The 57206-nt window shown below is 37.1% G+C and carries 63 protein-coding genes, 1 tRNA gene and 1 riboswitch (2 of these 65 running past the window's edge); of the genes, 54 read left to right on the forward strand and 10 right to left on the reverse strand.

Going from position 1 to position 57206, the window contains the following annotated elements:
* The 16 genes from HMPREF9423_RS05840 to HMPREF9423_RS12300 form a co-directional block, all read left to right on the forward strand.
* Positions 1-212 carry the 3' portion of an ABC transporter ATP-binding protein gene (locus HMPREF9423_RS05840; protein ID WP_006148413.1) on the forward strand. It extends 547 nt beyond the left edge of the window, so only the last 212 of its 759 coding nucleotides appear in the window; its start codon lies beyond the left edge, outside the window; it ends in the stop codon at positions 210-212.
* A 267-nt stretch (positions 213-479) separates the two neighbouring features.
* The gene (locus HMPREF9423_RS05845; protein ID WP_006148414.1) at positions 480-1202 is read left to right on the forward strand and encodes a TipC family immunity protein; all 723 of its coding nucleotides are present in this window, start codon (positions 480-482) and stop codon (positions 1200-1202) included.
* A 125-nt stretch (positions 1203-1327) separates the two neighbouring features.
* On the forward strand, positions 1328-1750 hold the full coding sequence (locus HMPREF9423_RS05850; protein ID WP_006148415.1) for a hypothetical protein: 423 nt from the start codon (positions 1328-1330) through the stop codon (positions 1748-1750).
* 25 nt (positions 1751-1775) lie between these two features.
* Complete coding sequence (locus tag HMPREF9423_RS05855) at positions 1776-2093, forward strand: hypothetical protein (RefSeq protein ID WP_006148416.1); 318 nt, start codon at positions 1776-1778, stop codon at positions 2091-2093.
* Between the two features lie 223 nt (positions 2094-2316).
* A complete protein-coding gene (gene imm40 / locus HMPREF9423_RS05860) occupies positions 2317-2634 on the forward strand; it encodes an Imm40 family immunity protein (protein WP_006148418.1) in 318 nt (105 codons plus the stop codon).
* Between the two features lie 227 nt (positions 2635-2861).
* The gene (locus HMPREF9423_RS05865) at positions 2862-3170 is read left to right on the forward strand and encodes a hypothetical protein (protein ID WP_006148419.1); all 309 of its coding nucleotides are present in this window, start codon (positions 2862-2864) and stop codon (positions 3168-3170) included.
* A gap of 226 nt (positions 3171-3396) precedes the next feature.
* Positions 3397-3828, forward strand: a complete 432-nt coding sequence (locus tag HMPREF9423_RS05870) for a hypothetical protein (RefSeq protein WP_006148420.1) — start codon at positions 3397-3399, stop codon at positions 3826-3828.
* Between the two features lie 180 nt (positions 3829-4008).
* Complete coding sequence (gene dnaG, locus HMPREF9423_RS05875; RefSeq protein ID WP_006155836.1) at positions 4009-5769, forward strand: DNA primase; 1761 nt, start codon at positions 4009-4011, stop codon at positions 5767-5769.
* 2 nt (positions 5770-5771) lie between these two features.
* Positions 5772-6881, forward strand: a complete 1110-nt coding sequence (gene rpoD / locus HMPREF9423_RS05880) for an RNA polymerase sigma factor RpoD (RefSeq protein ID WP_006148422.1) — start codon at positions 5772-5774, stop codon at positions 6879-6881.
* Positions 6882-6897: 16 nt separating this feature from the next.
* On the forward strand, positions 6898-7227 hold the full coding sequence (locus HMPREF9423_RS05885; protein ID WP_004252676.1) for a metal-sulfur cluster assembly factor: 330 nt from the start codon (positions 6898-6900) through the stop codon (positions 7225-7227).
* A gap of 109 nt (positions 7228-7336) precedes the next feature.
* The gene (locus HMPREF9423_RS05890) at positions 7337-8380 is read left to right on the forward strand and encodes a glycosyltransferase family 4 protein (protein WP_006155833.1); all 1044 of its coding nucleotides are present in this window, start codon (positions 7337-7339) and stop codon (positions 8378-8380) included.
* A gap of 8 nt (positions 8381-8388) precedes the next feature.
* Positions 8389-9705, forward strand: coding sequence for a glycosyltransferase family 4 protein (locus HMPREF9423_RS05895; RefSeq protein WP_006148425.1), 1317 nt, complete (start codon positions 8389-8391; stop codon positions 9703-9705).
* Between the two features lie 26 nt (positions 9706-9731).
* Positions 9732-9923, forward strand: a complete 192-nt coding sequence (locus tag HMPREF9423_RS05900) for a PspC domain-containing protein (protein ID WP_006148426.1) — start codon at positions 9732-9734, stop codon at positions 9921-9923.
* Positions 9924-9952: 29 nt separating this feature from the next.
* Positions 9953-10087, forward strand: a complete 135-nt coding sequence (locus HMPREF9423_RS11995; RefSeq protein WP_000863850.1) for a DUF4044 domain-containing protein — start codon at positions 9953-9955, stop codon at positions 10085-10087.
* A 76-nt stretch (positions 10088-10163) separates the two neighbouring features.
* Positions 10164-11474 (forward strand): GTPase ObgE, encoded by a 1311-nt coding sequence (gene obgE / locus HMPREF9423_RS05910; protein ID WP_006148427.1) that lies wholly within the window; start codon positions 10164-10166, stop codon positions 11472-11474.
* A 9-nt stretch (positions 11475-11483) separates the two neighbouring features.
* The gene (locus HMPREF9423_RS12300; RefSeq protein WP_006148428.1) at positions 11484-11645 is read left to right on the forward strand and encodes a hypothetical protein; all 162 of its coding nucleotides are present in this window, start codon (positions 11484-11486) and stop codon (positions 11643-11645) included.
* 49 nt (positions 11646-11694) lie between these two features.
* Here HMPREF9423_RS12300 and HMPREF9423_RS05920 read toward each other — a convergent pair whose 3' ends face one another.
* Positions 11695-13974, reverse strand: a complete 2280-nt coding sequence (locus HMPREF9423_RS05920; protein WP_006148429.1) for a Xaa-Pro dipeptidyl-peptidase — start codon at positions 13972-13974, stop codon at positions 11695-11697.
* Positions 13975-14144: 170 nt separating this feature from the next.
* Between HMPREF9423_RS05920 and mutY the strand changes: the two genes are divergently transcribed.
* From mutY to HMPREF9423_RS05945, 5 genes are all read left to right on the forward strand, one after another.
* Positions 14145-15299 (forward strand): A/G-specific adenine glycosylase, encoded by a 1155-nt coding sequence (mutY, locus tag HMPREF9423_RS05925; protein WP_006148430.1) that lies wholly within the window; start codon positions 14145-14147, stop codon positions 15297-15299.
* Between the two features lie 70 nt (positions 15300-15369).
* Positions 15370-16074 carry a response regulator YycF gene (gene yycF / locus HMPREF9423_RS05930; RefSeq protein ID WP_004252689.1) on the forward strand — a complete coding sequence of 235 codons (705 nt, stop codon included), beginning with the start codon at positions 15370-15372 and terminating at the stop codon, positions 16072-16074.
* The gene (gene vicK / locus HMPREF9423_RS05935; protein WP_006148431.1) at positions 16067-17416 is read left to right on the forward strand and encodes a cell wall metabolism sensor histidine kinase VicK; all 1350 of its coding nucleotides are present in this window, start codon (positions 16067-16069) and stop codon (positions 17414-17416) included. Before yycF ends, vicK begins: the two co-directional genes overlap by 8 nt.
* A gap of 1 nt (position 17417) precedes the next feature.
* Positions 17418-18227: an MBL fold metallo-hydrolase gene (locus HMPREF9423_RS05940; RefSeq protein ID WP_006148432.1), complete on the forward strand. Its 810-nt coding sequence runs from the start codon at positions 17418-17420 to the stop codon at positions 18225-18227.
* Between the two features lie 94 nt (positions 18228-18321).
* Positions 18322-19095 carry a potassium channel family protein gene (locus HMPREF9423_RS05945; RefSeq protein WP_006155829.1) on the forward strand — a complete coding sequence of 258 codons (774 nt, stop codon included), beginning with the start codon at positions 18322-18324 and terminating at the stop codon, positions 19093-19095.
* Positions 19096-19132: 37 nt separating this feature from the next.
* Here HMPREF9423_RS05945 and HMPREF9423_RS05950 read toward each other — a convergent pair whose 3' ends face one another.
* Together HMPREF9423_RS05950 and HMPREF9423_RS05955 are read right to left on the reverse strand one after the other, a co-directional pair.
* Positions 19133-19480 carry a DUF6568 family protein gene (locus HMPREF9423_RS05950; RefSeq protein ID WP_006148434.1) on the reverse strand — a complete coding sequence of 116 codons (348 nt, stop codon included), beginning with the start codon at positions 19478-19480 and terminating at the stop codon, positions 19133-19135.
* A 111-nt stretch (positions 19481-19591) separates the two neighbouring features.
* Positions 19592-21310, reverse strand: coding sequence for a phospho-sugar mutase (locus HMPREF9423_RS05955; RefSeq protein ID WP_006148435.1), 1719 nt, complete (start codon positions 21308-21310; stop codon positions 19592-19594).
* A 152-nt stretch (positions 21311-21462) separates the two neighbouring features.
* Here HMPREF9423_RS05955 and abc-f point away from each other — a divergent pair, with 152 nt between their 5' ends.
* Positions 21463-23364, forward strand: coding sequence for a ribosomal protection-like ABC-F family protein (gene abc-f, locus HMPREF9423_RS05960; protein WP_006148436.1), 1902 nt, complete (start codon positions 21463-21465; stop codon positions 23362-23364).
* Positions 23365-23408: 44 nt separating this feature from the next.
* Here abc-f and HMPREF9423_RS05965 read toward each other — a convergent pair.
* The 3 genes from HMPREF9423_RS05965 to HMPREF9423_RS05975 all read right to left on the reverse strand — a co-directional run bounded on the left by HMPREF9423_RS05965 (position 23409) and on the right by HMPREF9423_RS05975 (position 24480).
* Positions 23409-23480, reverse strand: a tRNA-Arg gene (locus HMPREF9423_RS05965).
* 106 nt (positions 23481-23586) lie between these two features.
* Positions 23587-23967 carry a large conductance mechanosensitive channel protein MscL gene (gene mscL, locus HMPREF9423_RS05970; protein ID WP_006148437.1) on the reverse strand — a complete coding sequence of 127 codons (381 nt, stop codon included), beginning with the start codon at positions 23965-23967 and terminating at the stop codon, positions 23587-23589.
* Between the two features lie 78 nt (positions 23968-24045).
* Entirely contained in the window at positions 24046-24480 is a 435-nt protein-coding gene (locus tag HMPREF9423_RS05975) for a GtrA family protein (protein WP_006148438.1), read from the reverse strand.
* 28 nt (positions 24481-24508) lie between these two features.
* Positions 24509-24606, forward strand: a riboswitch (PreQ1 riboswitch).
* Here HMPREF9423_RS05975 and HMPREF9423_RS05980 point away from each other — a divergent pair.
* From HMPREF9423_RS05980 to HMPREF9423_RS06045, 15 genes are all read left to right on the forward strand, one after another.
* Positions 24604-25113: a QueT transporter family protein gene (locus HMPREF9423_RS05980; protein ID WP_004252705.1), complete on the forward strand. Its 510-nt coding sequence runs from the start codon at positions 24604-24606 to the stop codon at positions 25111-25113. It overlaps the preceding riboswitch by 3 nt.
* A gap of 116 nt (positions 25114-25229) precedes the next feature.
* Positions 25230-25649: a hypothetical protein gene (locus tag HMPREF9423_RS05985; protein ID WP_006148440.1), complete on the forward strand. Its 420-nt coding sequence runs from the start codon at positions 25230-25232 to the stop codon at positions 25647-25649.
* 87 nt (positions 25650-25736) lie between these two features.
* Positions 25737-26534, forward strand: a complete 798-nt coding sequence (locus HMPREF9423_RS05990) for a formate/nitrite transporter family protein (protein ID WP_004252711.1) — start codon at positions 25737-25739, stop codon at positions 26532-26534.
* A gap of 80 nt (positions 26535-26614) precedes the next feature.
* Positions 26615-27889 carry a DUF2130 domain-containing protein gene (locus tag HMPREF9423_RS05995; protein ID WP_006148441.1) on the forward strand — a complete coding sequence of 425 codons (1275 nt, stop codon included), beginning with the start codon at positions 26615-26617 and terminating at the stop codon, positions 27887-27889.
* A complete protein-coding gene (locus tag HMPREF9423_RS06000; RefSeq protein ID WP_006148442.1) occupies positions 27886-29136 on the forward strand; it encodes a hypothetical protein in 1251 nt (416 codons plus the stop codon). The genes HMPREF9423_RS05995 and HMPREF9423_RS06000 overlap by 4 nt, the downstream gene beginning before the upstream one ends.
* Positions 29129-29932, forward strand: coding sequence for a hypothetical protein (locus HMPREF9423_RS12655; protein ID WP_006148443.1), 804 nt, complete (start codon positions 29129-29131; stop codon positions 29930-29932). Before HMPREF9423_RS06000 ends, HMPREF9423_RS12655 begins: the two co-directional genes overlap by 8 nt.
* A gap of 83 nt (positions 29933-30015) precedes the next feature.
* Entirely contained in the window at positions 30016-30225 is a 210-nt protein-coding gene (locus tag HMPREF9423_RS06010; RefSeq protein ID WP_006148444.1) for a hypothetical protein, read from the forward strand.
* The gene (locus HMPREF9423_RS06015) at positions 30203-31045 is read left to right on the forward strand and encodes a hypothetical protein (protein ID WP_006148445.1); all 843 of its coding nucleotides are present in this window, start codon (positions 30203-30205) and stop codon (positions 31043-31045) included. Before HMPREF9423_RS06010 ends, HMPREF9423_RS06015 begins: the two co-directional genes overlap by 23 nt.
* Positions 31045-31200 (forward strand): hypothetical protein, encoded by a 156-nt coding sequence (locus HMPREF9423_RS12445; RefSeq protein WP_006148446.1) that lies wholly within the window; start codon positions 31045-31047, stop codon positions 31198-31200. The genes HMPREF9423_RS06015 and HMPREF9423_RS12445 overlap by 1 nt, the downstream gene beginning before the upstream one ends.
* Before the next feature lie 3 nt (positions 31201-31203).
* A complete protein-coding gene (locus tag HMPREF9423_RS06020) occupies positions 31204-31470 on the forward strand; it encodes a hypothetical protein (RefSeq protein ID WP_006148447.1) in 267 nt (88 codons plus the stop codon).
* Positions 31471-31506: 36 nt separating this feature from the next.
* Positions 31507-31965 carry a hypothetical protein gene (locus tag HMPREF9423_RS06025; protein WP_006148448.1) on the forward strand — a complete coding sequence of 153 codons (459 nt, stop codon included), beginning with the start codon at positions 31507-31509 and terminating at the stop codon, positions 31963-31965.
* A gap of 165 nt (positions 31966-32130) precedes the next feature.
* Complete coding sequence (truB, locus tag HMPREF9423_RS06030; RefSeq protein ID WP_025170177.1) at positions 32131-33009, forward strand: tRNA pseudouridine(55) synthase TruB; 879 nt, start codon at positions 32131-32133, stop codon at positions 33007-33009.
* Between the two features lie 194 nt (positions 33010-33203).
* Complete coding sequence (locus tag HMPREF9423_RS06035; RefSeq protein ID WP_004252719.1) at positions 33204-33695, forward strand: DUF536 domain-containing protein; 492 nt, start codon at positions 33204-33206, stop codon at positions 33693-33695.
* A 69-nt stretch (positions 33696-33764) separates the two neighbouring features.
* The gene (locus HMPREF9423_RS06040) at positions 33765-34355 is read left to right on the forward strand and encodes a 3'-5' exonuclease (protein ID WP_006148450.1); all 591 of its coding nucleotides are present in this window, start codon (positions 33765-33767) and stop codon (positions 34353-34355) included.
* An 8-nt stretch (positions 34356-34363) separates the two neighbouring features.
* The gene (locus tag HMPREF9423_RS06045) at positions 34364-36127 is read left to right on the forward strand and encodes a glycerophosphoryl diester phosphodiesterase membrane domain-containing protein (protein WP_006148451.1); all 1764 of its coding nucleotides are present in this window, start codon (positions 34364-34366) and stop codon (positions 36125-36127) included.
* A 46-nt stretch (positions 36128-36173) separates the two neighbouring features.
* Here HMPREF9423_RS06045 and HMPREF9423_RS06050 read toward each other — a convergent pair whose 3' ends face one another.
* Positions 36174-36473, reverse strand: coding sequence for a YbaB/EbfC family nucleoid-associated protein (locus HMPREF9423_RS06050; protein ID WP_006148452.1), 300 nt, complete (start codon positions 36471-36473; stop codon positions 36174-36176).
* A gap of 354 nt (positions 36474-36827) precedes the next feature.
* On the opposite strand from HMPREF9423_RS06050, the gene HMPREF9423_RS06055 reads away from it, so the two are divergent.
* The 10 genes from HMPREF9423_RS06055 to HMPREF9423_RS06100 all read left to right on the forward strand — a co-directional run bounded on the left by HMPREF9423_RS06055 (position 36828) and on the right by HMPREF9423_RS06100 (position 48426).
* Entirely contained in the window at positions 36828-37535 is a 708-nt protein-coding gene (locus tag HMPREF9423_RS06055; RefSeq protein WP_006148453.1) for an IspD/TarI family cytidylyltransferase, read from the forward strand.
* A gap of 2 nt (positions 37536-37537) precedes the next feature.
* Positions 37538-38560: a ribitol-5-phosphate dehydrogenase gene (locus HMPREF9423_RS06060; protein ID WP_006148454.1), complete on the forward strand. Its 1023-nt coding sequence runs from the start codon at positions 37538-37540 to the stop codon at positions 38558-38560.
* A gap of 12 nt (positions 38561-38572) precedes the next feature.
* On the forward strand, positions 38573-39442 hold the full coding sequence (locus HMPREF9423_RS06065) for a phosphotransferase family protein (protein WP_006155824.1): 870 nt from the start codon (positions 38573-38575) through the stop codon (positions 39440-39442).
* Positions 39432-40310 carry a DMT family transporter gene (locus HMPREF9423_RS06070; protein WP_006148456.1) on the forward strand — a complete coding sequence of 293 codons (879 nt, stop codon included), beginning with the start codon at positions 39432-39434 and terminating at the stop codon, positions 40308-40310. Before HMPREF9423_RS06065 ends, HMPREF9423_RS06070 begins: the two co-directional genes overlap by 11 nt.
* Positions 40311-40322: 12 nt before the next feature.
* Positions 40323-41012 carry a sugar phosphate nucleotidyltransferase gene (locus HMPREF9423_RS06075; protein ID WP_006148457.1) on the forward strand — a complete coding sequence of 230 codons (690 nt, stop codon included), beginning with the start codon at positions 40323-40325 and terminating at the stop codon, positions 41010-41012.
* 248 nt (positions 41013-41260) lie between these two features.
* A complete protein-coding gene (locus HMPREF9423_RS06080) occupies positions 41261-42061 on the forward strand; it encodes a dihydroorotate dehydrogenase electron transfer subunit (protein ID WP_006148458.1) in 801 nt (266 codons plus the stop codon).
* Positions 42024-43007: a dihydroorotate dehydrogenase gene (locus tag HMPREF9423_RS06085; RefSeq protein WP_006148459.1), complete on the forward strand. Its 984-nt coding sequence runs from the start codon at positions 42024-42026 to the stop codon at positions 43005-43007. Before HMPREF9423_RS06080 ends, HMPREF9423_RS06085 begins: the two co-directional genes overlap by 38 nt.
* A gap of 55 nt (positions 43008-43062) precedes the next feature.
* On the forward strand, positions 43063-43974 hold the full coding sequence (locus HMPREF9423_RS06090; protein WP_025170178.1) for a bifunctional riboflavin kinase/FAD synthetase: 912 nt from the start codon (positions 43063-43065) through the stop codon (positions 43972-43974).
* A gap of 215 nt (positions 43975-44189) precedes the next feature.
* Positions 44190-45092 (forward strand): metal ABC transporter solute-binding protein, Zn/Mn family, encoded by a 903-nt coding sequence (locus HMPREF9423_RS06095; protein ID WP_006148461.1) that lies wholly within the window; start codon positions 44190-44192, stop codon positions 45090-45092.
* 7 nt (positions 45093-45099) lie between these two features.
* Positions 45100-48426 (forward strand): pneumococcal-type histidine triad protein, encoded by a 3327-nt coding sequence (locus tag HMPREF9423_RS06100; RefSeq protein WP_006148462.1) that lies wholly within the window; start codon positions 45100-45102, stop codon positions 48424-48426.
* Positions 48427-48452: 26 nt separating this feature from the next.
* Here HMPREF9423_RS06100 and pepT read toward each other — a convergent pair whose 3' ends face one another.
* Entirely contained in the window at positions 48453-49676 is a 1224-nt protein-coding gene (pepT, locus tag HMPREF9423_RS06105) for a peptidase T (protein ID WP_006155834.1), read from the reverse strand.
* A 154-nt stretch (positions 49677-49830) separates the two neighbouring features.
* On the opposite strand from pepT, the gene hemH reads away from it, so the two are divergent.
* Positions 49831-50925, forward strand: coding sequence for a ferrochelatase (hemH, locus tag HMPREF9423_RS06110; RefSeq protein WP_006148464.1), 1095 nt, complete (start codon positions 49831-49833; stop codon positions 50923-50925).
* Positions 50926-51319: 394 nt separating this feature from the next.
* Here the strand turns inward: hemH and mnmE are convergent, their stop codons facing one another.
* Both mnmE and HMPREF9423_RS06120 read right to left on the reverse strand, forming a co-directional pair.
* On the reverse strand, positions 51320-52693 hold the full coding sequence (gene mnmE, locus HMPREF9423_RS06115) for a tRNA uridine-5-carboxymethylaminomethyl(34) synthesis GTPase MnmE (protein ID WP_006148465.1): 1374 nt from the start codon (positions 52691-52693) through the stop codon (positions 51320-51322).
* Positions 52694-52820: 127 nt separating this feature from the next.
* Positions 52821-53003 carry a 4-oxalocrotonate tautomerase gene (locus tag HMPREF9423_RS06120; RefSeq protein WP_001117401.1) on the reverse strand — a complete coding sequence of 61 codons (183 nt, stop codon included), beginning with the start codon at positions 53001-53003 and terminating at the stop codon, positions 52821-52823.
* Between the two features lie 122 nt (positions 53004-53125).
* Here HMPREF9423_RS06120 and HMPREF9423_RS06125 point away from each other — a divergent pair, with 122 nt between their 5' ends.
* The 6 genes in view from HMPREF9423_RS06125 to glyA are tightly spaced (at most 2 nt apart) and all read left to right on the forward strand, a layout consistent with a single transcriptional unit that may run on beyond the window.
* A complete protein-coding gene (locus HMPREF9423_RS06125; protein WP_004252774.1) occupies positions 53126-53710 on the forward strand; it encodes a thymidine kinase in 585 nt (194 codons plus the stop codon).
* Positions 53711-53712: 2 nt separating this feature from the next.
* Positions 53713-54792, forward strand: a complete 1080-nt coding sequence (gene prfA, locus HMPREF9423_RS06130; RefSeq protein WP_006148466.1) for a peptide chain release factor 1 — start codon at positions 53713-53715, stop codon at positions 54790-54792.
* A complete protein-coding gene (prmC, locus tag HMPREF9423_RS06135; protein ID WP_006148467.1) occupies positions 54792-55628 on the forward strand; it encodes a peptide chain release factor N(5)-glutamine methyltransferase in 837 nt (278 codons plus the stop codon). Before prfA ends, prmC begins: the two co-directional genes overlap by 1 nt.
* Positions 55612-56214: an L-threonylcarbamoyladenylate synthase gene (locus HMPREF9423_RS06140; protein WP_006148468.1), complete on the forward strand. Its 603-nt coding sequence runs from the start codon at positions 55612-55614 to the stop codon at positions 56212-56214. Before prmC ends, HMPREF9423_RS06140 begins: the two co-directional genes overlap by 17 nt.
* Position 56215: 1 nt before the next feature.
* Positions 56216-56662, forward strand: a complete 447-nt coding sequence (locus HMPREF9423_RS06145; RefSeq protein WP_006148469.1) for a GNAT family N-acetyltransferase — start codon at positions 56216-56218, stop codon at positions 56660-56662.
* Positions 56659-57206: the 5' end (the start) of a serine hydroxymethyltransferase gene (glyA, locus tag HMPREF9423_RS06150; protein ID WP_006148470.1), read on the forward strand. It continues 709 nt past the right edge of the window; only the first 548 of its 1257 coding nucleotides appear in the window; the start codon lies at positions 56659-56661; the stop codon falls past the right edge of the window. The genes HMPREF9423_RS06145 and glyA overlap by 4 nt, the downstream gene beginning before the upstream one ends.

A 57206-nucleotide genomic window follows, 5' to 3' on the forward strand; every position in this document is an offset into this window, starting at 1 on the left:
ACCCTAAAACAAGTGTGGCCTTGATGGAATTGACAGATGACTTTGTCAGCAAGGACCATCTAACAGCATTGATGATTACCCACCATATGGAAGATGCTCTCAAGTATGGAAATCGTCTCATTGTTATGAAGGAAGGACGAATTATCCAAGATTTAAACAAGGATGAAAAAGCCAAGATGAAGATTTCAGATTACTATCAGTTGTTTGAATAGATAATTTTTAAAACATGTATCATTAAAAACTTAGAAGTAGGATTTCTACTTCTAGTTTTTTTGTGTTTAAGGGATTTTGTCAAAAGCTAGTCTTATTGTCACCGTCTAAGATTTTATAGTATAATAATTCTAAGGAAATGGTACCTAGAGATATAAAATTTCTAAAAAGATTGTATCGTCTGAATGTTATCTCGTCTTTAAAATAAGACGTTAAAAATATATTTTGACAGCAAAGAGTATATAAGTTCTAGGTAAGGAAAAATGTCAATGAAAAAAATTTTAAAAATTCTACTCATAACTGTAGTAGTTTTTCTAACTTTGTTTGGTTTATATCGTTTGTATCAAAAGAATTATTATAAAGGAGTGTATGAATCTTTAAGTAATGTCTTTTTAGAGATGAACTATGCAGAAACCCATAGTGGTATTTTACCTGGACTTGCTGATTTTAGTAAAGCCGTTGACGGAGGCCAATCACATCGCGATAAGGACATTACAGTTGGTATGAGTCTTGAATCAGGCTTATCTGAAAGTGAAACTATATTAGTGTATGTAGGTATTGAAGAAACATTTCTAATTGAGTATAGGCGGACGTTACCTGACGGTAGATATCTTTTTATTGACTATGATTATAGCGATAAAATACTCAAACAAACTATTGAGGTTTCAGAATCTGATCAATCATTAGCATACGGATTGACCGGTTATCGTATAGAAATAAAGACTAGAGGAGAACTTGATTTAGCATCATATTTGAAAATTTCCTATGGTTTTAGTTCGACTAAAGGTTTACCAAGTTTTCAGCTAACAGATCCCAACGAAGTACTAGAGTATTTAAAGCCTTATGGGATTGATGAAGCTTGGATTAAAGAAAAATCCCACTTCATGCTCTATGATGTCGTTCTAGAACTCTGGTTTAAAAATGGTAGTCAACGATACTCAGTTGACAATCTTGGGGATGTAGAGATTGTGCCACTAAGTTTTTCTGAATAGAGTAGCTGAACTGATAGTAGATATAGTAGTGTTATATGAAATAAAAAAATGTATCGGATGAAAAACAAAAATAATGAATCCGCTACTAGAACCTATGCCTTTTCATAAAACAAAGGAGAGAGGAAATGAATATTTTAAAACTACAGGAACAGATTGACAGTACGAAGTACTGGGATTCCTACGCATTAGATTTTAGAGCTTCATTTTTCGGGGATGAATGTAAACTCTATATCGAGATTGAAAATGGTAAAACGGATCAGTATTGTTGGGAGATAGTTTTCTATCGTTGTTTTAAGGTTGACTATGAGACGGATGCTGGTTGGACTTGTTGGAAAAGTGAGACTGGTACAAGAAATTTCAATATGAAAGATATTCCTTTTGAAAACCTCATGTCTCACACTGTACATGACATTAGGCTTATCGAAGAGAAAAATGATATGACACAAGCTACAATCACTTTATCAAGTATGTTAATTAAGATTGTGTGCCAAGAAATTCAAGTCTCTAAGGTTTTAGTCAGAGAACAGAACTTCTTTTGGGAGCCTTAATTCTATTAACTTGAGGTAGATAAGAATGACTGTTGAGGATTTAAGAGAACTACTGCTATCAATAGCAGAAGAAGATGCTATCATTTCGACTTTATTTTCATTTTTTATTAGAAACAAAGGATATTCAACTCAGATATTGGAAGAGATTATTTTTTATGGAGTGGCAATAGGTTGGTTTGAAATCGTTAATGTAGAAAATGATAATATTCCTTATACGAATATTGAGTGGAGAATTGATAATGGCTTTCAAGAAGTCGTTTTTTGCGATAATGATTTTGCTGTAAAGACTTTATTTACACAAGAGAGTGGAATTCCAGAATTATTCAAAAAGTTTATCTTATAACAGAATGCTCAATCAATTCCTGCTCTCTATTTAAAATCTATGACAGATTTGTTAGGATTGACTCCTAATCTCAGAATAATTTACAAATAGGATGTATGATAGTAAAAGCTATTACATGGCTTGATAAGGAAATTGGTGAAGTAGAGGTTATCGTAGAAGATGAAAAATATGAAATTGAATGTTTTTTTATCTTTTTAAAAAGAAAAAATAGGAGTTCATTCATATGGAATTAGGTAAATTTAATTTTAAAAATAGAGGTCAGTCGCTAGCAGAATTGGGTGTTGCAAGTTATGCATATACATATCAAGATATGTTGGCCTATATAGACTGGATAGAATCAAAAAAGTTTGTTATTCTTGGTGGAGATGTGTATTCAAGACAAGGTGATATGTTTGATTTAACTTATGATAGCTGGTATTATTCTCCTAAAAATAATGATAGCGATTCATTCCAGTCTATTTCTGTGGCAAAAGATTATATCAACCAGTATGTAGATAGCAATGGAGGAAATTTTTATTTTACAGTAGTTACTTCAGAATAGATGGAATTGATAGTAAAGTAAAATTGCTCAGTGCAAATAGAAGTCGTAGAGTTATAAAAACGAGCAAAACAGAAAAGGGATTAATCTCAGTGAATTTAACTTATAGAGAGGAAATTATTGGGAAAATAGAGCTGGAGATGTTATTTATAAAATGAGTTGAAAAATGATTATGGAAGTGTCAACTTAACTAAAACAGAATTAGCAATTATTCAAGGAAGGAGATTAAAGTGACGATAGAAACAGAATTGAAAAAAATTAGTAAAAGTTTATCTTTAATAAATGACAGCCAAACCTCCAATAAGATATCTTCTACTAATTTAGAAAATATAGATGATATTTTAAATAATTATTTACCCCTTCATTTAAAATGGATAGAGAAGGGAAATTCTTGGGTTATTGAGTCATTAAGTGAAAATCATCAATTAGATAGACAAGCATTTTCTCAATTACTTGTAGGTGTTAGAAACTTATATCTTGATTTAGAAGAACTTCAAGATTTGCTTATTGAAGTATCAAATGAAATAGATGAAAAGTAGATATTTAAAAACGTTAAAACTGAATAATGTAGGTATAAATGAAATTAGAAAAGGTGAATGTATATAAACGAATAACAAAATTAGAGAGAATATATTTTAATGTTTACTTCTAAGTTTTTTAGTTGTTTTTAAATATTATTTATATTTCCTTTATTGCCAGTTTTACTTTATAATAGAATCAATCTAAGAATCTTAAACTTTGATAGAGGAGTAAGGAGATAAAAACATGGCATACACACAAGAAGATTTCCAGGAATGGATTTTTCAGATTGGATTTAAGATGGACTATTTCACAAGGGAGTTTGCGGAGAAAGAAGGGCTAAATTTAGACTATAGCATGCAGTCTTTGGATGATTTGGAGGCTTGGATCTTAGCTCACTACGAAGACCACCATGCTTTGATAGCAGACCACAAGATGTTGGATTATTTGACCGTTTATATCGGCGAAACCTTTCGCAAACACCTAGGAGGAAAATGGTTTATTGACCTTAAAAATAAAAAGAACGTCTATTATTCTATGCCTGTATTGACTGATCCATCCTATAGAGGAGTGGTATACAAAGCACCATTGACTTATGCAACAGCTTGTATCAGTAGAAAAGATGGTCAGTATATTAGCAGGATATTGAAAAATAATCTCGAAAATCAGGTGAAATAGTCTTTAATTTTTTCTATTTTTCTTTCAAATATAAGAATGGTTTGCTCAAAAGATTCATTTTTTCATGACATCTGGAAACTTATGAAATAGCCTCATGTAAAGTGTATGAAATGGTTTACTTTTTTTCAGAAATAAGCTATACTATATAAAGTAAACTGTGATAAAATGGAGGTATTGTCTATGGTTGACAAGAGAGTCATCGAAGAAATCAAAAACAATACCAATATTGTCGAAATCATAGGAGAAGTGATTTCTTTACAAAAATCTGGACGGAACTTTTTGGGGCTCTGTCCTTTTCATGGTGAAAAGACCCCTTCCTTTAACGTGGTCGAAGATAAGCAGTTTTACCACTGTTTTGGTTGTGGTCGTTCTGGAGACGTCTTTAAGTTTATAGAGGAGTATCAACAAGTAACTTTTGCGGATGCAGTAAGGATGTTGGGCGAACGTCTCGGAATACACCTTGAAGCTCCTGCACATAAGCCTGTCCCACACACGTCACCCCATCAAAATCTCTACGATATGCATGACAAGGCTGCACGATTTTATCATGCTATTCTCATGACGACGAAGATGGGTGAGGAAGCGAGAAACTATCTCTATAAACGTGGCTTGACTGATGATGTCATTAAACATTTTATGATTGGTTTAGCCCCTGCTGAACGTTCTTATCTCTACCAACGTTTAGCTGATGATTATAGCGAAAAGGACTTGCTGGATTCGGGTCTGTTTTATCTTTCTGAGAGTAATCAATTCTTTGATACCTTCCATAACCGGATTATATTTCCACTCTCTAACGATCAAGGTAAGGTAATTGCTTTCTCTGGACGGATTTGGCAAGAGACAGATTCTCAAACTGCCAAGTATAAAAATAGTCGAGCGACGGAGATTTTTAACAAGAGTTACGAATTATATCATTTGGATAGGGTAAAAAAAGGCTCAGGTAAAGCTCCTGAAATTTATCTGATGGAAGGTTTTATGGATGTCATTGCAGCCTACCGTGCTGGTATTGAAAATGCAGTAGCTTCCATGGGAACGGCCTTGACTGCTGAACATGTCGAACATCTCAAACGCTTTACTAAAAAAGTGATTATCACTTATGATGGTGATAAGGCAGGACAAGCAGCAACTGCTAAAGCACTAGAGGAATTGGGAGATTTACCTGTTCAAATTGTCCAGATTCCTGATGCAATGGATCCTGATGAGTATTTACAAAAGAATTCTCCAGAGGATTTGGCTTATCTTTTATCAAATACTCGAATCAGTCCGATTGAGTTTTATATTCATCATTACAAACCTAGTAATAGTGAAAATCTCCAAGCGCAGATTGAGTTCATTGAGAAAATTGCACCTCTTATCGTCAAAGAACCTTCTATCACAGCCCAGAACACCTATATTCATTTGTTGACGGATCATTTACCATCTTTTGATTATCAACAAGTTGAGCACATTATCAACGAAAGTCGTGTCAGACAAAGACAAGAAAAAGTGAAGCAGGTTGTTAATCCGACACCAATTACTATGTCGGTTTCTAAACAATTGACGGCAGTCATGAGAGCTGAAGCACATATTCTTTATCGTATGATGGAGCACCCCCTTGTGTTGAATGATTATCGTTTGAGAGATGGTTTTGTATTTGAAACTCCAGAGTTTCAGACCTTGTATGGACTCTTGATTGATAATGGTTCGATTTCTTCTGAAGATTTGGCAAATCAGACTAGAGAAGTGGAAAATGCTTGGTACCAAGTGTTAGCCTTGGATCTACCTTCTGAGATGTCTCCAGAAGAACTAAAGGAAGTGGAAGAGTCTCGTAATCGTGCTCTTTTGAATCAACAAAACTTGCAAATTAAAAAGAAAGTTCAGGAAGCTAGTCATGTAGGCGACACAGATGCTGCTTTAGAAGAGCTTGAACGCTTAATTGCCCAAAAAAGAAGAATGGAGTAAGAATGGCAAAAAAACAAAAAGAAGTAACAACTTTTGATGTCCAAGTTGCAGAATTTATTCGTAACCATAAGAAAACTGGTACTGCGACAGATGATGAAATTAACAATGTCCTTGTAATTCCTTTTGCTCTTGATGTAGAAGGCATTGAGAATCTTTTGCAACGGATTCAAGATGCAGGTATTTCAATCACTGATAACGAAGGAAATCCGAGTGAACGTGTCTTAAGTACAGAGGAAGAACCAGAACTTAGCGATGAAGACTTAATTGGTTCAACATCTGCCAAAGTCAATGACCCTGTTCGTATGTACTTGAAGGAAATTGGTGTCGTACCTCTTCTTACTAACGAAGAAGAAAAAGAATTAGCTCTTGCTGTTGAAGCAGGAGATGTTGAAGCGAAACAACGTCTAGCAGAGGCTAACCTTCGTTTGGTAGTCTCTATCGCGAAACGCTATGTTGGACGTGGTATGCAATTCCTTGACTTGATTCAAGAAGGAAATATGGGATTGATGAAGGCCGTTGATAAGTTTGACTACTCTAAAGGATTCAAATTCTCAACTTATGCAACTTGGTGGATTCGTCAGGCTATTACGCGTGCCATTGCTGACCAAGCTCGTACCATCCGTATCCCAGTTCACATGGTTGAAACTATCAATAAATTGGTTCGTGAGCAACGTAATCTTCTTCAAGAATATGGACAAGAACCAACTCCTGAACAAATTGCCGAGAAAATGGATATGACCCCTGACAAGGTTCGTGAAATTTTAAAGATTGCGCAAGAACCAGTTTCTCTTGAAACACCTATTGGTGAAGAGGACGATAGTCATCTTGGTGACTTTATCGAGGACGAAGTGATTGAAAATCCAGTGGACTACACCACTCGTATCGTCTTGCGTGAGCAGTTGGATGAAGTTCTTGACACCTTGACTGACCGTGAAGAAAATGTATTACGTCTTCGTTTTGGTCTAGATGACGGTAAAATGCGTACTCTAGAAGATGTTGGTAAAGTCTTCAACGTTACTCGTGAGCGTATTCGTCAGATTGAGGCAAAAGCATTGAGAAAACTTCGCCAGCCTAGTCGTAGTAAACCACTTCGTGACTTTATCGAAGATTAAAATTGGAGGATTACACATGGCTTATACAGAAGAGCAAATTGAAACTATCAAAACGAAAATCTTATCTGCTCTAGAAGAAGTTATCGACCCAGAATTAGGAATCGATATCGTCAACCTAGGTCTGATTTATGAAATTCGATTTGATGGTGATACCGGTGATACTGAGATTGATATGACCTTAACGACTATGGGTTGTCCATTAGCAGACCTCTTGACCGATCAAATTTATGATGCTATGACAGATGTACCAGAGGTTACTAACGTTGAAGTGAAATTAGTTTGGTATCCAGCTTGGACGGTTGAAAAAATGAGTCGCTATGCACGTATCGCTTTAGGTATTAAATAGAATGATATAAAAAAAGAAATAGTATAAGTGTTAGGAAATTCCCTAGCTTTTATGCTATCTCTTTTTTAATTTGCTGATTTTCTTTCAATAAAATGATATAATGGATAGTATGGAAAAAGAGAAATTACGCATCAACATGCTAAGTTCGAGTGAAAAGGTAGCAGGACAAGGTGTTTCTGGAGCTTACCGTGAACTTGTGCAACTTTTGAAACGTGATGCGAAAGACCAACTAATTGTAACGGAGAATCTTCCTGTAGAAGCTGATGTTACTCATTTTCATACAATCGACCTTCCTTATTATCTGTCAACTTTTCAAAAGAAGCGTTCGGGTCGTAGGGTTGGTTATGTCCACTTCTTGCCTGACACCTTAGAAGGTAGTTTGAAAATTCCGTTCTTCTTAAAAGGGATTGTTAAACGCTACGTATTTTCTTTTTATGACCGTATGGAACACTTGGTTGTGGTTAATCCTACTTTTATCGAAGATTTGGTTGCAGCTGGTATTCCTCGTGAAAAGGTGACCTATATTCCTAACTTTGTTAACAAAGAAAAATGGCACCCACTTTCTGCAGAAAAAGTAAGTCAACTTCGACAAGATATGGGGTTGAGTGAAAATCAATTTGTAGTAGTAGGAGCTGGGCAGGTTCAGAAGCGTAAGGGAATCGATGATTTCATCACTCTTGCTGAGGAACTACCGGATATCACCTTTATTTGGGCTGGAGGCTTCTCATTTGGTGGGATTACAGATGGTTATGAACGCTATAAAAAAATCATGGATAATCCTCCAGAAAATCTGATTTTCCCTGGAATTGTTGAGCCAGAACGGATGAGAGAACTGTATGCTTTGGCAGATTTGTTCTTACTTCCTAGCTATAATGAGCTATTTCCGATGACTATTCTAGAAGCTGCGAGTTGTGAAGCTCCCATTATGCTTCGGGACTTAGATCTTTATAAGGTGATTCTAGAAGGAAATTATAGACCAACCACTGATGTGGAAGAGATGAAACACGCTATTATGGAATATAGAGAGCATCCAGAAGCTTTGAAAGAGTTAAGAGAAAAGGCCAAGGCTATTTCAAGAGAATACTCAGAGGAGCATCTCCTTGAAATATGGCTAAAATTCTATCGGGAGCAAGCGGCTTTAGGAAAAAAATGAGGTAGTATATGCGAATTGGATTATTTACAGATACTTATTTCCCACAGGTTTCGGGTGTTGCAACCAGTATTCGAACCTTAAAAACAGAGCTTGAAAAGCAAGGGCATGCAGTCTTTATCTTCACGACAACTGATAAAGATGTCAATCGCTATGAAGATTGGCAGATCATTCGAATTCCTAGTGTTCCTTTCTTTGCCTTTAAAGACCGTCGTTTCGCTTACCGTGGATTTACGAAAGCTCTTGAGATTGCTAAACAATACAAACTCGATATTATTCATACCCAGACTGAGTTTTCTCTTGGTTTATTGGGAATTTGGATTGCTCGAGAATTGAAAATTCCAGTCATTCATACATATCATACCCAGTACGAGGATTATGTTCACTATATTGCTAAGGGAATGTTGATTCGTCCAAGTATGGTCAAATATCTTGTTCGAGGTTTTTTGCATGATGTTGACGGGGTTATATGTCCGAGTGAAATTGTGCGCGATCTTTTATCTGATTATAAGGTAAAAGTTGAAAAGCGTGTTATTCCTACTGGAATTGAACTTACCAAATTTGAACGCCCTGAGATTGGTCCTGAACACATTAGTGACTTAAGGGATAAACTAGGGATCCAACAAGACGAAAAGATGCTTCTAAGTCTTTCTCGAGTTTCTTACGAGAAGAATATTCAAGCTGTTGTTAAAGCCTTACCAGATGTCCTAAAAGAAGCACCAAATGTTAAACTGGTTGTAGCTGGAGATGGACCTTATTTAGACAATCTTAAGGAGCAAGCAGAAGATTTAAAAATTCAAGATTCTGTTATCTTTACAGGTATGATTCCGCCAAATGAGACGGCACTTTATTATAAGGCAGCTGATTTCTTCATATCGGCTTCTACAAGTGAGACTCAGGGATTGACTTATCTGGAAAGTTTAGCTAGTAAGACACCTGTTATTGCCCATGGTAATCCATATTTGGATAATCTCATTAATGATAAAATGTTCGGAACTCTTTATTATGAGGAAAGGGACTTGGCAGGAGCTATTCTTGAGGCTTTACTTGCTACACCGTCAATGGATGAAAAACACTTGGCTGAAAAATTATATGAAATTTCTGCTGAGAATTTTGGTAGAAGAGTCCATGAATTTTATCTAGACGTCATTATTTCAAATAATTTTGCCAAAGAAACAGGAGCTGACGAACCTGTTACAAAACGTATTTTAAAGACAGTCTTCTATATTCCGCAACAGGCTGTTACTATGCCAGTTAAAGGTTCGAAGCGTATGCTTAAAGCATCTAGAAAACAATTAAGAAATTTAAGAAAATATTTAAATGATTAATCAAATCAAAGAAAGGAAATAAAAATATGCAAAAGAAATTTATGAGAAGTGGTAGAGATCAAAAAATCGGTGGTGTATGCGCTGGTTTAGCACATTATTTTGATATTGACCCTACAATCGTACGTGTTATTTGGGGAGTTTTGGCTTTCTGTTATGGCGCAGGACTTATTGCTTACTTGATCTTGTGGGCAATCGCTCCTGTATCTGATGAGTATTAATATTAGAGTATTAGAGTAAAGGAGAAAACATGGCATTCGGTGATAATGGTAAACGTAAAAAAACATTCTTTGAAAAACTTACAATGTTTGTCGTATTAATCATGTTGTTTGTTACTTTAGCCGGTATTTTTGCAACTGCAATTGGTGTATTTAGTAGATTTTAAAATACTAGTTAGAGGATCAAATTGTATTAGTTGGTGACTGGGATTTTCCCAGCCCTTTTTAAAGTGAGAAAAGAATATGAGTATGTTTTTAGACACAGCCAAGATTAAAGTAAAGGCTGGTAATGGTGGCGATGGCATGGTTGCCTTTCGTCGTGAAAAATACGTCCCTAATGGTGGACCATGGGGCGGTGATGGGGGACGTGGTGGTAACGTTGTTTTCGTTGTAGACGAAGGTTTACGTACCCTTATGGACTTCCGTTACAATCGTCATTTCAAGGCCCAATCAGGTGAAAAAGGGATGACAAAAGGAATGCATGGCCGAGGGGCAGAAGACTTGATTGTCCGTGTACCTCAAGGGACAACCGTGCGTGATGCAGAGACTGGGAAAGTTCTCACTGATTTGATAGAGAACGGACAAGAGTTCATCGTGGCTCACGGTGGTCGTGGTGGTCGAGGAAATATCCGTTTTGCAACACCTAAAAATCCTGCGCCAGAAATCTCAGAAAACGGAGAACCTGGTCAAGAACGTGAATTACAGTTAGAACTTAAAATCCTTGCGGATGTAGGTTTGGTTGGATTCCCATCTGTTGGTAAATCAACACTCCTTAGCGTGATTACCTCTGCTAAGCCAAAAATTGGTGCCTACCACTTTACGACAATTGTACCAAATCTTGGTATGGTTCGTACTCAGTCCGGTGAATCCTTTGCCGTTGCAGACCTTCCTGGATTGATTGAAGGTGCTAGCCAAGGTGTTGGTTTGGGGACCCAGTTCCTTCGCCATATCGAGCGTACTCGCGTTATTCTTCATATCATTGACATGTCAGCTAGTGAAGGACGTGATCCTTATGAGGACTATTTAGCAATCAATAAGGAACTTGAATCTTATAACCTTCGTCTTATGGAGCGTCCACAGATTATTGTTGCCAATAAAATGGATATGCCTGAGAGTCAAGAAAACCTTGAAGAATTCAAGAAAAAATTGGCTGCTAATTATGATGAATTTGAAGAATTACCACCAATCTTCCCAATTTCAGGTTTGACTAAGCAAGGTCTTGCACCTTTATTAGATGCAACAGCTGAGCTTCTTGATAAAACGCCAGAATTCCTCCTTTATGATGAGTCAGAAATGGAAGAAGAAGTTTATTATGGCTTTGATGAAGAAGAAAAACCATTTGAGATTGGTCGTGACGATGATGCAACTTGGGTTCTTTCAGGTGAAAAACTCATGAAACTCTTTAACATGACTAACTTTGACCGTGATGAGTCTGTCATGAAATTTGCACGTCAGTTGCGTGGTATGGGAGTTGATGAAGCTCTTCGTGCTCGTGGTGCTAAGGACGGCGACCTTGTCCGTATTGGAAAATTTGAGTTTGAGTTTGTAGACTAGGAGATAGCTATGGGTGATAAACCAATATCTTTCCGAGATGCTGATGGAAATTTTGTTTCTGCTGCAGACGTCTGGAATGAAAAGAAATTAGAAGAACTTTTTAATCGCCTCAATCCCAATCGTTCATTGAGACTTGCGAGAATGAAGAAACAAGCCGAAGAAAAAAAATAAGAATAAAAGAACCCGTGATGCAAATATCACGGGTTTTCTGGTTTACTAACTATTTTTGATATGGGATTTCAAGACTAGATTGCGCAAGGTCTACTGTTAATTGATAATCAGTATTGTCACGGACAGTAATTTCAAAGTCAGTAGTATAAAGAACGAGTCGGATTGTATCGTCTTTTCTTAGTTTATAAATAGTTGGTTGGAGTTCAAATTGGAATTCCATCCATTCATCTGGTATAACTTCTTCAATTTTCAATAAATCATGACGATTTTGGAGGTTGAGGTAGCCTTTGGTAATAACACGTTGGGCATTTGGGCTAAATGGTAGCTCGCAAAGGTTTTCCAGCATATGGTAACGACCATTATCAATAGTACGAGCAGCCAAGACTCCAGGATAAGGTTGAAAGTATTTCTTTTGACCAAGTTCGAGAAGTTGAGCAGAGAGAAGACCTTTATTGGTACTTGACTTGAGACGAAGGTTTAGTTTAACACGACCATTGATATGAAGATCTTCAGTCACTGGAAGATCAATGGTAATCTGATTGACCTTACCTTGATAAAGTTCATTGTTAAAGGTTTGGTAGGTCTTTCCAAAACGTTCAAAGTCAGAATCTTGGTAATGGTTTTCAATGACAGCTTCGTCAGTACCTAAAGAGAAAGTTTTATGTTCAGTTTGATTTCCAAAATCTTCAAGTGACAGCCATGTTTGAAGAGCAGTATTGTCTTGCCAAACGACTCTTGGAAGTTGGTAGTCAGTGCTTTGACCCAATAATTTCTGTGTCAAAAGGGCATTCATAGATTCACGGAAATCAATAGACTGCCAGTTGTTCATATAAACATGGGCGCCGTTATGGTAAAAGAGATGCTTTTTAATATTGCTTGGAAGAGCATTGAACATTTGATAGACATGAAGTGGTTTTACATTCCAGTCTTGTGAACCGTGAGTAAAGACAACTTCAGCCTTAACCTTTTTAGCATTAAGAAGGTAGTTTCTGTCATGCCAAAATTGGTTATAATCGCCCGTTTTACGGTCTAGATTTTTCTTGAGTTCTTCTATGGATGCTTGATGAGCCTCGTTTCCACGAATAAAGTCACCAGCTAAGAGATTACGAGAATAAGTTAATTCATCTAATGAATCGAAGTCCTCTCCAGGATAGCCACCTGGGCTTGTCACAAGACCATTTTCACGGTAATAGTTGTACCATGATGAGATACCTGCTTCAGCAATAATGACTTCTAAGCCATCAACTCCTGTAGTAGCAAGACCGTTAGACATTGTTCCTAGGTAAGAAAGACCAGTAGTTGCCACTTTACCATTTGACCAATCAGCTTTAACTTGACGTTTACGACTATGATCCGTAAAGGCACGACAACGACCATTTAGCCAATCGATAACATTCTTATAAGCTTCAACTTGGCGGTAATCTCCGTTGGTCATTAAACCTTGAGAATCTTTGGTACCAATACCTGATACGTAGATATTGGCAAATCCTCTTGGAAGGAAGTAGTCGTTAAGTGTGTAGCTGCTATTGATATGAGTGAGTTTTTCTTCAGCTTCAGAAACAAGTTCAGCATCCCCAACAGGTTCAACCAAGTCCAGGGTTGGATTTTCTAACGTAATTTCATGTGGTTCCTTGACTTCTAGTTCGGCTTCCATCTTATAGAGAGCCTTATCGCTTGTTTTGTCATTGGTTCCTTGATGGTATGGACTTGCTGTCATGACAGCTGGAATCTTTCCATTGTATGCTGGACGAATGATATTTACCTTGATGAGGTCAGGTAGACCATCTTTATCAGAATCAACACGAGTCTCTACATAAACTACTTCACGAATGACATTGTTAGTATTGAAGGTTGCCAAACTTTTGCCATTGAAGTAGTGATAGTTATTGTCCTCAGGAATAAGACCATCACTAACTAACTGATCGATAAGGGTGTTCCCTTTTTTAGTGCGTGTATTTAAAAGCTGGTAGAGATTGTCGATTAAATCTCCGTAAACGATCGGAAACGCTGTTTCTTTGTGAAAAGCAAGACCATCTTCAAAGTCAATAAAGTAACTGAATCCAAGCAATTGAAAGGCAACAGTGTAGAAAATTTCTGCTGTCAATTCACGGTCCGAATTGAAGAAAGTGAGTAAATCTGTTTCTTTATCAACTGCTAAAGTAGTGAGGGGATAATCCGTATTTTTATAATTGAAAAAACAAGTTCTAACAAAAGCTTCAAACTGTTCTTTTTCTGAAGTTGAAAGATCAAGCTTGAATCCAAGCTCAGATAATTCCTGTAAAGCTTGTTGGTTTGTAACGGGATAATAACTAAATTGATTAAAACGCATGGATATCTCCTTTTAAAGAATCATTCAAGACTCATTATATCAAAAAATCATAGAAAATAACAGAAAGAGTAGAGTTTGTCTGATAGTCAGGCATGATAAGATAGTCGATACTAAAACAAGGACAATTTTCATTTTTTGAGTATCCTATAAGGATATGCTATACTAGATATATGTTAGATTTGCAGAAATACGGCGTGACTATGTGGGAAGATGAGAAAATTCTCTCTTTCCGTCAAAAACTTTTAGCCTGGTATGATGAAAATAAGCGGGACTTACCTTGGAGAAGAAGTAAAAATCCCTACCATATCTGGGTATCTGAAATCATGTTGCAGCAGACCAGAGTTGATACAGTTATTCCCTATTATGAACGTTTTTTAGAAAGCTTTCCGACTGTAGAGAGTTTAGCTAATGCACCTGAAGAACGCTTATTAAAGGCATGGGAAGGTCTTGGATATTATTCCCGTGTTCGCAATATGCAAACTGCTGCTCAGCAGATTATGAATGAATTTAATGGAGAATTTCCTTCAACTTACGAAGGTATTTCAAGCTTGAAAGGGATAGGTCCCTATACAGCTGGAGCTATTTCAAGTATTGCCTTTAATCTAGCACAGCCTGCAGTTGATGGGAATGTCATGCGTGTTTTGGCTCGTTTATTTGAAGTCAATCACGACATTGGTAATCCAAGTAATCGCAAGATATTTCAAGCCATGATGGAAATTTTGATTGATCCAGAACGTCCAGGTGATTTCAATCAAGCATTGATGGATTTGGGTTCAGATATTGAGGCACCCGTTAATCCGAGGCCAGAAGATAGTCCGGTTAAAGATTTTAGTGCTGCCTATCAAAATGGAACAATGGACCGCTATCCTATTAAAGCGCCAAAGAAAAAGCCAGTTCCTGTCTATCTTAATGCTTTAGTTGTTCAAAATGCTAAAGGACAGTTTTTACTAGAAAAGAATGAAAGTGAAAAGTTACTTGCTGGATTTTGGCATTTTCCCTTGATTGAGGTAGATGAATTTTCAAAAAATGAAGAACTAAATCTCTTTAATCAGGTAGCTGAACCATCTATTCAACTTGGGCCATCACCGCAAGAAAGTTTTGAGCAGGATTATGATTTAGAAGTTGAGTGGCAGGATAGTCATTTCGAAGAAGTCAAACATATCTTTAGCCATCGAAAGTGGCATGTACGAATCCTATCCGGGCAAGTTCATGATAGTAAAGAATATTGTGATAAAGAGGTAGTATGGTTAACTCCTGAAGAGTTTAACCTCTATCCACTAGCAAAACCTCAACAAAAAATTTGGCAAGCATATTTAAAAAGATAGGATAATACCAGTCTTTCGTGTCTTCTTTGCATTTTTTTGGTATAATTGATATAAGGAAAAAGGTGACTATATGAAAAAAATATTGATTGTAGATGATGAAAAACCAATCTCAGATATTATTAAGTTTAATATGACCAAGGAAGGCTATGAAGTTGTTACAGCCTTTAATGGACGTGAAGCGATTGAACTGTTTGAAGCTGAAAAACCTGATATTATTATTTTGGACTTGATGCTTCCAGAAATTGATGGTCTTGAAGTTGCTAAAACGATTCGCAAGACAAGTAGTGTTCCAATTATCATGCTTTCAGCAAAAGATAGTGAGTTTGACAAGGTTATTGGTCTTGAACTTGGTGCGGATGATTATGTGACTAAGCCATTTTCAAACCGTGAGCTACAAGCGCGTGTTAAGGCTCTTCTTCGTCGTACGGAGTTAGTTGCAGTTGACAACCAAGAGGAAGATACTAAATTGCAAAGTCTTCAAATTAGAGATTTAGAGATTCTTCCAGATGCTTATGTAGCCAAAAAATATGGAGAAGAATTGGACTTAACTCACAGAGAGTTTGAGTTGTTGCATCACTTAGCTTCTCATCTTGGTCAAGTTATTACCCGTGAACATCTCCTTGAGACTGTTTGGGGTTATGATTATTTTGGTGATGTTCGTACTGTCGATGTTACCATTAGACGTCTCCGTGAGAAGATCGAAGATACACCAAGTAGACCTGAATATATCTTAACTCGTCGTGGTGTGGGTTATTATATGAGAAATAATGATTGATATAATTAAACAAACAATTTTAACCAGAGATTTCGTCTTTGTACTCATATTAATTGGTTTTATTATGCTTGTCAGCTTTCTCTTGCTTGAAGGCCGTAGGGATAATATTCGACTCAAACAGTTAAATCAAAAGATTAAAGATTTAATTGCTGGTGATTATTCTCAGGTATTAGATATGCAGGGGAATACTGAAATAACCAATATTACCAATAATCTAAATGATTTGTCTGAAGTTATTCGTCTAACTCAAGAAAACCTTGAGCAGGAAAGTAAAAGATTGCATAGTATCCTATCATACATGACTGATGGGGTTCTTGCAACCAATCGTCGTGGTCAAATCACTATGATTAATGATATGGCTAAAAGACAACTTGGAGTTGAAAGTGATGACGCGCTCAATCAGAACATTTTAGAGTTGCTCAAGATTGAAGATGAGTACGAGCTTAGAGACTTAATTACGCAAAGTCCTGAAATGATGATTTATTCCCAAAATGTAAATGGGGAGTATATCAGTCTGCGTGTGCGTTTTGCCTTGATTCGTAGAGAGTCTGGCTTTATCTCTGGTTTGGTAGCAGTTCTACATGATACGACTGAGCAAGAGAAAGAAGAACGCGAGAGAAGACTATTCGTTTCAAACGTTAGTCATGAATTGCGAACTCCATTGACCAGTGTAAAATCTTACCTAGAGGCCTTGGATGAGGGTGCATTATATGAACCTGTTGCTCCTGATTTTATCAAAGTATCTCTAAATGAGACCAACCGTATGATGCGAATGGTAACGGACCTCTTGCATCTTTCGCGTATTGATAATGCAACTAGCCATTTAGATGTTGAATTGATTAACTTTACAGCTTTCATTACGTTTATCCTAAACCGTTTCGATAAGATGCGATCTCAGGATCAAGAAAAGAAATACGAGTTGGTTCGAGATTATCCGATTACATCGGTCTGGATTGAAATTGATACAGACAAGATGACTCAGGTAATCGATAATATTCTTAACAATGCCATCAAGTATTCGCCTGATGGTGGAAAAATTACGGTTACTATGAAAACCACTGATGACCAGATGATTTTATCTATTTCGGACCAAGGACTTGGGATTCCTAAAGAAGATTTACCGAAGATTTTTGACCGTTTCTATAGGGTTGATAAGGCTAGAAGTCGTGCCCAAGGTGGGACTGGTTTAGGTCTTGCTATAGCAAAAGAAATCATCAAACAACACAATGGATTTATCTGGGCCAAGAGTGAATACGGTAAGGGTTCTACCTTTACCATTGTTCTTCCTTATGATAATGATGCTGTAAAAGAAGAAGTATGGGAGGATGAAGTAGAAGACTAGAATGAGTGAAACAGGCTTTAAATATAGTATTTTAGCATCGGGTTCTAGTGGAAATTCCTTCTATCTAGAAACCTCTAAGAAAAAGATTTTAGTAGACGCAGGATTATCTGGTAAAAAAATTACAAGCTTATTGGGTGAAATCAATCGTAAGCCAGAAGATTTGGATGCTATTTTGATTACGCATGAGCATGCTGACCATATTCATGGTGTCGGAGTTTTAGCCCGTAAGTATGGCATGGATCTTTACGCCAATGATAAAACCTGGCAAGCTATGGAAAATAGTAAGTATCTAGGTAAAGTTGACTCTTCACAAAAGCATATCTTTGAAATGGGAAAAACAAAAACATTTGGAGATATAGACATTGAGAGTTTTGGAGTTAGCCATGATGCAGTTGCTCCCCAATTCTACCGTTTTATGAAAGATGACAAGAGCTTTGTTATGCTGACTGATACAGGTTATGTTAGTGACCGTATGGCCGGCATTGTCGAGAATGCAGATGGTTACTTGATTGAGTCTAATCATGATGTTGAGATCCTGAGAGCAGGATCATATGCTTGGCGACTCAAGCAACGCATCCTGTCTGACCTTGGTCACCTCTCGAATGAAGATGGTGCAGATGCCATGATTCGTACACTTGGAAATCGTACCAAGAAGATTTACCTAGGACATCTATCTAAAGAGAATAATATCAAGGAGCTAGCCCACATGACCATGGTCAATCAGCTAGCTCAAGCAGATCTAGGAGTAGGAGTGGATTTTCAAGTTTACGATACATCTCCAGATACTGCAACACCTTTAACGGATATATAAAAATGAACACCTAATGGTGTTCATTTTTAATGAATCTTAGTTTTTAATTTATGCTATAATAATTTAATAAGCGATTATAATGGAGAAATATGAATTGAAAAAGACTTGGAAATTTGCAGATTACTATGACACAACCATATTATTATTAGCATTGATATCTGTGATGCTAGTTATTTTGGGATTTATGGATGTTATAGATTTGGATAATCCACCTTACAATATTATTGATTTAATGATTTGGATAGTGTTTATAGTAGATTATCTATGGCGTTTCTTTACTAGTAAAAAAAAATTTCGTTTCATTATTGATAATGTTTTTGATTTATTAGCAATTCTTCCATTAAATGCTATTTTTACAGTTTTTCGTTTGGGACGTATTTTTCGTTTAGCAAAATTAACAAAATTAGTTAAACTTACAAGGTTATTAAGAATAATCGGTTTAAGTGGAAAATTAGAAAGAAAAGCTAGTAGATTACTGCGAACGAATGGCTTGCTTTATATCTTATATGTCAATGTATTTATTGTATTTGTTGGAAGCTCAATCTTATCAGTTGTTGAGGAGAAGGCTTTTTCAGATAGTCTTTGTTGGGCTATTGTTACAGTAACAACTGTTGGTTATGGTGATATAGTCCCAAATTCGATATTTGGGAAATGGTTAGCAATAATCTTAATGCTAGTGGGTATAGGAACGATTGGGATGCTGACTAGCGCCTTAACTAATTTTTTTGTTAAAGAAAATTCTAATGAAGAATCCAAATTAGAACAACTACAGAATGAATTGGTTATGCAAAGGCGTTTAGTTGAGAAGCAGGCTGAGAGAATTGAAGAACTTCATAAAATGGTACAAGAATTACTTAACAAGTATTAATTTAGAAAACACAAAAACCACTCAATCGAGTGGTTTTTTATAATCCAGCGAAATCTTTGATTTCTTGAGCTGACATAGAAGAATCACAACGGACCTTAATCTCTCCATTTTCAACAAGAACAAAACCTGGTACAGTTGGGATTTCGTAACGTGATCGGAAGTCTTGTAAAGCTTCAAGTTGGCTTGGCTCTTCACTATTAATGAAGTAGATGTGTGCTTTGGTTTCAGCCACTACACCAGCCAATGTGCCAGCAAATTTACGGCAGTAAGGACAAGTTTTGCGGCCGATAAAGAAAGTTGCTGTTTCTTGATTGTCGAGCGCTTCTTGAGCACGCGCAACTGTTGTCACTTCAAGATCTTTGATATTTTCTAAAAATTGTTCCATGAGAATACCTCGCTTTCATTGATAAGTCTAGTATGCCATAAAGTTTCCAAAAATGCTTAGATTTGATACGAAAAAAAGATGAGATTGATTTGTCTCATCTTTTATAGGGCTTTATTTTACAAAAGCATTGATTTCTGCTTCGATGTTAGTAATCTTAGCTTGTGATTCTTCGTTAGTTTCACCTACAACTGCAATGTAGAACTTAATTTTTGGTTCAGTACCTGAAGGTCGAACGGCAATCCATGAACCGTCAGCAAGTGTGTATTTCAAGACATCACTTGGAGGAGTTGTCAAGGTTGTTACAGTGCCATCAGCTGCAGTAGATGTTTGTGCTTTGAAGTCTTCAGTGGTTGAAACTGCTGTTGCGTTAAATTCTTTTGGACCATTTTCACGGAATTTCGTCATGATCGCTTTAATTTGCTCAGCACCGTCAACACCAGAAAGAGTAACAGAGATTGTCTTTTCAGCATAGTAGCCGTACTCTTTGTAGATTTCTTCGATACCATCTGCAAGAGTCAAACCACGAGAGCGGTAGTAGGAAGCAAGTTCAGCAACGACAAGAACAGCTTGGATAGCATCTTTATCACGCACGAATGGTTTAATCAAGTAACCAAAGCTTTCTTCAAATCCCATCATGTAAGTGTGGTTGTGTTTTTCTTCGAATTCTTGGATTTTTTCAGCGATAAATTTGAAACCAGTCAAGACATTAAACATGGTTGCGCCGTAGCTTTCAGCAATCTTCGTTACCAAGTCAGTTGAAACGATAGATTTGCAGAGAGCTGCGTTTTCTGGAAGAGTTCCAGCATTTTTATGAGCTTCCAAGATGTACTTAGCCATGATAGCTCCGATTTGGTTACCTGATAGGTTGAGGTAGCTACCATCTTTTTGAAGAACTTCAACACCAACACGGTCAGCGTCTGGGTCAGTTGCGACAAGAACATCTGCACCAACTTGACGACCAAGCTCTTCAGCAAGTGCAAAGGCTGCTTGACTTTCTGGGTTTGGAGATTTAACAGTTGAGAAGTCTGGGTCTGGAGTTGCTTGAGCTTCAACGACTTGAACAGAGTCAAATCCTGCTTGAGCAAGAGCACGACGAGCCAACATTTCACCAGTACCATGAAGTGGTGTGTAGACAATCTTCATATCTTTACCGAATTCTTCAATCAAGGCTGGGTTGATGTTTACATCTTTAACTTCTTTGAGGTATTCTGCATCGACTGCTTCACCAATAACTTCGATTAAACCTGAAGCTTTTTCAGCTTCCACATCAGCAACTTCAACTGCAAATGGATTTTCAATAGCACGAATATAAGTTGTCAAAGCGTCCGCATCGTGTGGAGGCATTTGACCACCATCTTCACCATAAACTTTGTATCCGTTAAATGGAGCTGGGTTGTGGCTAGCAGTAATCATGATACCTGCAAAGCAGTTGAGGTGACGAACGGCAAATGAAAGTTCTGGAGTTGGACGGAGACTTTCAAAAACATACGATTTAATACCGTGTTTTGCAAGAACTGCTGCTGATTCAAAGGCAAATTCTGGAGAGAAGTGACGGCTATCATAAGCGATGGCAACACCACGTTCTTTTTCGTTTCCACCTTTTGATTCGATCAAACGAGCCAAACCTTCAGTTGCTTGGCGAACAACGTAGATATTAATGCGGTTTGTACCAGCACCAATCAAACCACGCATACCAGCAGTACCGAATTCAAGGTTTGTATAGAATGCGTCTTCCTTAGTTTTTTCGTCCATGCTTTCCAAATCACGGCGAAGATAGTCTGGAAGATCTGCGAAATCAACCCATTTTTGGTAGTTTTCTTGGTAAGCCATAGGAAATCTCCTTTAATATATAATCTAATCGCTTAAATTATACCACGATTTGAAGTTTTAGTAAAACGTTAGCATGAGTTTCTGAAAAAGTTATGAAATGTACCTAAACCACAAGTCTTGAACGGCTTATCGAAACATGCTATACTAACTGTATGATTATTTTACAAGCTAATAAAATCGAACGTTCTTTTGCAGGCGATGTTCTATTTGAGAATATTAATCTACAAGTTGATGAAAGAGATCGTATTGCTCTCGTTGGGAAAAATGGAGCAGGTAAGTCGACGCTATTAAAGATATTAGTCGGGGAAGAAAAGCCAACTTCAGGTGAAATTAATAAGAAAAAAGACATTTCCCTTTCTTACTTAGCACAGGATAGTCGATTTGAATCCGAAAATACTATCTATGACGAGATGCTTCATGTTTTTGACGACTTACGTACTACAGAGAAACAGCTTCGCCAGATGGAGCTAGAGATGGGGGAAAAGACCGGTGCAGATCTCGATAAGCTCATGTCAGACTACGATCGTCTATCTGAAGAATTCCGTCAGGCTGGAGGATTTACCTATGAAGCTGATATTCGCGCCATTTTAAATGGTTTTAAGTTTCATGAGTCTATGTGGCAGATGAAAATTGCTGAGCTTTCTGGAGGTCAAAATACAAGATTAGCCCTAGCCAAAATGCTCCTTGAAAAGCCAAATCTCTTGGTTTTGGATGAGCCAACCAACCACCTAGATATTGAAACTATTGCTTGGTTAGAAAACTATTTGGTTAATTACAGTGGTGCCTTGATAATTGTTAGTCACGACCGTTATTTCATAGATAAGGTAGCAACCATAACGCTCGACTTAACCAAACATTCTTTAGATAGGTACGTAGGAAACTACTCAAGCTTTGTGGAGCAGAAAGAGCAGAAGTTACTGACTGAAGCTAAGAACTACGAAAAGCAACAGAAGGAAATTGCTGCTTTAGAAGGCTTTGTTAATCGTAATTTAGTACGAGCTTCGACCACCAAACGTGCCCAGTCCCGTCGCAAACAACTGGAAAAGATGGAGCGTTTGGATAAGCCTGAAGTTGGTAAGAAATCGGCTAATATGACCTTCCATTCTGATAAAGTATCAGGAAATGTAGTTTTGGCGGTTGAAAACGCTGCTATAGGTTATGATGGAGAAATACTATCAGAGCCTATCAATCTCGATCTTCGTAAGATGAATGCCGTAGCAGTTGTAGGTCCGAATGGGATTGGAAAGACAACCTTTATCAAGTCTATTGTTGATCAGATTCCTTTTATAAAGGGTGAGAAGCGTTTCGGTGCGAATGTTGAAGTTGGCTACTATGACCAAACTCAAAGTAAGTTGACACCAAGCAATACAGTTTTAGATGAACTTTGGAATGATTTTAGATTGACGCCAGAAGTGGAAATCCGAAATCGTTTAGGCGCCTTCCTTTTTTCAGGTGATGATGTTAAGAAATCAGTTGGCATGCTTTCAGGTGGAGAGAAAGCTCGCTTGTTACTGGCTAAACTATCAATGGAGAATAATAACTTCCTGATTCTTGATGAGCCGACCAACCATTTGGATATTGATAGTAAGGAAGTTCTGGAAAATGCCTTGATTGACTTCGATGGAACTCTTCTATTTGTCAGCCATGACCGTTATTTTATCAATCGTGTAGCTACACATGTTCTGGAATTGTCCGAAAATGGTTCGACCGTCTATTTGGGTGATTATGACTATTATGTTGAGAAAAAAGCAGAGTTGGCAACTAGTCAAGAGGAGGAAGCGTCAGCTTATAGCCAAGAAAAAGAGGCTTCTCCAGTTAATGACTATCAAGCCCAAAAAGAGAGTCAAAAAGAACTTCGTAAGCTAATGAGACAAATTGAAAACCTAGAGGCAGAAATCGAAGAACTGGAAACTCAGTCCCAAGCCTTTTCTGAACAAATGCACACTACCAATGATGCGGATGAACTCATGCAATTGCAGGCAGAACTCGATAAGATTAGTCAGCGCCAGGAAGAAGCTATGCTTGAGTGGGAAGAATTGTCGGAAAAAGTTTAATAATAAAAAAGCAACGTCAACCGTTGCTTTTTCCTTTATATCTATCCACCCTGAGGGAATCGAACCCCCATCTCAAGAACCGGAATCTTACGTGATATCCATTACACTAAGGGTGGAAACTCTCATCATTATATCAAAAATAGGAGTTTTACTCAAGACTAAAACCAATGTAAAAAGAGGAAGAAAAAAAGATTTAGACAATATCTAAATCCTTTTACATTTTTATTTTTTTTCAAGAAGTGCTTTGATTTCTTGAAGAACTTCCAATTCAGTTGGAGCTGCTGGAGCTTCTTCAACAACTTCTTCTTTCTTACGAAGGTTTTGAGCTTTTTCAATAGCTTTAATCATGAAGAAGAGAACAGTACCAATTACAACGAAGTTGATAACAGCGCTCAAGAATTTACCATATGTAACACCATTCCAAGCAAGCTCCGCAATGTTTTGTACATTTGCAGCTTCCAAGGCTGGGTTCAATAGAAGTGGAGTGATGATATCATTAACAAATGAATTGATGATAGCACCAAAAGCAGTGGCGATGATCACACCGACAGCAAGGTCAACGACGTTGCCACGGAGCAAGAAATCTTTAAGTTCCTTTAACATAATGTTTTCCTTTCAAAATTTATCAAATTTTAACAGAGACATTATATCGTAAATTTATGTTGAATGCAAGAAAAGTGATTATTTCTTTTTAAATACAAAAAGCTTACTAAAAACGTAGTTGAGAACAACCATCGTAACCTGTGCAATAAAGATTTCAACTGTATTAATTGTATTAATATCATTTCCAACAAAGTAACCAATGATCTGAGGGAAGCTTGTTACAAAAATAAAAGTTAGTAGAAGATCTAATAAAAAGGTGATAAGTCTTGCAGAGGTAAATTTAATTAATCGATTAAACCAGTTTTTTCTTTCTTGCTTAAATACAAATGTGTCATTTGTAAAAAACGCAAATAGGATTCCAGCAATATTTCCCAAGGCAGTCGCAACTAACTCTTGTTGAGTAAGATAAAAGATGACGATGCGGACAAATATTGATACTACGGTAGTCGCAACTCCGAAAAATAGATAGGATAAAATCTCGTTATCAAAGAATTTTTTTATATATGTTTTCATAAGATTAGTATAGCATAAAGCTGATAAATGTGCTATACTTGTAAAGTTGACTTGCTCAACCCTTGGTGCTTAGCTTCTTTCACCAAGCATATTAGACGCGGGATAGCCGCTAAAGGAGAAAATATGAAAAAACTTACTGTCCGCGATTTGGCTGACATTGCCATTGTCGCAGCTATTTATGTGGTTTTGACCATCACACCACCCCTTAATGCCATCAGTTATGGTGCCTATCAGTTCCGTATTTCTGAAATGATGAACTTTCTGGCTTTTTACAATCCTAAGTACATTATTGGTGTTACTCTTGGATGTATGATAGCTAATTTTTTCAGTTTTGGACTCATTGATGTCGCTGTTGGTGGAGGATCAACTCTTGTCTTCCTAAGCTTAGGAGTTTGGTTGTTCAGTAAATATAGTAAAGACTATCTTTTTAATGGATTGATTCGAAAAGATCATTTCTTCTTTTCAATTCTATTTTCAATTTCAATGATCACCATTGCTGCTGAATTGAACATTGTAGCAGAAGCACCATTCTTCTTTACATGGTTCACTACTGGTATCGGAGAATTCGCTTCACTAATTGTCGGTGCAATTATCATTGGTAAAATTGGTCAACGTATTGATTTGACTAGATAAAGATATCTTATCAACCATTCGTAGAAAGGGCTGAACTTTGTTCAGTCTTTTTCTTTGTCCATGAACCTAGAAGCTAAACAAAAGTGATATAATAAGGTAGAAAAGACGGTTTAATTATGATAGATTATTTTTTGATTGGGATAAAATCGATGATGAAAAGCTCGGTTTTGACTTTTGCTATTTCCTTTATTTCCTTCCTTCTTTTATTGATTCTTTGGCGTCGTTATGTCATTGTGCGTCAAAGTGGTGGAAACTTTTTTGCCCCGTTTCATATTGCTAAGGGAAGATTTTATATTCATAATGCTTATGTTTTTAGAAAGCGCATTATACCACTGAATAATATTAAAAAGATTGAGGTCCATTTTATTCCAAGTGTTAAATTGAATGGAGCTAGATATTTTTTGACTATCGAACAAAAGAGCGGAAATTCTCTAGCCTTTTTCTTTGGCAAATCAAAAGAGAATGATCAACTAGTCAATAACTTAAAGAATGAAACAAAAAAATACAATATCAAGATCCGTATTTTAGAATCATAGGTTTTAATTTTTTAAAATTTCAGAAAGCCTTTCCATAAAGTTGATTTTATGTTATAATATTCACAAATAAAAGTTTTAGGAGTTTATATGGTCTCATCAGAATTTATTTCAAAAATCGAATTTGCTTGTAAGAAAAAGGAAAGTCTTTATTCGAATAGTAAATTTAAGTATGCGATTCGTTCAATGTTTGCAGGTGCTTTCCTTACCTTCAGTACGGCAGCAGGAGCCGTTGGTGCAGATTTGATCAATAAGATTGCACCAGGTAGTGGACGCTTCCTTTTCCCGTTTGTTTTTGCTTGGGGACTGGCCTACATTGTCTTCTTAAATGCTGAATTGGTAACATCAAACATGATGTTCTTAACAGCGGGTAGTTTTTTGAAAAAAATTAGCTGGAGAAAAACAGCTGAAATTCTTCTATATTGTACTTTCTTTAACTTAATTGGTGCGCTTATCGCTGGTTGGGGATTTGCTCATTCAGCAGCTTATGCTAATCTAACGCACGATAGCTTTATTTCTGGAGTTGTAGAAATGAAGTTGGGACGCTCTAATGAACTAGTTTTACTTGAAGGTATTTTAGCTAATATCTTTGTAAACATCGCCATTCTTTCATTTGTTTTAGTTAAGGATGGTGGAGCAAAACTTTGGTTGGTTCTATCAGCCATTTACATGTTTGTATTCTTAACAAATGAGCACATCGCCGCAAACTTTGCTTCATTTGCGATTGTGAAGTTCAGTGTTGCTGCTGATTCTATCGCAAACTTCGGTATTGGAAATATTCTTCGTCACTGGGGTGTAACCTTTATTGGTAACTTTATAGGTGGTGGTCTACTGATGGGATTGCCTTATGCCTTCTTAAACAAGAACGAAGATACATACGTAGATTAAAAGTTGGATTGATTCCAACTTTTTCTTTTTGTTTTTCCATGCTATAATGAATGTAGTAATGTTAAATACAGAGGAAAATCATGAACGAAATTAAATGTCCCAATTGTGGAGAGGTTTTTACAGTTAATGAAAGCCAATATGCAGAGCTGATTTCTCAAGTTCGAACTGTAGAGTTTGATAAGGAATTGCATGAACGCATGAAGCAAGAGCTGGCTTTGGCTGAGCAAAAAGCCATGAATGAACAGCAGACAAAACTTGCGCAAAAAGACCAAGAAATTGCCCAGCTTCAAAGTCAAATTCAGAACTTTGATACCGAAAAAGAATTAGCCAAAAAAGAGGTGGAGCAAACCGCTAGCCAAAGTCTGCTAGAGAAAGAAAAAGAAGTTCAAGCACTGGAGAATCAGCTGGCGACCTTGCGCTTGGAGCATGAAAACCAACTGCAAAAGACACTGTCTAATCTAGAGAAAGAAAGAGATCAGGTCAAAAATCAGCTCCTTTTACAAGAAAAAGAAAACGAGCTTTCTCTGACTTCGGTGAAACAAAACTATGAGGCCCAGCTTAAGGCAGCCAATGAGCAGGTTGAGTTTTACAAGAATTTCAAGGCCCAACAATCAACAAAGGCAATTGGAGAAAGTTTGGAGCAGTATGCGGAGAGCGAGTTTAACAAGGTCCGTAGCTTTGCCTTTCCAAACGCTTATTTCGAAAAGGACAACAAGGTTTCTGCTCGTGGGTCTAAAGGGGACTTTATCTTCCGTGATTTTGATGAAAATGGGCTAGAATTCATTTCCATCATGTTTGAGATGAAAAATGAAGCGGATGGAACTGAGAAAAAGCATAAGAATGCAGACTTTTACAAGGAGTTGGATAAGGACCGTCGAGAAAAGAACTGTGAATATGCGGTTTTGGTAAGTATGCTTGAAGCTGATAACGATTACTTCAACACAGGGATTGTCGATGTTAGCCACGAGTATGAGAAGATGTATGTGGTGCGTCCTCAGTTCTTTATCCAACTGATTGGGCTCTTGCGTAATGCGGCTCTTAACTCTCTAAAATACAAGCAAGAATTAGCACTTATCCGAGAACAAAATATTGATATTACTCACTTTGAAGAAGACCTGGATGCATTTAAGGTTGCCTTTGCCAAGAACTACAATTCAGCATCTGTCAACTTCGGCAAGGCTATTGACGAAATCGACAAGGCCATTAAACGCATGGAAGAGGTCAAGAAATTCTTGACGACATCAGAAAACCAACTCCGCCTTGCAAACAATAAGTTGGATGATGTTTCTGTTAAAAAATTGACTCGTAAGAATCCGACTATGAAAGCAAAGTTTGATGCTTTGAAGGGAGAGTGACCTTGACTATCAAAAAGACTCTAAAATTTACGGATGTATATATTGCCTATTTACCATTGGTTGTTTTTTTGCTCAATTTTTTATACGGCTTTTTGAACTTAGAAGGCTCAACAGTTTCTAACGAAAGATCTAGATATGACTTGCTTTTTGGTGTAGTTGGGCTTCTTCCAACTATTTTTGGGTATATTTTTAGCTTTCTAGCCAATCTTATTGTAGGTATAACTTATGTGATAAAGGCAAAAAATCGAACGAAGTGTCTGATTGCATACCTATTGGTTGGAAATGTTTTTTTAGCAATATTTCTTATGTTTTTATTAAAGTTTAAGATGATAGTTTCCTTTGACTTTATAAAAGATCTGGATCTTTGGAGTTTCATTTTTTCTTTATTATTATTTCCGTATATAGATTGGATTTATCAAAAGTATGAGTACGATCAAAAAGTGAGTAGAATGCTACTCATTATAATTTTAGCGGGAATTTTTTCTCCATTTCTAGGTAGTGAAATTCAAACTTACTTGAGAAATAATGCCAAAGTACAACAATTACAAGAGTTTTATCATTCTAGGGGTTTGAACTACGAATTAATACTTCAGTCTACATACTATGATAGTAATATTTCCGATGTTGGGGTCTTTAAAGTTTTAGATAATGGAGTTACCATAAAAGTGGGTGCTAAGTACACGCGTCAAAAATTAAAATATGTTACTTTCATTGATCAAGACTACGGCCTAAAGGAATTTATAAAAAATGCTGTTACAAGTGATGAAGCTCAAATAGTTCTAAAAGATTTTAGGACTGTAGTAGAAGATGCTATTAAAAAGAAAGGCTATGATTTATCTGTATTTGATGCTGAAGATCAGCCATTGGCTAGCCCAGGTTTTCAAATATCACGTTCATTTAGAGTCACTTCTTTTATTAAAGAAAAAGCAGTTCAAAATCAAAAGTCATCTAGTCCAGAAAAACAAGCATTTGGAGGATATGCAGCAATTTCTCTTAAAGATTATATGAAAGAGGGAGCCCTTCGTTTACGTTTAAGACTTAGTGAAAGTGACAAATTAAAGTTAGAAGACATTGATTTTTCAAGACTTTCCGATGGACACTACATGATCAATAATGACTATTTTATAGTGAACAACGGAATGTATACAATAGTTGAAGATGAAGGTGATTTTGAAAATTTTTTACTGAGAGAATCTAGTAAACAATTTTATTTGGAGGATTTTTATAAAATTGAAAAGCTTGATTAATTTATTAGCAAATAAAGATGTAAAATTTCTTTATAATATTTGTATTCGATTATCTTCATATTTAATAGTTGTTGCAGTTTATATAGCAATTTTGGGATTGTTTTTATTGTATAAACAAAATATTATTGCAGTACGTTATCTGTTATTTTTGTCGGTATTGTTTATAGTTATTGGCATCTTTTTAAGTTTATTGACATGGAAAGTTCTTCTATATTGTAAGGAGACTTTGATTGATTTTAAGAAATATCAATCTTTCTTTGAATACAGTGTTAGTCATTCCAATAAGTTTAATAAGAAATTTAATGAAGTAAGTTTTGAATTAATCACAGGAGAATTATCTTACCTCAGAGGAGATTTTTTATTAGCACTTAGTCAATATTCAAATCTCAATCTTTCTAATGTTTCTAAAAAAAATAGAAAAATATTTGAATTTAAGAAATTATATTATGAATTTCTAACTTCTATCCATCTTAAAGATGCGCAAAATATAGCTTTCTTTGAGGAACAATTGTCCAAGGCACCAGATTCGAAAGGTGGTAAGGCTAAATTCGTTGCACAAGCCCAAGCCATAAAAGATATTGTGTTCAATAAAGAAGTGAATGACTACTTCGACACTGCTGAACCAGAAAATAAATTAGCTCGAATCAAGTTTTCTTATTACGGTGCTCTCAATGCCCAATTAAAAGGAGATGAAGAACGTGCCCGTAGTTTGTTTGAAAGTATCGCCCATGAAAATCCAGAACTCTTTTATATTCAGGAAGCGCAGAAATATTTAGGAAGCAATAATGTTGTCTAGTATCTTTCGCCTAAATTAAGTAAACAGAGTAACCAGGTCAAAAAAAGACTACGCAACAGTTAACACGAGCACTGAAACAGGGGATGAGAAGATTAGATGTCATGAAGAGAATTATGAGTACATGTAGAGTGGTTGTTGCTACAGTCTTTGTTATAGATGTGATAATTTATGGGGTTGCAGTTAGTGCATCAACGTTTGGCGTTGGAAATTCAATAGCTACACCAGTAGTAATAAGTACATTCCTATATTTAGATTCTACGATTGAGGATGATGATGAAAAGAATAGTCAATAATTATATTTTTAAAATTTCTAAATTTGAAATTCCTAAGTTATATAAACATACCAAAAAAGTTTACGGTTACTTAATTCCTATAGTTTGTTTATCATTTATAGGCATGCTTCTAGAATTATTTAAGGGTGGAGATCTGGACTTTATAAAATTCTTTTTCTGGACCATTATATGTTTTACTTTTGAAACATTAATCTTACTAAATAATAAATTAGTTCAAAAAGCTGTAGCTAATTTCATCTTAAACGATATTAACTTTGAGAAATATGTATATTATTATAAATATATTGCTGATCGCTCTTTAAAGGGACAACAACTGTTCAATAATGTAAATTATTTAATAGCTGTTTCTCAAGTTTTTTTCTATCAAGGGAAATTTAAAGAAACACTTGATAATTTAGAGTGCATTAGTCTTGAGAATATGAATTTTAATAAGAAATTTGAGATTCAATTATCTAAAATTTACTTTAGTATTCTTTCTCTAATTCACTCCGATAGAACAGAAGACGTTTCAAACCAGATTGAAGTTTTAGCTCATTTATACACGAAGACTAATTCACAAAGTTGTAGGTTAAGGGATGCTTTAAATACAATAGAAGCTATTAAGGATATAGTTAAAAAGAAGAGTCCAAACGACTACTTCGACACTGCGGAACCAGAAAATAAGTTAGCTCGAATCATGTTTTCTTATTACGGCGCTCTCAATGCCCAATTAAAAGGAGATGAAGCTCGTGCCCGTAGTTTGTTTGAAAGCATCGCCCATGAAAATCCCGAACTCTTTTATGTTCAGGAAGCGCAGAAATATTTAGAAGGAGAAAACTGATGTCAGAACGTACGGATTTACCGATTGGGAGTGTTGTTCGAGGGAGAGAAGGTGTGGAACCTGTCATGATTGTTAATCACTGTCCAGTTACTGAAAAAGCAAAGCCACAAATGAAACTAGGACAATTCGGATTGGGCTTATCAATAGGGTGGTAAAACATGGAAATACAATTACAATTACGTGGAAACTCAGAAGGATTTATCCTTGAGTCAAAATTACCTGATGATGAACATTGGACTGAAAGAATTGAAATCGTTCAAGAAGAGGAAGGTTACCGTCTCTATGCAAAAGATGTAGAAATTCTTGTCTTGAAAGAATCAGAATTCATTTCTAAAAAGAAAAGAATAGTCGCAAAAGGGGTAAATAAGGATTTGATTTATTTTGAAGAAGAAAGATTTGACCATTTATGGGAACAAGCATACTAGCATGGAGTTTTTCAATTTAATTTAAATAACTATGAAATGACGTGTGTAGGTTCAGGTAGTAAAGGAGATATTTCACCTGTCACAAAAGATGGCATTCCGATTGCCGTTTATGCTGCAAGTAATATTGCAATTGCTGGAAAGAGAAATTTTTCTCTCTATACTGAAAATATTGACGAAATTGACAATTTACTGATGTTTTACGTAATTGATTATATTAGGGGATATGACTTTTTAGATATTGATTCTTTATCTGCAAGATATCGTTTCTTTTATCAATTCACTAATCGCTCAGCTCTAACGAAGGAACATTTAGATATGCTTTCAGAGGCTAGAAGACCATCTAAGTTAGAGGCGTTTATCATTTATTTTTTATCAGCCTTCTTTGTTGTGGGTATCAGTTTGGTATCATTACGCCCTTTGTTCTCACTTATAGTAGTACTACTGATACATTCTATTTATAATATCATAAAGAATTGGAGAGATAGAGGTGAATAGTAGGGTATTTACCTATTGATTTTTTATTGATACTGCATTAAAAGAAATATTAAAAAGGTGCCAATAGCCTAATTAAAGGCATGAGAGGATAGTTTAAATGATACTGGAACGAATTAAAAAATCTTTATTAACCACATGATGAGAAAGGAAATCAGAAAGCAACACATGAACGGTATTATCAACTTAAAGAAAGAAGCGGGCATGACCTCCCATGATGCGGTTTTTAAATTGCGTAAGATTTTAGGAACCAAGAAGATTGGTCATGGTGGGACCTTGGATCCGGATGTTGTGGGCGTTTTACCTATTGCAGTTGGTAAAGCCACGCGCATGGTAGAGTTCATGCAGGATGAGGGTAAGGTCTACGAGGGGGAAATCACTCTTGGATATTCTACAACGACCGAGGATGCTAGTGGGGAAGTTGTCGCAGAGACTCCTGTTTTGTCTCCACTGGATGAAAAGCTTGTCGATGAAGCCATTGCCAGTCTTACAGGGCCTATCACCCAGATTCCACCCATGTACTCGGCTGTCAAGGTCAATGGTCGCAAGCTCTATGAGTATGCGCGTGCTGGTCAGGAAGTCGAACGTCCAGAACGTCAGGTAACCATTTATAGTTTTGAAAGAACCAGTCCCATTTCCTATGAGGATAAACTTGCGCGTTTTACCTTCCGAGTAAAATGTAGCAAGGGAACCTATATCCGTACCTTATCGGTTGACTTGGGAGAGAAGCTTGGTTATGCAGCTCACATGTCTCATCTTACACGGACAAGTGCAGCTGGTTTACAGTTAGAAGATTCCTTGACCTTGGAAGAAATTGCAGAAAAAGTAGAGGATGGTGAATTAGACTTTCTCCATCCGCTTGAGATTGGTACAGGGGATTTAGTAAAAGTAAACTTGACTCCTGAACAGGCAGATGAAGTCCGTTATGGTCGTTTTATTGAGGTAGAGTGTAGCGAGAAAGAAGTTGCCGCTTTCCAAGGTGAGAAGCTACTTGCTATTTTGGAGAAACGTGATCATCTCTACAAACCAAGAAAGGTTTTCTCTTAAGTATTTGGAAAAGCAATGATTTTTATCTACTAGTGTAAAGATGAGATGCTCTCATCTTTTTAAAATATTAGCCGATAAATAGTTTTTAAATTTTATGTCTTAAAAAACCATTGAAAATACAGTGTTATTTGACAGTTTTGTTTACTTATGATAAGATTTAATTTAAGAAAAGCTAGAGAAAAATAGAGGATATTATGAGTATTGAAATGACTGTCAGTGAGATTGCTGAGGTCTTGGGACTATCCCGACAAGCAATCAATAATCGTGTCAAAGAATTACCAGAAGAAGATATTACAAAAAACGACAAGGGTGTTACTGTTGTTACTCGCAGTGGATTGATCAAACTTGAAGAAATCTACAAAAAGACTATCTTTGAAGATGAACCGGTTAGTGATGAAGTTAAGCAACGAGAACTCATGGAAATTCTTGTTGATGAAAAGAATGCTGAAATCATTCGTCTTTATGAGCAATTAAAAGCCAAAGATAAGCAACTGGCTGAAAAAGATGAACAAATGCGTGTAAAAGACCGCCAAATCGCTGAAAAAGATAAGCAATTGGATCAGCAACAACAGTTAACCCTTCAAGCTATGAAGGATCAAGAAACACTTCAGTTGGAGTTGGATCAAGCTAAGCAAGAAGTTCAGGCATCGAAGAAAGGCTTCTTTGCTCGCTTATTTGGCAAATAAGAAAAAACTGCTTGGTTTCTAGGACTAGACCAGGTGGTTTCTTTTTACAAATCAATAAGGATTGATAAGATGGAAACATTAAGAGAATATATCTCATTTGATTTAGAATTCAATAGACATCAGGATAAGACTCATTTGATTCAAGTATCAGCAGTGCATTTTAAAGAAGGTGAAGAAGTAGGAGCATTTGACTCTTATGTCTACACTGATGCCCCTTTGAAGAGTTTTATTAATGGTTTGACGGGGATTACTTCAGAGACATTAAAAGGCGCACCAAAGGTAGAAGAAGTCCTGCAAAAATTTCAAGTTTTTGTTGGTAACTTGCCTCTTATTGGTTATAATGCAGCAAAAAGTGATTTACCAATTCTACTAGAGCATGGATTTGACTATAGTCATCAATATCTAGTTGATGTCTATAACGAAGCACTGGAGCGACGTAGTTCTGATCTTCATGGAATTGCTAATCTAAAATTACAAACTGTGGCTAATTTTCTGGGTTTTAAAGGGCAATCTCATAATAGTTTAGAGGATGCTCGTATGACTGCTCGAGTGTATGAAGCTTTTCTGGACTCAGATGAGAGTAGACTCTTACTCAATTCTCAAAGTAGTCTCAATTCGAATCCATTTGGTGCTTTGGATTTATCACAACTTTTTGATTAGGAGTTTTTATGAAACCTGAAAAACCGAAAAAATTGGGTTTTAAAAAGATTTACCTTAATCTAGATAAAATCCTCTTTTTATTCTTTCTAATTTTTATGTTGGTTGACTATATCTGGTTGCCACTTAACTCAGTGATAGCTGGATTTTTACTAAGTCAGACTGGATATTTGTTTATTTCCTACAACAATATTTTTGAGATAATAAAAAATGCTCCCATTGTCAGTCTTGGCTTCGTAATCTTAATAGCCATCAATCTACTAGTAGCCTATTTTCAACTTAGTATTCTCTTTATTGGAGCTCGCCACCTCCTATATCACGAAAAAAGGACTCTTATAGAATATAGTCGAAAAGTATTTCGTGAAAGCCTTGCTTTTATGAAAAAGATGACTATTTCAAAAGCTTTGTTTATCTTTTTATTTGTAGCAATGCTATTTCCTTTTATCAGGAAGATATTTAAGATTTATTATTTCAATAAAATCGTGATTCCAGAGTTTATTCAAACCTACATGGAAGATAAGTACTGGATGTGGTGGGTAGCCATTATTATCTTATCACTCTTATTCTTCTATGTTTCTGTTCGCTTGATGTTCACTCTACCTAAGGTCTTTTATGAAAAGATGACGGTCAAGGAAGCTATCATTTATAGTTTGGATAAAACTAGATATTATTTTTGGTTTTATGCCTGGCATTTATTCTTAATTATTGTAAAAACCAATCTATTCTTCTATCTTCCACTCATCCCTTTACTATCGATCCAGTATATAGTGGATAGTCTTACTCAGAGAGAGTCTCTGGTCCTTGCTATTTTGAATTTTGTTCTTATCAAGAATTTCCACTATATGGCACTGACCTATTTTCTTGTCAAATTTACATCTTTTTTAACGGGAGAAGAACTTGATATTATGCCAAGACGCGAGAAGGACCATATCATGAGGTGGGGGGTCATGGTTTGTGCAAGTATCTTCTTTGCGATTGAAGGCTATAATTATCTGGAAGCTCCTGTAGTCAATCCACCGCTTGTGATTTCACACCGTGGTGTATCGAATGGAAATGGTATCCAAAATACAGTAGAATCCTTAGAAAAGACAGCGCAGTTAAAACCAGATTTGATCGAGATGGATATCCAGGAGACTAAAGATGGGCAATTTGTCATGATGCACGATGCTAATCTTAAAGGCTTAGCTGGTATTAATAAAACACCACAGGAGTTGACCTTAGAAGAGTTAAAGAAGATTGACATTCATGAGAATGGTTATGAGACAAAGATTTCAAGTTTCGATGATTATCTGACTCGTGCAAATGAATTACATCAGAAACTTCTCATTGAGATTAAGACCAGCCACAAAGATAGCCCGCAGATGATTGAACATTTTCTAGACAAATACGGTGCAAAAATTAAGGTTTATGGTCATCAAATGCAATCCTTGGATTATAAGGTTATTGAAAAAGTGAGAGAGTATGACAAGGATATTCCTGTCTACTTTATTCTTCCCTATAATTCTGTTTTTCCTAGAACGGTTGCTACAGGCTACACAATGGAGTATTCTACTTTAGATGAATACTTTGTGACAAAACTATGGAATACTGAGCAAAAACTCTATGTATGGACAATCAATAGTTCGGAATCATTTAATAAGTCTTTTCACCTAGGTGTTGACGGAATGATTACTGATGACTTGGAAAGAATAAAAGAAGAACTAGTAACTGCTCAGGAAGACCCTGAATACAGTGACTTATTGCTAAATAAAGCAACTGAGTTCTTTGCTTATTAACATAAATTAAAAGAGGCTGTAAATCAGCCTCTTTTTGAGAATATAATTAAAATGGTAACTTACCAGCAAATGCTCCAAGCTTCTTTTTAGTAGTTTCATCAATTCGTTCAAGAGCAGCATTGAGCGCTTGAACAGTCATATCTGAAAGTGTTTCAATATCCTCAGCATCCACAACTGCAGGATCAAAATCAATTTTTACGACTTTTTTATCACCTGTTAAGGTAGCAGTTACAAGGTTTTGAGCAGAAGTCCCAACAAATTCTGTGGCAGCCAATTCAGCTTGGCTTTGCTCCATTTGTTTTTGAAGTTTTTGAGCTTGACGCATCATGTTTTGCATATTCATCATGGCGGTATTTAGCTTCCTTTTCTTTTATTTTCCATTTTATTTTAACAATTTTAATTGGAAAAGTCTAATTAAAATTTCAGGAACTCTATACATATCAAACAATGATTTAAGGTTTCTTTAAGGTTTTTATAATATTCTGAAGAACTATATATTATCTGAACAAATCTCTTCAGGTTCATAAATAGAGAAGGTTTTCTTGGATAATTGTTTATTTTAAATAGATGATTAATCCTAAAAGTTCAGATTATTATTTGAATACAAATTTGTTATAGCTTTGTTTGTTCGCTATTTATTTCAAGATTGTGATATAATAGTAAACAATGAGTTTTTAAAACAAACTAAAGGAGAATCGATATGATTTACGCTGGAATTTTAGCAGGTGGTACCGGCACGCGCATGGGTATTAGTAACCTACCCAAACAATTTCTTGAGTTGGGAGACCGCCCAATCCTAATCCATACAATTGAAAAATTTGTCTTAGAGCCAAGTATCGAAAAGATTGTGGTTGGAGTTCACGGAGACTGGGTGACACACGCAGAAGATTTAGTTGAAAAATTCCTTCCACTCCACAAGGACCGTATCATCATCACAAAAGGTGGTGCTGAACGTAATTCTAGTATTGAAAAGATTATTGAAGCTATCGATGCTTATCGTCCAATCACTGAAGATGATATCGTGGTAACACATGACTCAGTTCGTCCTTTTATCACACTTCGAATGATTCAAGATAACATTGCTCTCGCACAAAATCATGATGCTGTTGATACAGTAGTTGAAGCAGTAGATACCATTGTTGAAAGTACAAACGGTCAGTTTATCACAGATATTCCAAATCGTGCTCATCTCTATCAAGGGCAAACTCCTCAAACCTTCCGTTGTAAAGACTTCATTGATTTGTATGGTTCTTTATCAGCAGAAGAAAAAGAAATTTTAACAGATGCATGTAAAATCTTTGTTATCAAGGGGAAAGATGTAGCCTTGGCAAAAGGTGAATACTCAAACCTTAAAATCACAACAGTTACAGACTTGAAGATTGCTAAAAGCATGATTGAGAAAGAATAGACATGATTAATCAAATTTATCAACTGACAAAACCAAAGTTTATTAATATTAAATATCAGGAAGAAGAAATTGATCAAGAGAATCATATCCTCATCCGACCAAATTACATGGCGGTTTGTCACGCGGATCAACGTTACTACCAAGGTAAACGCGATCCAAAAATTTTAGCGAAAAAACTACCAATGGCTATGATTCACGAGTCTTGTGGTACAGTCATTTCTGATCCAACAGGTACTTACAAAGTTGGTCAGAAGGTTGTTATGATTCCAAATCAACCACCTATGCAAAGTGATGAGGAATTCTACGAAAATTACATGACTGGAACATATTTCTTATCAAGTGGTTACGATGGATTCATGCGAGAATTCGTTTCTCTGCCTAAGGATCGTGTGGTAGCTTACGAAGATATCGAAGATACAGTTGCTGCCATTACAGAGTTTGTCAGTGTTGGCATGCATGCTATGAATCGTTTCATGACGGTATCTCACAGCAGACGTCAACGCATCGCTGTCATTGGTGATGGAAGTTTAGCTTTTGTCATGGCCAATATTATCAACTACACTTTGCCTGAAGCTGAGATTATTGTTATCGGACGTCATTGGGAGAAATTAGAATTATTCTCATTTGCAAAAGAGCTCTACATTACTGATAGCATTCCAGAGGATCTTAGTTTTGACCATGGTTTCGAATGCTGTGGTGGTGATGGATGTGGACCTGCTATTAATGACTTGATTCGTTACATTAAACCACAAGGTACCATTTTGATGATGGGTGTTAGTGAGTATAAAGTTAATATCAATACTCGAGATTCATTGGAAAAAGGCTTGTTATTAGTTGGATCTTCTCGTTCTGGAAGAGTTGACTTTGAAAATGCCATCCAAATGATGGAGATTAAGAAGTTTGCCAATCGTTTGAAGAATATCATTTATCTAGAAGAACCAGTAAGAGAGATTAAGGATATTCATAGAGTATTTGCAACAGACCTTAATACTGCCTTCAAGACAGTATTTAAGTGGGAAGTCTAATGGAGGATGATTGTGAAGGAAATCGTTAAAGAAAAGATTGCTTCTTTATTATCTGGTGACGAAGAAATCCAGAGCGTTGAACAGTTGGGTGGAATGACCAATCAAAACTATTTGGTTAAAACATCCTCAAACCAGTACATCGTTAAGTTTTTCGGTAAAGGTACGGATAAATTAATCGACCGCCAGAATGAAAAGTTCAATCTTGAATTGTTGAAAGATTTAAAATTAGATGTAGAAAATTATCTTTTTGATATTGAAGCTGGTATCAAAGTCAATCAATACATTGAAAATGCTGAGACACTTGATTCAGCTACCATTAAAACCAAATTTGAAAAAATTGCTCCAATTCTACAAACGATCCATGCTTCTGGTAAAGAATTAAAAGGAGAGTTTGCTCCTTTTGAGGAAATCAAAAAATATGAATCATTGATTCAAGGGGAGATTTCTTATCCAAACTATGAAGCTGTCAGAAAATCAGTTTTTTCTTTAAAAAATGAGCTTGAGAAAATCGGAGTTGATAAGAAATCATGTCATATTGATTTGGTTCCAGAAAACTTTATTGAAGGACCAGACGGACATCCTTATCTGATTGATTGGGAATATTCTTCCATGAACGATCCTATGTGGGACCTTGCATCACTCTTTCTAGAATCTGAATTTACACCGGAAGAAGAGGCGGACTTTCTAGCTTATTACGAGGGTGACAAGACTCCTGTTTCGAGAGAGAAAATTCGTATCTATAAGATTTTACAAGACATTATTTGGAGCCTATGGACTATTTACAAAGAAGAAAATGGTGCAGATTTCGGAGATTATGGAATCTCTCGTTACAATAGGGCTGTAAAAGAATTGCAGTCTCAGGGAGGAATTGATGAAGACTAAAAATGGAGTTTCCTTTGGACTTATCTCAGGGATTTTTTGGGGGTTAGGGCTAACCATTAGTGCCTATATCTTCTCTATATTTACTGACTTGTCACCTTTTGTAGTAGCAGCAGCGCACGACTTTCTTAGTATTTTTATCTTGCTAGGATATCTTCTAGTTAAAGAAGGAAAGGTACGTTTTTCAATCTTCTTGAACATTCGAAATGTCAGTGTTATTATCGGTGCACTTTTGGCTGGGCCGATTGGCATGCAGGCCAATCTCTACGCAGTCAAGTATATCGGTAGTTCATTAGCATCCTCAGTTTCAGCTATTTATCCTGCAGTATCTGTCATTCTCGCTTTCTTTTTCTTAAAGCATAAGGTTTCTAAGAATACAGTATTTGGAATTTTATTAATCATTGCAGGAATTATTGCTCAGACCTACAAGGTTGAACAGGTCAATTCCTTTTATATCGGAATCCTTTGCGCATTAATTTGTGCGCTTGCTTGGGGAAGTGAAAGTGTTCTAAGCTCTTTTGCAATGGAAAGTGAACTCAGCGAACTCGAAGCCCTCTTGATCCGACAAGTAACTTCCTTCTTGTCCTATCTTGTTATTGTTCTCTTCTCGCATCATTCATTTGCAGAAGTGGTAAATGGACAATTGTTTGGTCTGTTAATTGTCTTTGCGGCATTTAATATGATCTCTTACCTTGCCTACTATATGGCTATTAATCGATTGCAGCCAGCAAAAGCTACTGGATTAAATGTGAGTTATGTAGTATGGACTGTTTTATTTGCAGCAATTTTCTTGGGCTCGCCCCTTAATTTGCTGACCATCATTACTTCACTTATCGTAATGGCTGGTGTTTATATTATTATTAAAGAATAAAGGAGAAAACGCGTGAAAGCGATTATCTTAGCAGCGGGATTGGGAACTCGTTTGAGACCCATGACAGAAAATACTCCCAAAGCCTTGGTAAAGGTTAATGAAAAACCTTTAGTTGAATATCAAATCGAATTTTTAAAAGAACGTGGAATTGATGACATTATCATCGTTGTTGGTTATTTAAAAGAACAATTCGACTATCTTAAGGAAAAGTACGGTGTGCGTTTAGTCTTCAACGAAAAATATGCTGATTACAATAACTTTTACTCTCTTTACTTGGTAAAAGAAGAATTGGCTAACAGCTATGTTATCGATGCGGATAACTATCTTTTCAAGAATATGTTCCGAAATGATATTGAACGTTCAACCTACTTCAGTGTTTATCGTGAAGATTGTGATAATGAGTGGTTCCTAGTTTACGGAGATGATTACAAAGTTCAAGATATCATTGTCGATAGCAAAAATGGACGCATCTTGAGTGGTGTGTCATTCTGGGATGCTCCAACAGCTGAGAAAATTGTTGGGTTTATCGATGATGCCTATGCAAGTGGCGAGTTTGTTGACCTCTATTGGGACAACATGGTCAAAGATAATATAAAAGAACTAGATGTATATGTAGAAGAGTTGGAAGGAAACTCTATCTATGAAATCGATAGTGTCAAAGATTATCAAAAGCTGGAGAAGATTCTCTCATCACAAAAATAAGCTACGTTTATGAACTGATACCTTACCTATTTTTACTTGACTTTTTATGTTTGATACAGTATACTAGTGAAAATTTAACCTTTAAGGGCAGTCCAGAGAGACTCACAAGGTGTCAGAGAAAAGAAGCTACAATGGAAACAAGTAAGCAAGTGCTTATTTGCTACTTTTGTGTAAATATCTTAACTGAAACCTTGCAAGTGCAAGGTTTTTCTTTATCTGATCCCCTTAAAATTTAAGGAGGAAAAGTTATGAATCCGAATTGTAGAAAACGTATGAATACCATTCGCTTAGAAGTTATGAGAGTTGTTTCCCAGGAGGAAATCGCGCCAGCAATCTTTGAACTAGTTCTTCAGGGAGAAATGGTTGAAGCTATGAAAGCTGGACAATTTCTTCATTTGCGTGTACCTGACGATGCTCATCTCTTGCGTCGTCCGATTTCGATTTCATCAATTGATAAGGTGACTAAGCAATGCAGACTTATCTATCGAGTTGAAGGAGCAGGGACAGCAATTTTTTCAAGCTTAAAAACAGGTGATAGCATAGATGTTATGGGCCCTCAAGGAAATGGTTTCGATTTATCTGATTTAGACAAGCAGAATCGTGTTCTTATAGTTGGTGGTGGAATCGGAGTGCCACCCTTACTCGAAGTAGCTAAACAACTGAATGAGCGTGGTGTTGAAATAACAACTGTTTTAGGATTCGCTACTAAAGATGCTGTTATTTTGGAAGATGAATTATCCAGATTTAGTCAGGTCTTTGTAACGACTGATGATGGATCTTATGGTATTAAAGGAAACGTATCGGTAGTGATTAACGAATTTGACACTGAATTTGATGCCATCTACTCTTGCGGTGCACCTGGTATGATGAAATACATTAATCAAACCTTCCATGACCATCCAAGAGCTTATCTATCTCTAGAATCTCGTATGGCCTGTGGCATGGGGGCTTGCTACGCTTGCGTATTGAAAGTACCAGATAGTGATACAGTTAGTCAACGTGTGTGTGAAGATGGGCCTGTATTTAAAACAGGAACTGTTGTTTTATAAGGAGAGTGTCATGACTACAAATCGATTACAAGTCTCTCTACCAGGCTTAGAATTAAAGAATCCTATCATTCCTGCTTCAGGCTGTTTTGGATTCGGTCAAGAATATGCCAAATACTATGATTTGGACCTCTTGGGCTCTATCATGATTAAAGCTACAACCCTTGAACCACGCTTTGGTAATTCTACTCCACGTGTGGCAGAAACACCTGCTGGTATGCTGAATGCCATTGGTCTACAAAATCCAGGACTAGAAGCCGTTCTCTCTGAAAAATTACCTTGGTTGCAAAGGGAATATCCGAATCTTCCAATTATTGCAAATGTTGCTGGATTTTCAAAGCAAGAATACGCAGCCGTTTCTAGTGGTATTTCCAAGGCACCTAACGTGAAAGCCATTGAGCTCAATATTTCTTGTCCAAACGTCGATCATGGGAATCACGGACTTTTGATTGGGCAAGACCCAGATTTAGCTTATGTTGTGGTAAAAGCAGCCGTAGGGGCATCTTCAGTTCCTGTCTATGTAAAATTAACGCCTAGTGTAACTGATATCGTGACCATCGCAAAAGCAGTAGAGGATGCAGGTGCTAGTGGTCTCACTATGATCAATACCCTTGTTGGTATGCGCTTTGATCTCAAAACTAGAAAACCAATCATTGCCAATGGTACTGGTGGAATGTCTGGGCCTGCAGTCTTTCCGGTAGCTCTTAAACTAATCCGTCAAGTAGCTCAAACAACTAATCTTCCAATCATTGGGATGGGAGGAGTTGATTCAGCTGAAGCTGCAATAGAAATGTACTTAGCTGGTGCCTCAGCAATAGGAGTCGGTACAGCAAACTTTACGAATCCTTATGCCTGTCCTGATATCATTGATAACCTACCAAAAGTCATGGACAAATATAATATCGAAACTCTGGAGCAATTGAGAAAAGAAGTAAAAAGTAGCTTATAGTTTTTTAAAATTCGTAATGTTTTGAATGCCTTCTTCTTTCTGGTATAATATGACTATGATTGTAACAATACCTATAAAAACTGAAAAAGACATTGCAACACCAGGTTCAACAGTCCTCGTTTTAGGATATTTTGATGGTATCCACCTTGGACATCAAAAATTATTTAGTATTGCTGGTGAAATTGCTGCTAAGAAGAGATTAAGCGTTGCTTTAATTACCTTTCATGAATCACCAAAATTAACCTTAAAACCCTATTCACCAGAAAATTTACTTCATATCCTGAATGCAGAAGAACGTGAACGTAAGTTTAAACGAGCTGGTGTCGAAAATCTTTATTTAATGGACTTCTCAAGTCGTATCGCTAATATGACAGCTCAAGAGTTTGTAGATACTTTTGTCAAAGAAGTTAAAGCAGATACCATTGTAGTTGGATTTGACTATAGTTTAGGTTCAGATAGAAAATCAGCAGAAGATTTAAAAGAAATCTTTGATGGAGAAGTAGTCGTAGTACCTCCTGTAGAAGATGAAAAAGGAAAGATTAGCTCTACTCGTATTCGTCAAGCTATCCTTGAAGGGAATGTGAAAGAAGCAGGTCAGCTGCTTGGAAGTCCACTTCCTACAAGAGGAATAGTCGTACACGGCAATGCTCGTGGTCGAACAATCGGCTATCCAACTGCCAATCTCGTGCTCTTGGATCGTACTTATATGCCGGCAGATGGTGTCTATACCGTTGATATCGAAATCAAGAGAAAACTCTATCGAGGAATGGCCAGTGTCGGGAAGAACGTTACTTTTGATGGAGAGGAAGAGCGTTTTGAAGTGAATATCTTTGATTTTGATGAAGATATTTATGGTGAAACAGTGACCGTCTATTGGTTAGATCGTATCCGAGATATGGTAAAATTTGACGGTATTGAACAACTGGTCAAACAACTCGAAGAAGATGAAAAAGCGGCAAGAAAATAAAAGAATCAAAAAGTTCGGATGATTGTCCGAGCTTTTTGTTTTTCAAAAGTAGTCGATTAAGAGTCTTAGATTTATTTTTTCTATTGGTAAAATTTTGGGTAAAATTAAATTTCTAGCTTGACATCTTAAATTATAAGGAGTAGAATATTTACTAGTTAATTAAATGGTTAAATACTAGTTAAGGAGTTCTGGTGAAAAAGATAATACTAATATGTATGCTATCTTCGGTACTTGCCTTATTTTTAGGAGCTTGTAGTCAAGATAAGCAAAATGATGTCAAAGAATCTCATGGAATGAAAATAGTTACCAGTTTTTATCCTGTATATTCTATGGTAAAAGCAGTTTCTGGTGATCTTAATGATGTAAGAATGATTCAGTCTAGTTCAGGCATTCATTCTTATGAACCGTCAGCAAATGATATTGCAGCTATCTACGATGCGGATGTATTTGTTTATCATTCTCATACCTTAGAGTTTTGGGCGGGTAGTCTAGACCCAAGTCTACAAAAGTCCAAGGTTAAGGTCCTAGAAGCATCTGAGGGTATGACCTTGGATAGAGTATCTGGCTTAGAAGATATAAAAGTAGGAGAAGGTGTGGATGAGAAAAGTCTTTATGATCCTCATACTTGGTTAGACCCTGAAAAGGTAGTTGAGGAAGCACAAATTATTGCTGATAAATTATCAGAATTAGATAGTGAGAATAAAGAAAAATATCAGTCGAATGCGAAGAAGTTTATTGATCAAGCTCATGAGTTAACAAATAAATATAAACCTATCTTCGATAAAGTGGAGCAAAGAACGTTTGTGACACAACACACTGCTTTTTCTTATTTAGCAAAGAGATTTGACTTGAATCAACTTGGTATTTCTGGTATTTCTCCTGATCAAGAACCAAGCCCAAGACAACTGACTGAAATCCAAGAATTTGTTAAGACCTATAAAGTTAAAACTATTTTTACAGAGAGCAATGCTTCGTCTAAAGTAGCTGAAACGCTTATCAAGTCAACAGGTGTGAGTCTTAAAACTCTCAATCCTTTAGAGGCAGACCCACAAAATGATAAGTCTTATTTAGATAATTTAGAAGAGGATATTGCAATACTAGCAGAAGAATTGAAATGAGGAAATTATGAATAAAACAAAGAAATACTTAGCTGGATCAGCAGTAGTTATTGCGCTTAGTGTTTGTGCTTATGTTTTAAATCAGCACCAAGAAGCAGAGAAGAAGGAAGATAATCGTGTATCTTATGTTGATGGGAAAAAGAATGAGTCTAAAAAGAACGAAAATTTGACTCCTGATCAAGTTAGCAAAAAGGAAGGCATTGAGGCCGAACAAATTGTTGTGAAAATTACTGATCAGGGATATGTGACTTCTCACGGAGATCATTTCCATTACTATAATGGTAAAGTTCCTTTCGATGCGATCTTTAGTGAAGAACTAGTCATGAAAGATCCAAGTTATCAATTGCGTGATGAACATATCGTTAACGAAATTAAAGGTGGTTACATCATCAAAGTTGATGGAAAATATTATGTCTACCTAAAAAATGCTAGTCAAGCTGAAAATATTCGTACCAAAGAACAAATTGAAAAACAAAAACAAGAGCATACATCTGACCAAAAAAATGATTCTAAGGAAGTTGTGGCAGCTAGAGCTCAAGGACGTTATACAACTGATGACGGTTATGTCTTTAACGCTTCTGATATCGTTGAGGATACAGGAGATGCTTATATCGTTCCCCACGGAGGTCACTTCCATTATATTCCTAAGAGTGATCTGTCAGCGGGTGAATTAGCTGCCGCAAAGGCTTATTTATCTGGCAATAGTTCAGCTCTCAGTCAACCCTTGTCACTGACACCGAATAATGGTGTTTCTGCAGCAGATGATGGTTATGTCTTTAACCCTAATGATATTGTCAGAGATACTGGCGATGCTTATATCGTACGACATGGGGACCACTATCACTATATCCCTAAATCATCTCTTAACAATCATCAAGCACAATCTAACACTCCAAGCTTAGAAAGTCCTTCTAATTCTACACCAAATAATCCGTTACCACATGTTCACCATGAAGAAGAGGAACACGATCATGGTTTTGATGCAAATAGAATTATAAGTGAAGATTCAGAAGGTTTTGTTATGAGCCATGGCGATCACAATCATTACTTCTTTAAAAAAGATTTATCACCTGATCAAATTAAGGCCGCACAAGATCACTTGTACGGCAATAAACATTCAGAAACTATCCCAGATAATCATAGCAGTCATAAACCAGAAGAACACCATCATGATAACCATGGAAACCATCATGAGGAAGAACACGATCATGGCTTTGCAGCAGATCGAGTGATAAGTGAAGATGATAAAGGATTTGTCGTTTCTCATGGCGATCACAATCATTACTTCTTTAAAAAAGATTTATCACCTGATCAAATTAAGGCTGCCCAAGATCACTTGTACGGCAATAAACATTCAGAAACTAGCCCAGATAACCACAGTAGTAAACCAGAAGAACACCATCATGATAACCATGGAAACCATCATGAGGAAGAACACGATCATGGCTTTGCAGCAGATCGAGTGATAAGTGAAGATGAGCAAGGTTTTGTAGTTTCACATGGAGACCATGCCCATTATTTCTTTAAGAAAGATTTATCAGCAGAGCAGATTAAGGCTGCACAAGACCATCTTCATGGCCATCAGCAGACAGAACCTGTTAAACCTCTTGCCAAGACGGTTGAAAGTTTCTCTCGAGATGCCAGTGATGAAGAAAAAATAGCTTATATTTCTAAAACATATGGCGTTCCTCTTGAGGCTATCAGAATTTCAAATGGATTCTTTGTATTTGGTAATCCAGACCAGGCTTATGACCCAACTCACATTCACCCTTATGCTGTTCGTAAGGAACACGTTCGTATTCCGCTTCAAACTGGAGATGCAGAACTTGATTTCCTAAACGAACTCTATACAACGGCTCTACGTGATGGTGTTTCTCCTTATAGCTTGCAGGTTGAAAATAGTAGTTTCGTCATTCCTCATGGAGACCACAACCACTATATTAAAGTTCAAACCAAGGGCTATGAAGTTGCTCTAAAAAACAAAATTCCTGCGTTACAGTCAACTTACCAACCTGGTGCTTTTGATGAAAAAGCAGTCCAGTATAAGATTGATCAACTCTTGGCAGAAAGTCGCGAAGTTTATAAAGATAAACCAATTTTACAAAGACAGATTGAACTTGCTTTGGGGCAATTTTCTGAGAATATGAAGAAGCTATCAACCAACTCTACTGCAGGTTATTTGGCAGCTTTGGATTTGTTTGATAAGCAGTATATTCACATTGACTCAAGTGTCAAACCAACAGAAATTAGTCCTTTAGACAAGAAATATCAAGCTTTAGTAGATAAGATTAATACCTTAGACACAGATGCTTATGGACTTCCTAAGAAGGATTTATTGACTCAGCTTCAAGAAAATAAGCTAGCCCAAGATGAAGCAGGTTTAGATGCAGTTGAAGCTAAGTTACAAGCTTTGCAAGATTTTAATGACCGTACTGGAGTTACAACAGTAGAATACATCAAGTATTTCTACCAACATCTATCTGACGGGCGCTTAAATGACAAGTTACGAGATAAAGTTGCTAACCTAACGTGGACACTTTATCAGTCACAATCCTTCCTTAAGGCAACTGACTTGAACAAACTCTTCCCAGAAATCTACCAAACAAAACTGGAAGTAGAGGAAGCACTGAAAAATGAGCCAGTTGCAAGCAAGACTTCTGAAACAATCTTAGATACAGAAAAAGTGGATGGACACAGTGCTAAAACTGCAGTTTATGAGTTCTTAAAAGGTTTGTATGATGATCTCAAACCTGAGGAACAAAGTAACCATGTCTTAAAAGGGCAAGTAGGAGAGTTACTAACAAAAGCTGAAGAATTAGTGAATCAAGTCAATGAGGAGGGGGTTAAAGCTTCACTCTCTGACGAAGTGAAAAATCTGAAGGCTGCTTTGGAGAAAGAAGACGCAGACCTTGATGAATTAAATACACAGGTTCAAGATCTTTTGAAACGTATTTCACTAACAATCCAAAATGAACGTGACAATTCGAAACAAGACCCAGAGGTTTTAGTTCTTTACCAAAAACTCTATAACGGTGTCATTGCTCTCCATAGCTATTTGGAGATGAATAATGGTTCAGATGCTGACTTTGAAAAAGTAGATGCCTTGTTTGATAAACTAGCAGCAGCAAGTAAGGATAAGCAGGCTCTTCTAGCAGTTGCCCAAGAAATAGTCTTGTTAAATCAAGAGCTTAGATCTAAAGCAATGCCAAGTCAAGAAACACCTGTTGAAGCAAAACAAGAAACACCAGGTCAAGCAAGCACTGATGAGCAAGTAGAACCAAGCTCACATTCAACAACTACAAGTCCTGAAATAAGTGACAAAGAAGTAAATTAAAAAGAAGTAGCAATGCTACTTCTTTTTTAGTCTTTGTAAGATACGATACCAATGATGGTATCAACTGCACGTTCCATTGTTTGAAGGCTGACATATTCAAAACGGCCATGCATGTTTTCACCGCCAGCGAAGATATTCGGCGTTGGAATTCCCATAAAGGAAATCTTAGAACCATCTGTTCCTCCACGGATAGGCTCGATAATTGGTGTAATATCAAGACTTTCCATTACTGATTTAGCGATGGTGATTGGAGTCATATCCTTTTCAATGACTTCCTTCATGTTGTAGTACTGGTCTGTCAAAGTCAAGGTTACACGATTGCTAGCAAGTTCTTGGTTCATCTTATCAGCGATAGCTTGCATAGCAGCTTTACGCGCTTCAAAGTTTTCTTTTTCGAAGTCACGAATGATATAGCTAGCACGCGCTTCCTCAACACTACCAGATACATCCATGAGATGGTAGAAACCTTGATAGCCCTCAGTCAATTCTGGGCGGTCTCCAGCTGGGAGTTGGTTGTGGAAGTCAATAGCTAATTGGAGAGCATTAACCATTTGACCCTTAGCTGTTCCTGGGTGAACATTACGGCCTTGGAAGTGAAGTTCAGCACCTGCAGCAGAGAAGGTTTCGTATTGAAGTTCACCAAGAGGTCCACCGTCAACTGTATAAGCAAAGTCGACATCGAAATCTTCTGCATCAAATTTGTTGGCACCAACACCGATTTCTTCATCAGGTCCAAAGCCGACACGAATTTCGCAGTGCTTAATTTCAGGATGAGCATTTAAGTATTCGATGGCTGTCATGATTTCGGCGATACCTGATTTATCATCGGCACCGAGAAGGGTAGTTCCATCAGTAGTAATCAATGTTTGTCCATGATATTTCTCTAAGCTCTTAAAATCAGCTGGATCTAGATTGAAACTAGAATTACCTAGTTCGATAAGACCACCATCGTAGTTTTCAATAACTTGCGGGTTAACACCTTCAGCATTAAAATCAGCCGTATCCATGTGGGATATAAAACCAATCTTACGAGTCAAACTAGGATCATTAGCTGGAAGAGTACCGATAGCAAAACCGTTTGACAAATAATAGACATTTTGCAAACCGACACGTTTCATTTCTGGGATGAGGACATTAGTCGCAAAGTCTACTTGACTCTGAGTGCTTGGTGTAGTAGTAGAATTTTCGTCTGAACGTGTGTTAACCTTAACATAAGTTAAAAAACGCTCTAGTAATGTAGGGTATTTCATCATAACTCCTTTTTTCCTTCTTTTAAAACCATTGTATCATAGAAAGAAGAGAAAAACAAAAGTCAAAAGGGAGATAAAACCCTTATGTTAGCGTTTACTTATAGCTTCTTTAGTGATACAATAAGAAAGATAAAAATATCACAAGGATGCAGAGATGAAAAAAGCAATTTTAATGATGACATTTGGTTCACCAGAAGAGATTACCTTTGAAGGAGTAGCCGACTTTTTTACCAACATTCGTCGAGGAGTTCGACCTCAAGACCACGAGATTCAAACCCTTTATGATAATTATGTTCGAATTGGAGGAACTCCACTTCAAAAAATTACCCGTGAAGAAGTTGCCTTGGTAGAAGCTAGGTTAGGAAATGAATATAGTGTCTATTTTGCCAATAAATTTTCAACCCCTTTTATTCCAGATGTAATTCGGCAAATGGAGGCAGATGGAATTGAAAAGTGTATTTGCTTGATTTTGGAGCCACACTATTCCTTTTACTCTGTCATGGGGTACGAAAAGTTTCTGGAAAGCAAACAAATTCAGTTTTTAGTTATTAAGGACTGGTATCAAGAAGAAGCACTATTAAACTATTGGACAGCTGAAATTGCTAAAATTTTAAAAGAAAAGGTGAAACAGGATAGCTTTAAAGTCATCTTTTCTGCCCACAGTGTGCCCATTTTTGCCTTGGATTTTGGTGATCCCTATATCGACCAGATTTTCGAAAATAGCAAGTTAATTGCTGAGAAATTAGGCTTGAAACCAGAGCAATATACCAACACTTGGCAGAGCGAAAGTGATATTGGTATTCCTTGGATTAAACCAGATGTCTTAGAGTATCTTAGAGAACAGGAAGAACATCCAGAGCATTATATTTTTGTACCTATTAGTTTTATCAGTGAGCATATTGAAGTCTTGTTTGACAACGATGTGGAATGTCATGACTTGTGTCAGGAATTGGAGGTGAACTACCATCGTCCACCAATGCCAAATACAGATTCTCGTTTGATTGATGCTTTGGTCAATATTGTCCGAGCTAACGAACATGAAGAATTTAGAGAATTCCTCCCAGAAGAAGAAACCTTTGATGAATTAGTCCCTTCGGAGGAAACTAAGAATATTTTAGATGAATCACAAGACTTACAAATGCCAGAATTTGTTAAAAAATTAATTGAGAAAAAAGGTCGTGAAAATGTCAAGATGCCTTATTTAATCAAAAAAATGCTTGAAAAAGCTGGCAAATTACCTAAAGACTAAGTGAAAATAGAAAAGAACTGGTAATACTCTTCGAAAATCAAATTCAAACTGCGTCAACGTCGCCTTGGCGTACTCAAGTACAGCCTGCGGCTAGTTTCCTAGTTTGCTCTTTGATTTTCATTGAGTATAAGGTTTGTTTCAGATTTCTGCTAAGGTAGGATATAACTTAGAAGGTGAAAGAAAAGGCGGTGGGACAGAAATCGATAGACAAAGTCTTGATTTCGTAGTTTCAGCCCCGCGAGGTTGATTAGGAGCTTTTTGGAGTCTAAAAGACGAACAAAAAGTTCAATCAGCTACCACGTCAAATTATGATTGATAATAAAAAGTGAGGTCGGGATCTTTTTGTCCCAACCTCTTTTTAGGTGACTAGCATTTTATTGACCTAGTTTTTATGTTATTTACCCAGACAAAATTGGCTGAACAACTGTGTAATGAGTTCATCTGGAGCAGCATCACCAGTTATTTCGCCAAGAATTTCCCAGGTTCGAGTTAAATCAACTTGAAGCAAATCAACTGGCATACCCAGTTCAAGACCTTCGTTAACTGCTTGTAAGCTTTCGACTGCCTTTTCAATTAATGAAATATGACGGGCGTTGGATAGATAGGTAGCATCTTGTTCGACCAAGCCAGCATTTTCAAAGAAGAGGTTATTGATGCGTTCTTCAATCTTATCAATGTTTTGATTTTTAAGGACTGAAATACGGATGACATCATCTGGAAGCTCAGAAGTTTCAATCGCTTCTGGTAGGTCAGTTTTATTAAGTAGGATGATACGGTTGGTATCTTGACTAATTTCAAGAAGTTGTCGGTCTTGAGCGGTTAGTGGTTCGCTGGCGTTTAAGACAAGAAGTACTAAATCAGCTTCCTTGAGGGCTTTTTTGGAGCGTTCAACACCAATTTGTTCCACGACATCATCCGTTTCACGAATACCAGCTGTATCAATCAACTTCAGTGGAACACCGTTGATATTAACGTATTCTTCGATGACATCGCGCGTAGTACCCGCAATATCGGTTACAATGGCTTTATCTTCACGTAGGAGGTTGTTGAGAAGACTTGATTTCCCAACGTTAGGACGACCAATGATGGCCGTTGCAATTCCTTCGCGGAGGATTTTCCCACGACGGGCTGTCTTTAGAAGATTGGTTAAGAGTTGTTCAAACTCCATAGTTTTTTCGCGGACAACAGCAGTAGTGGCTTCTTCCACATCGTCATACTCAGGGTAATCGATATTCACCTCAACCTGAGCCAAGGTATTGAGAATTTCCTGACGAGTATTGTTAATGAGTTCAGACAGGGATCCATCAAGTTGTTTGACTGCTATATTCATAGCCTTGTCAGTCTTAGCACGGATGATATCCATCACTGCCTCAGCTTGAGTCAAGTCTACACGACCATTGAGGAAAGCACGTTTGGTAAATTCTCCAGGTTCTGCCATGCGAGCCCCTTCACGGATAGCCAATTGTAGGATTTCATTGGTCACGGCAATTCCTCCGTGGGTGTTAATCTCGATAATATCCTCACGAGTAAAGGTCTTCGGAGACTTCATAGCCCCAACCATGACCTCGTCCATAACTTTACCAGTCAAAGGGTCAACAATGTGGCCGTAGTTCAGTGTGTGGCTAGCGACCTGACTCAAGTCTTTGCCTTTAAAAATCTTTTGCGCAATGGCAAAACTGTCTGTTCCGCTCAAGCGGACAATACCAATGGCTCCTTCACCAAGCGGTGTCGAGATTGCTGCAATGGTATCAAATTCACGTGTAATCATGTTAATTCCTTTTTAAAAATTGAAGCTTTTTATTTACTAATATCTCTTAAAATTGTAACAAAATAAAGTTTTTTATTCAACGAATGCCACTTATAAAGAAAAGCCTAAGCGTATTGCTTAAGCTCTCTTACTTAGTGCGCATTTCCCCTTGCGGGAAGTAAGTTCCTTCAGGCATATCGTTGATGATGACATGAACAGCAGATTGTGGTGCACCAGTGTTACGAACCACAGCTTCAGTTACTTCCTTTGCTAGGGCTTTCTTTTGCTCGAGCGTGCGCCCTTCAAATAAATCGATGCGTACAAATGGCATAATAGCTTCCTCCACTAGTTTTTGATTTCTTCTATTTTACCACATTTTGCCGTTTAAAGCTTTTGGAAAATATGATATACTAGAATGTAGCAGAAAATTAGAAATGGACGTGAAATAGAAACATGGCACAGTTGTATTATCGTTATGGGACCATGAATTCAGGAAAGACCATCGAGATTCTCAAGGTAGCCTATAACTATGAGGAGCAAGGAAAGGGAGTTGTTATCATGACTTCGGCTCTGGATACAAGAGACGGTATAGGCTATGTGTCGAGTCGGATTGGCATGAAGCGACCAGCAGTTGCTATCGATGATACTACGGATATTTTTGGATTTATTCGAGATTTACCTGAAAAGCCCTACTGTGTTCTTGTCGACGAGGCCCAGTTTCTGAAGCGTCATCATGTTTACGATTTAGCTCGCGTTGTTGATGAGTTAGACATACCTGTCATGGCTTTTGGTTTGAAAAATGACTTTCGCAATGAATTGTTCGAAGGATCTAAACATCTATTGTTATTAGCAGATAAAATTGATGAGATCAAAACCATTTGTCAGTATTGTAAGAAAAAGGCGACCATGGTGTTGCGTACGCAGGACGGACTGCCTGTTTATGATGGTGAACAAATCCAAATAGGTGGTAATGAAACCTATATCTCAGTTTGCCGTAAACATTATTTTGCCCCTGAAATCAATAAGGAGAATCAATAAGAATGAATATCTATGATCAACTACAAGCTGTAGAAGACCGTTATGAAGAGTTAGGAGAATTGCTGAGCGACCCTGATGTGGTCTCTGACACCAAGCGTTTCATGGAGCTTTCAAAAGAAGAAGCTTCAACTCGTGATACCGTAACCGCCTACCGCGAATACAAACAAGTCCTCCAAAACATTGTCGACGCTGAAGAAATGATTAAAGAGTCTGGCGGAGATGCTGACTTGGAAGAAATGGCTAAGCAAGAACTCAAGGATGCTAAGGCAGAAAAAGAAGAGTACGAAGAAAAACTAAAAATCTTGCTTCTTCCAAAGGATCCAAACGATGACAAGAACATCATCCTTGAAATCCGTGGAGCAGCTGGTGGTGATGAAGCAGCACTTTTTGCTGGTGACCTTCTAACCATGTATCAAAAGTATGCTGAAGCCCAAGGTTGGCGTTTTGAAGTCATGGAAGCCTCTATGAACGGTGTCGGTGGTTTCAAGGAAGTGGTTGCCATGGTTTCTGGTCAGTCTGTTTACTCTAAGCTTAAGTACGAGTCTGGTGCCCACCGTGTGCAACGTGTCCCAGTGACAGAAAGCCAAGGTCGTGTTCATACCTCGACAGCAACTGTCCTTGTCATGCCTGAGGTAGAAGAAGTAGAGTACGATATTGATCCGAAAGACCTACGTGTTGATATCTACCACGCATCAGGTGCTGGTGGACAGAACGTCAACAAGGTTGCGACTGCCGTTCGTATCGTTCACTTGCCAACCAATATCAAGGTTGAGATGCAGGAAGAACGTACCCAGCAGAAGAACCGTGAGAAGGCCATGAAGATTATTCGTGCGCGTGTGGCAGACCACTTTGCTCAGATCGCTCAAGATGAGCAAGATGCTGAGCGTAAGTCTACTATCGGTACTGGTGACCGTTCAGAACGTATCCGTACCTATAACTTCCCACAAAACCGTGTAACAGACCACCGTATCGGCTTGACTCTACAAAAACTTGATACAATTTTAGCTGGTAAATTGGATGAAGTTGTAGATGCCTTGGTTCTTTATGACCAAACACAAAAATTGGAAGAATTAAACAAATAATGAAATTAGCTCAAATTTTTAAAGATTTTGAGGAAAAGTTGATAGTACAAGGAGAGGAAGCAGAAAGCCTCTCCTTTGTCTATCGTAGCCTAAAAAATCTATCTTTTACAGATTTCGTCTTTACCCTTCAGCAAGAAGCAACAGAGGAAGAGAAGCAATTTGTGGAGGAAATTTACAAGAAATTAGCAGCACATATACCTGCCCAGTACATCATCGGTCATGCTGAATTTTTTGGGATGCAATTAAAAGTAGATGAGCGAGTTTTGATTCCTCGTCTAGAGACAGAAGAGTTGGTGGAGCTCATCCTAGCCGAGAATCTAAAGGACAATCTCAAAGTACTAGATATCGGAACAGGAAGCGGTGCAATAGCCCTTGCTTTAGCGAAAAATAGACCAGATTGGTCGGTCACAGCTGCGGATATTTCACAGGAAGCTTTAGACTTATCGTTGGAGAATGCTAACGCTCAAAATCTAAATCTCTCTTTTATCAAATCTGATTGTTTCTCCGAAATTTCTGCAAAATATGATATAATTGTATCCAATCCACCATACATTTCACGAGCAGATGAGGTAGAAGTTGGCTTGAATGTTTTGCATTCAGAACCACATTTGGCACTTTTTGCTGACGAGGATGGCCTAGCTATCTACCGTAGAATCGCGGAAGACTCCAAGGACTATCTAAATGATGGTGGTAAGATTTATCTTGAAATTGGCTACAAACAAGGTCAAAGTGTGCCCGCTCTCTTTATGGAAAATTTTCCCGAGAAGCGAGTTCGAACGCTCAAAGACCAATTTGGCCAAGATAGGATGGTAGTCATTGATGATGGAGAAAATTAAGCAAGAGTTGGAAAAAGGTGGAGCTGTAGTTTTGCCGACCGAAACAGTTTATGGCCTCTTTGCAAAAGCATTGGATAAAAAGGCTGTTGACCATGTCTACCAGCTTAAACGTCGCCCTAGAGACAAGGCACTTAATCTCAATGTCGCTCATCTAGACGATATCTTGAACTTTTCTAAGAATCAGCCACCTTATTTACAAAAACTTGTTGATAGTTTTCTTCCTGGTCCATTGACCATTATCCTAGAAGCTAATGACAAGGTCCCTTACTGGGTCAATTCAGACTTGATGACTGTTGGATTTCGCATGCCCAGTCACCCTATAACTCTAGAATTGATTCGTGAGTTTGGTCCCTTAATCGGCCCGTCTGCAAATATCTCGGGTCAAGCTAGTGGTGCTAGCTTTGAAGAAATTTTAAAAGACTTTGGACAAGAGGTTTTGGGAATAGAAGATGATGCTTTTTTAACAGGTCAAGATTCGACTATTTTAGATTTGACTGCTTGTAAGGCTAGAATTCTACGCCAAGGTTCGATAACTCGAGAAGATATCCTTGCCAAGATACCTGAAATTCCTTTTGAGGAGGTATGATATGCTACGTGCTTTGAAAGCAACAGATGTTGCATCGATTCATGAGATTAACAAAGATGCTTTAGGTTATGATTTCAGCCCTGAGGAAACGGCTAGTCAACTAGCAAAATTATCCCAAGACTCACATCATTTCCTACTGGGGTTTGAGGAACCGACCAGCCATGACATACTTGGGTATGTACATGCTGAGGTTTATGAATCCCTTTATTCTAATGCCGGATTTAATATTTTGGCTTTAGCAGTGGTACCCCAAATGCAAGGTAAGGGCATCGGGAAAGTTTTGCTCCAAGGATTGGAACAGGAAGCAGAAAAACGTGGCTATAACTTTATCCGCTTAAACTCTGCAGATCATCGTATAGGTGCGCATGCTTTTTACGAAAAAGTTGGTTATACCTGTGATAAAATGCAGAAACGGTTTATTAAATTACTAAAAGGAGAAGACCTATGATTTTTGACAAAGATGATTTTAAAACATATGACGCAGAACTTTGGAATGCCATTGCCAAAGAAGAGGAACGTCAACAAAACAATATTGAATTAATCGCTTCAGAGAACGTTGTATCTAAGGCTGTAATGGCAGCGCAAGGTTCTATCTTGACTAATAAATACGCTGAAGGTTATCCAGGACGTCGTTACTATGGTGGTACTGATGTAGTGGATGTTATCGAAAGTCTAGCTATTGAACGTGCAAAAGAAATCTTTGGTGCTAAATTTGCCAATGTCCAACCTCACTCAGGAAGTCAAGCTAACTGTGCAGCATACATGGCCTTGATTGAACCAGGTGATACTGTTATGGGGATGGATTTAGCTGCTGGCGGGCACTTGACTCACGGAGCTCCTGTCAGTTTCTCAGGTCAAACCTATAACTTCGTTTCATATAGCGTTGATCCTGAGACAGAGCTATTGGACTTTGACGCCATCTTGAAACAAGCCCAGGAAGTGCAACCAAAACTTATCGTAGCTGGTGCCTCAGCCTATTCTCACATCATTGA

The organism is Streptococcus infantis ATCC 700779 (assembly GCF_000187465.1).
In the GTDB taxonomy this organism is placed as follows: domain Bacteria; phylum Bacillota; class Bacilli; order Lactobacillales; family Streptococcaceae; genus Streptococcus; species Streptococcus infantis.

Excerpts from the sequence above, each read along its gene's own strand:
- HMPREF9423_RS12445 (WP_006148446.1), top strand. The coding sequence starts at position 31,045 with ATGTCAGAACGTACGGATTTACCGATTGGGAGTGTTGTTCGAGGGAGA.
- HMPREF9423_RS11995 (WP_000863850.1), top strand. The coding sequence starts at position 9,953 with ATGGCATTCGGTGATAATGGTAAACGTAAAAAAACATTCTTTGAAAAA.
- HMPREF9423_RS06120 (WP_001117401.1), bottom strand. The coding sequence starts at position 53,003 with ATGCCATTTGTACGCATCGATTTATTTGAAGGGCGCACGCTCGAGCAA.
- HMPREF9423_RS06040 (WP_006148450.1), top strand. The coding sequence starts at position 33,765 with ATGGAAACATTAAGAGAATATATCTCATTTGATTTAGAATTCAATAGA.
- truB (WP_025170177.1), top strand. The coding sequence starts at position 32,131 with ATGAACGGTATTATCAACTTAAAGAAAGAAGCGGGCATGACCTCCCAT.
- HMPREF9423_RS06100 (WP_006148462.1), top strand. The coding sequence starts at position 45,100 with ATGAATAAAACAAAGAAATACTTAGCTGGATCAGCAGTAGTTATTGCG.
- HMPREF9423_RS05885 (WP_004252676.1), top strand. The coding sequence starts at position 6,898 with ATGGCTTATACAGAAGAGCAAATTGAAACTATCAAAACGAAAATCTTA.
- yycF (WP_004252689.1), top strand. The coding sequence starts at position 15,370 with ATGAAAAAAATATTGATTGTAGATGATGAAAAACCAATCTCAGATATT.
- vicK (WP_006148431.1), top strand. The coding sequence starts at position 16,067 with ATGATTGATATAATTAAACAAACAATTTTAACCAGAGATTTCGTCTTT.
- mscL (WP_006148437.1), bottom strand. The coding sequence starts at position 23,967 with ATGTTAAAGGAACTTAAAGATTTCTTGCTCCGTGGCAACGTCGTTGAC.
- obgE (WP_006148427.1), top strand. The coding sequence starts at position 10,164 with ATGAGTATGTTTTTAGACACAGCCAAGATTAAAGTAAAGGCTGGTAAT.
- HMPREF9423_RS05890 (WP_006155833.1), top strand. The coding sequence starts at position 7,337 with ATGGAAAAAGAGAAATTACGCATCAACATGCTAAGTTCGAGTGAAAAG.
- HMPREF9423_RS06010 (WP_006148444.1), top strand. The coding sequence starts at position 30,016 with ATGAGAAGATTAGATGTCATGAAGAGAATTATGAGTACATGTAGAGTG.
- mutY (WP_006148430.1), top strand. The coding sequence starts at position 14,145 with ATGTTAGATTTGCAGAAATACGGCGTGACTATGTGGGAAGATGAGAAA.
- HMPREF9423_RS06035 (WP_004252719.1), top strand. The coding sequence starts at position 33,204 with ATGAGTATTGAAATGACTGTCAGTGAGATTGCTGAGGTCTTGGGACTA.
- HMPREF9423_RS06095 (WP_006148461.1), top strand. The coding sequence starts at position 44,190 with ATGCTATCTTCGGTACTTGCCTTATTTTTAGGAGCTTGTAGTCAAGAT.
- pepT (WP_006155834.1), bottom strand. The coding sequence starts at position 49,676 with ATGAAATACCCTACATTACTAGAGCGTTTTTTAACTTATGTTAAGGTT.
- HMPREF9423_RS06085 (WP_006148459.1), top strand. The coding sequence starts at position 42,024 with ATGGGCCTGTATTTAAAACAGGAACTGTTGTTTTATAAGGAGAGTGTC.
- HMPREF9423_RS12300 (WP_006148428.1), top strand. The coding sequence starts at position 11,484 with ATGGGTGATAAACCAATATCTTTCCGAGATGCTGATGGAAATTTTGTT.
- HMPREF9423_RS05850 (WP_006148415.1), top strand. The coding sequence starts at position 1,328 with ATGAATATTTTAAAACTACAGGAACAGATTGACAGTACGAAGTACTGG.
- HMPREF9423_RS06020 (WP_006148447.1), top strand. The coding sequence starts at position 31,204 with ATGGAAATACAATTACAATTACGTGGAAACTCAGAAGGATTTATCCTT.
- HMPREF9423_RS06070 (WP_006148456.1), top strand. The coding sequence starts at position 39,432 with ATGAAGACTAAAAATGGAGTTTCCTTTGGACTTATCTCAGGGATTTTT.
- imm40 (WP_006148418.1), top strand. The coding sequence starts at position 2,317 with ATGGAATTAGGTAAATTTAATTTTAAAAATAGAGGTCAGTCGCTAGCA.
- hemH (WP_006148464.1), top strand. The coding sequence starts at position 49,831 with ATGAAAAAAGCAATTTTAATGATGACATTTGGTTCACCAGAAGAGATT.
- HMPREF9423_RS05870 (WP_006148420.1), top strand. The coding sequence starts at position 3,397 with ATGGCATACACACAAGAAGATTTCCAGGAATGGATTTTTCAGATTGGA.
- abc-f (WP_006148436.1), top strand. The coding sequence starts at position 21,463 with ATGATTATTTTACAAGCTAATAAAATCGAACGTTCTTTTGCAGGCGAT.
- prmC (WP_006148467.1), top strand. The coding sequence starts at position 54,792 with ATGAAATTAGCTCAAATTTTTAAAGATTTTGAGGAAAAGTTGATAGTA.
- HMPREF9423_RS05990 (WP_004252711.1), top strand. The coding sequence starts at position 25,737 with ATGGTCTCATCAGAATTTATTTCAAAAATCGAATTTGCTTGTAAGAAA.
- HMPREF9423_RS06015 (WP_006148445.1), top strand. The coding sequence starts at position 30,203 with ATGATGAAAAGAATAGTCAATAATTATATTTTTAAAATTTCTAAATTT.
- HMPREF9423_RS06055 (WP_006148453.1), top strand. The coding sequence starts at position 36,828 with ATGATTTACGCTGGAATTTTAGCAGGTGGTACCGGCACGCGCATGGGT.
- HMPREF9423_RS05950 (WP_006148434.1), bottom strand. The coding sequence starts at position 19,480 with ATGGAACAATTTTTAGAAAATATCAAAGATCTTGAAGTGACAACAGTT.
- HMPREF9423_RS06050 (WP_006148452.1), bottom strand. The coding sequence starts at position 36,473 with ATGATGAATATGCAAAACATGATGCGTCAAGCTCAAAAACTTCAAAAA.
- HMPREF9423_RS06080 (WP_006148458.1), top strand. The coding sequence starts at position 41,261 with ATGAATCCGAATTGTAGAAAACGTATGAATACCATTCGCTTAGAAGTT.
- HMPREF9423_RS06090 (WP_025170178.1), top strand. The coding sequence starts at position 43,063 with ATGATTGTAACAATACCTATAAAAACTGAAAAAGACATTGCAACACCA.
- HMPREF9423_RS05955 (WP_006148435.1), bottom strand. The coding sequence starts at position 21,310 with ATGGCTTACCAAGAAAACTACCAAAAATGGGTTGATTTCGCAGATCTT.
- HMPREF9423_RS05900 (WP_006148426.1), top strand. The coding sequence starts at position 9,732 with ATGCAAAAGAAATTTATGAGAAGTGGTAGAGATCAAAAAATCGGTGGT.
- prfA (WP_006148466.1), top strand. The coding sequence starts at position 53,713 with ATGAATATCTATGATCAACTACAAGCTGTAGAAGACCGTTATGAAGAG.
- HMPREF9423_RS06045 (WP_006148451.1), top strand. The coding sequence starts at position 34,364 with ATGAAACCTGAAAAACCGAAAAAATTGGGTTTTAAAAAGATTTACCTT.
- HMPREF9423_RS06025 (WP_006148448.1), top strand. The coding sequence starts at position 31,507 with ATGACGTGTGTAGGTTCAGGTAGTAAAGGAGATATTTCACCTGTCACA.
- HMPREF9423_RS05920 (WP_006148429.1), bottom strand. The coding sequence starts at position 13,974 with ATGCGTTTTAATCAATTTAGTTATTATCCCGTTACAAACCAACAAGCT.
- HMPREF9423_RS05895 (WP_006148425.1), top strand. The coding sequence starts at position 8,389 with ATGCGAATTGGATTATTTACAGATACTTATTTCCCACAGGTTTCGGGT.
- HMPREF9423_RS05995 (WP_006148441.1), top strand. The coding sequence starts at position 26,615 with ATGAACGAAATTAAATGTCCCAATTGTGGAGAGGTTTTTACAGTTAAT.
- HMPREF9423_RS05975 (WP_006148438.1), bottom strand. The coding sequence starts at position 24,480 with ATGAAAACATATATAAAAAAATTCTTTGATAACGAGATTTTATCCTAT.
- HMPREF9423_RS06060 (WP_006148454.1), top strand. The coding sequence starts at position 37,538 with ATGATTAATCAAATTTATCAACTGACAAAACCAAAGTTTATTAATATT.
- HMPREF9423_RS05985 (WP_006148440.1), top strand. The coding sequence starts at position 25,230 with ATGATAGATTATTTTTTGATTGGGATAAAATCGATGATGAAAAGCTCG.
- mnmE (WP_006148465.1), bottom strand. The coding sequence starts at position 52,693 with ATGATTACACGTGAATTTGATACCATTGCAGCAATCTCGACACCGCTT.
- HMPREF9423_RS06145 (WP_006148469.1), top strand. The coding sequence starts at position 56,216 with ATGCTACGTGCTTTGAAAGCAACAGATGTTGCATCGATTCATGAGATT.
- HMPREF9423_RS05940 (WP_006148432.1), top strand. The coding sequence starts at position 17,418 with ATGAGTGAAACAGGCTTTAAATATAGTATTTTAGCATCGGGTTCTAGT.
- HMPREF9423_RS06125 (WP_004252774.1), top strand. The coding sequence starts at position 53,126 with ATGGCACAGTTGTATTATCGTTATGGGACCATGAATTCAGGAAAGACC.
- HMPREF9423_RS05845 (WP_006148414.1), top strand. The coding sequence starts at position 480 with ATGAAAAAAATTTTAAAAATTCTACTCATAACTGTAGTAGTTTTTCTA.
- dnaG (WP_006155836.1), top strand. The coding sequence starts at position 4,009 with ATGGTTGACAAGAGAGTCATCGAAGAAATCAAAAACAATACCAATATT.
- HMPREF9423_RS05855 (WP_006148416.1), top strand. The coding sequence starts at position 1,776 with ATGACTGTTGAGGATTTAAGAGAACTACTGCTATCAATAGCAGAAGAA.
- rpoD (WP_006148422.1), top strand. The coding sequence starts at position 5,772 with ATGGCAAAAAAACAAAAAGAAGTAACAACTTTTGATGTCCAAGTTGCA.
- HMPREF9423_RS06140 (WP_006148468.1), top strand. The coding sequence starts at position 55,612 with ATGATGGAGAAAATTAAGCAAGAGTTGGAAAAAGGTGGAGCTGTAGTT.
- HMPREF9423_RS05980 (WP_004252705.1), top strand. The coding sequence starts at position 24,604 with ATGAAAAAACTTACTGTCCGCGATTTGGCTGACATTGCCATTGTCGCA.